This window comes from Rhodococcus cerastii, from assembly GCF_033042195.1.
Classification (GTDB): domain Bacteria; phylum Actinomycetota; class Actinomycetes; order Mycobacteriales; family Mycobacteriaceae; genus Rhodococcoides.
Genome location: NZ_JAWLKF010000016.1, coordinates 1 through 55,435 on the forward strand (window position 1 = coordinate 1; position 55,435 = coordinate 55,435).

Annotated in this window: 62 protein-coding genes and 1 pseudogene (1 of these 63 cut by a window edge); 41 read left to right on the forward strand and 22 right to left on the reverse strand. The window is 65.3% G+C overall.

Annotation, left to right across the window (positions count from 1 at the left end; all coding sequences use genetic code 11):
* Nucleotides 1-274: 274 nt before the first annotated feature.
* A complete protein-coding gene (locus R3P93_RS21275) occupies nt 275-892 on the forward strand; it encodes a LysE family translocator (protein ID WP_317534011.1) in 618 nt (205 codons plus the stop codon).
* A 13-nt stretch (nt 893-905) separates the two neighbouring features.
* Here the strand turns inward: R3P93_RS21275 and R3P93_RS21280 are convergent, their stop codons facing one another.
* A complete protein-coding gene (locus R3P93_RS21280) occupies nt 906-1,331 on the reverse strand; it encodes a hypothetical protein (RefSeq protein WP_317534012.1) in 426 nt (141 codons plus the stop codon).
* 2 nt (nt 1,332-1,333) lie between these two features.
* Here R3P93_RS21280 and R3P93_RS21285 point away from each other — a divergent pair, with 2 nt between their 5' ends.
* From R3P93_RS21285 to R3P93_RS21310, 6 genes are all read left to right on the forward strand, one after another.
* On the forward strand, nt 1,334-2,749 hold the full coding sequence (locus tag R3P93_RS21285; protein WP_243596825.1) for an acyl-CoA synthetase: 1,416 nt from the start codon (nt 1,334-1,336) through the stop codon (nt 2,747-2,749).
* A gap of 45 nt (nt 2,750-2,794) precedes the next feature.
* Nucleotides 2,795-3,841, forward strand: a complete 1,047-nt coding sequence (locus R3P93_RS21290) for an ABC transporter substrate-binding protein (protein WP_317534013.1) — start codon at nt 2,795-2,797, stop codon at nt 3,839-3,841.
* 49 nt (nt 3,842-3,890) lie between these two features.
* Nucleotides 3,891-4,550, forward strand: a complete 660-nt coding sequence (locus R3P93_RS21295; RefSeq protein WP_317534014.1) for an SDR family NAD(P)-dependent oxidoreductase — start codon at nt 3,891-3,893, stop codon at nt 4,548-4,550.
* Between the two features lie 190 nt (nt 4,551-4,740).
* A complete protein-coding gene (locus R3P93_RS21300) occupies nt 4,741-5,253 on the forward strand; it encodes an OsmC family protein (protein ID WP_317534015.1) in 513 nt (170 codons plus the stop codon).
* A gap of 4 nt (nt 5,254-5,257) precedes the next feature.
* Nucleotides 5,258-6,556, forward strand: coding sequence for an O-acetylhomoserine aminocarboxypropyltransferase/cysteine synthase family protein (locus tag R3P93_RS21305; RefSeq protein WP_317534016.1), 1,299 nt, complete (start codon nt 5,258-5,260; stop codon nt 6,554-6,556).
* Complete coding sequence (locus R3P93_RS21310) at nt 6,553-7,038, forward strand: CoA-binding protein (protein WP_317534017.1); 486 nt, start codon at nt 6,553-6,555, stop codon at nt 7,036-7,038. Before R3P93_RS21305 ends, R3P93_RS21310 begins: the two co-directional genes overlap by 4 nt.
* A gap of 4 nt (nt 7,039-7,042) precedes the next feature.
* Here the strand turns inward: R3P93_RS21310 and R3P93_RS21315 are convergent, their stop codons facing one another.
* Nucleotides 7,043-7,804 carry an SDR family NAD(P)-dependent oxidoreductase gene (locus tag R3P93_RS21315; RefSeq protein WP_243596831.1) on the reverse strand — a complete coding sequence of 254 codons (762 nt, stop codon included), beginning with the start codon at nt 7,802-7,804 and terminating at the stop codon, nt 7,043-7,045.
* A gap of 61 nt (nt 7,805-7,865) precedes the next feature.
* Between R3P93_RS21315 and R3P93_RS21320 the strand changes: the two genes are divergently transcribed.
* From R3P93_RS21320 to R3P93_RS21340, 5 genes are all read left to right on the forward strand, one after another.
* Nucleotides 7,866-8,450, forward strand: coding sequence for a TetR/AcrR family transcriptional regulator (locus R3P93_RS21320; RefSeq protein ID WP_317534018.1), 585 nt, complete (start codon nt 7,866-7,868; stop codon nt 8,448-8,450).
* A 10-nt stretch (nt 8,451-8,460) separates the two neighbouring features.
* The gene (locus R3P93_RS21325; RefSeq protein WP_317534019.1) at nt 8,461-8,892 is read left to right on the forward strand and encodes a DUF1810 domain-containing protein; all 432 of its coding nucleotides are present in this window, start codon (nt 8,461-8,463) and stop codon (nt 8,890-8,892) included.
* A gap of 10 nt (nt 8,893-8,902) precedes the next feature.
* Nucleotides 8,903-9,358 (forward strand): 6,7-dimethyl-8-ribityllumazine synthase, encoded by a 456-nt coding sequence (locus R3P93_RS21330; protein WP_317534020.1) that lies wholly within the window; start codon nt 8,903-8,905, stop codon nt 9,356-9,358.
* A gap of 26 nt (nt 9,359-9,384) precedes the next feature.
* A complete protein-coding gene (locus R3P93_RS21335) occupies nt 9,385-9,825 on the forward strand; it encodes a nuclear transport factor 2 family protein (protein ID WP_317534021.1) in 441 nt (146 codons plus the stop codon).
* A gap of 91 nt (nt 9,826-9,916) precedes the next feature.
* Complete coding sequence (locus R3P93_RS21340) at nt 9,917-11,356, forward strand: HNH endonuclease signature motif containing protein (RefSeq protein WP_317534022.1); 1,440 nt, start codon at nt 9,917-9,919, stop codon at nt 11,354-11,356.
* An 89-nt stretch (nt 11,357-11,445) separates the two neighbouring features.
* Here the strand turns inward: R3P93_RS21340 and dapD are convergent, their stop codons facing one another.
* Entirely contained in the window at nt 11,446-12,399 is a 954-nt protein-coding gene (dapD, locus tag R3P93_RS21345; protein ID WP_317534023.1) for a 2,3,4,5-tetrahydropyridine-2,6-dicarboxylate N-succinyltransferase, read from the reverse strand.
* 181 nt (nt 12,400-12,580) lie between these two features.
* Between dapD and R3P93_RS21350 the strand changes: the two genes are divergently transcribed.
* From R3P93_RS21350 to R3P93_RS21405, 12 genes are all read left to right on the forward strand, one after another.
* The gene (locus R3P93_RS21350) at nt 12,581-12,724 is read left to right on the forward strand and encodes a hypothetical protein (RefSeq protein ID WP_243596838.1); all 144 of its coding nucleotides are present in this window, start codon (nt 12,581-12,583) and stop codon (nt 12,722-12,724) included.
* 69 nt (nt 12,725-12,793) lie between these two features.
* Nucleotides 12,794-13,714 (forward strand): SMP-30/gluconolactonase/LRE family protein, encoded by a 921-nt coding sequence (locus R3P93_RS21355; protein ID WP_243596839.1) that lies wholly within the window; start codon nt 12,794-12,796, stop codon nt 13,712-13,714.
* An 11-nt stretch (nt 13,715-13,725) separates the two neighbouring features.
* Nucleotides 13,726-14,811, forward strand: coding sequence for a succinyl-diaminopimelate desuccinylase (dapE, locus tag R3P93_RS21360; RefSeq protein ID WP_317534024.1), 1,086 nt, complete (start codon nt 13,726-13,728; stop codon nt 14,809-14,811).
* A gap of 10 nt (nt 14,812-14,821) precedes the next feature.
* Nucleotides 14,822-15,610 carry an LOG family protein gene (locus R3P93_RS21365; protein WP_243596841.1) on the forward strand — a complete coding sequence of 263 codons (789 nt, stop codon included), beginning with the start codon at nt 14,822-14,824 and terminating at the stop codon, nt 15,608-15,610.
* Nucleotides 15,607-16,170, forward strand: coding sequence for an LOG family protein (locus R3P93_RS21370; protein WP_317534025.1), 564 nt, complete (start codon nt 15,607-15,609; stop codon nt 16,168-16,170). The genes R3P93_RS21365 and R3P93_RS21370 overlap by 4 nt, the downstream gene beginning before the upstream one ends.
* A 92-nt stretch (nt 16,171-16,262) precedes the next feature.
* Nucleotides 16,263-18,038, forward strand: a complete 1,776-nt coding sequence (locus R3P93_RS21375) for a long-chain-acyl-CoA synthetase (protein WP_317534026.1) — start codon at nt 16,263-16,265, stop codon at nt 18,036-18,038.
* Nucleotides 18,039-18,059: 21 nt separating this feature from the next.
* A complete protein-coding gene (gene folP, locus R3P93_RS21380; protein WP_243610302.1) occupies nt 18,060-18,920 on the forward strand; it encodes a dihydropteroate synthase in 861 nt (286 codons plus the stop codon).
* Nucleotides 18,917-19,846, forward strand: a complete 930-nt coding sequence (locus R3P93_RS21385) for a glucosyl-3-phosphoglycerate synthase (RefSeq protein ID WP_243596845.1) — start codon at nt 18,917-18,919, stop codon at nt 19,844-19,846. The genes folP and R3P93_RS21385 overlap by 4 nt, the downstream gene beginning before the upstream one ends.
* A 29-nt stretch (nt 19,847-19,875) precedes the next feature.
* A complete protein-coding gene (locus tag R3P93_RS21390; RefSeq protein ID WP_243596846.1) occupies nt 19,876-20,211 on the forward strand; it encodes a DivIVA domain-containing protein in 336 nt (111 codons plus the stop codon).
* A complete protein-coding gene (locus R3P93_RS21395; protein ID WP_374639957.1) occupies nt 20,208-20,816 on the forward strand; it encodes a DNA-3-methyladenine glycosylase I in 609 nt (202 codons plus the stop codon). Before R3P93_RS21390 ends, R3P93_RS21395 begins: the two co-directional genes overlap by 4 nt.
* A 95-nt stretch (nt 20,817-20,911) precedes the next feature.
* On the forward strand, nt 20,912-21,079 hold the full coding sequence (locus tag R3P93_RS21400; protein WP_008714277.1) for a DUF3117 domain-containing protein: 168 nt from the start codon (nt 20,912-20,914) through the stop codon (nt 21,077-21,079).
* A gap of 106 nt (nt 21,080-21,185) precedes the next feature.
* Nucleotides 21,186-22,064, forward strand: coding sequence for a methyltransferase domain-containing protein (locus tag R3P93_RS21405; RefSeq protein WP_317534027.1), 879 nt, complete (start codon nt 21,186-21,188; stop codon nt 22,062-22,064).
* Here R3P93_RS21405 and glgA read toward each other — a convergent pair.
* A complete protein-coding gene (gene glgA, locus R3P93_RS21410) occupies nt 22,034-23,197 on the reverse strand; it encodes a glycogen synthase (protein WP_243596848.1) in 1,164 nt (387 codons plus the stop codon). The two genes, R3P93_RS21405 and glgA, sit on opposite strands and share 31 nt — an antisense overlap.
* 76 nt (nt 23,198-23,273) lie before the next feature.
* Between glgA and glgC the strand changes: the two genes are divergently transcribed.
* Nucleotides 23,274-24,488 (forward strand): glucose-1-phosphate adenylyltransferase, encoded by a 1,215-nt coding sequence (gene glgC, locus R3P93_RS21415; protein ID WP_243596849.1) that lies wholly within the window; start codon nt 23,274-23,276, stop codon nt 24,486-24,488.
* 72 nt (nt 24,489-24,560) lie between these two features.
* On the opposite strand, the gene R3P93_RS21420 is transcribed toward glgC, so the two are convergent.
* Nucleotides 24,561-25,172 (reverse strand): O-methyltransferase, encoded by a 612-nt coding sequence (locus R3P93_RS21420; RefSeq protein ID WP_032365496.1) that lies wholly within the window; start codon nt 25,170-25,172, stop codon nt 24,561-24,563.
* A gap of 239 nt (nt 25,173-25,411) precedes the next feature.
* On the opposite strand from R3P93_RS21420, the gene sigE reads away from it, so the two are divergent.
* From sigE to tatB, 4 genes are all read left to right on the forward strand, one after another.
* Nucleotides 25,412-26,038, forward strand: a complete 627-nt coding sequence (sigE, locus tag R3P93_RS21425; RefSeq protein WP_243596927.1) for an RNA polymerase sigma factor SigE — start codon at nt 25,412-25,414, stop codon at nt 26,036-26,038.
* A gap of 16 nt (nt 26,039-26,054) precedes the next feature.
* Nucleotides 26,055-26,381 carry an anti-sigma factor family protein gene (locus R3P93_RS21430; protein ID WP_243596850.1) on the forward strand — a complete coding sequence of 109 codons (327 nt, stop codon included), beginning with the start codon at nt 26,055-26,057 and terminating at the stop codon, nt 26,379-26,381.
* An 84-nt stretch (nt 26,382-26,465) separates the two neighbouring features.
* Complete coding sequence (locus R3P93_RS21435) at nt 26,466-27,998, forward strand: S1C family serine protease (RefSeq protein WP_394855343.1); 1,533 nt, start codon at nt 26,466-26,468, stop codon at nt 27,996-27,998.
* Between the two features lie 18 nt (nt 27,999-28,016).
* On the forward strand, nt 28,017-28,466 hold the full coding sequence (gene tatB, locus R3P93_RS21440) for a Sec-independent protein translocase protein TatB (protein WP_317534028.1): 450 nt from the start codon (nt 28,017-28,019) through the stop codon (nt 28,464-28,466).
* A 192-nt stretch (nt 28,467-28,658) separates the two neighbouring features.
* Here the strand turns inward: tatB and R3P93_RS21445 are convergent, their stop codons facing one another.
* The 4 genes from R3P93_RS21445 to R3P93_RS21460 all read right to left on the reverse strand — a co-directional run bounded on the left by R3P93_RS21445 (nt 28,659) and on the right by R3P93_RS21460 (nt 32,677).
* Complete coding sequence (locus R3P93_RS21445) at nt 28,659-29,795, reverse strand: Mrp/NBP35 family ATP-binding protein (protein WP_068053099.1); 1,137 nt, start codon at nt 29,793-29,795, stop codon at nt 28,659-28,661.
* Nucleotides 29,796-29,856: 61 nt separating this feature from the next.
* On the reverse strand, nt 29,857-30,729 hold the full coding sequence (locus R3P93_RS21450) for a lytic transglycosylase domain-containing protein (RefSeq protein ID WP_188078850.1): 873 nt from the start codon (nt 30,727-30,729) through the stop codon (nt 29,857-29,859).
* A gap of 113 nt (nt 30,730-30,842) precedes the next feature.
* Nucleotides 30,843-31,382 (reverse strand): DUF1003 domain-containing protein, encoded by a 540-nt coding sequence (locus R3P93_RS21455; RefSeq protein WP_149407932.1) that lies wholly within the window; start codon nt 31,380-31,382, stop codon nt 30,843-30,845.
* Between the two features lie 20 nt (nt 31,383-31,402).
* Entirely contained in the window at nt 31,403-32,677 is a 1,275-nt protein-coding gene (locus R3P93_RS21460; protein WP_317534029.1) for a magnesium transporter MgtE N-terminal domain-containing protein, read from the reverse strand.
* A 59-nt stretch (nt 32,678-32,736) separates the two neighbouring features.
* Here R3P93_RS21460 and R3P93_RS21465 point away from each other — a divergent pair, with 59 nt between their 5' ends.
* The 6 genes from R3P93_RS21465 (at nt 32,737) to R3P93_RS21490 (ending at nt 38,725) form a co-directional block, all read left to right on the forward strand.
* Nucleotides 32,737-33,693, forward strand: coding sequence for an HpcH/HpaI aldolase/citrate lyase family protein (locus tag R3P93_RS21465; RefSeq protein WP_300518839.1), 957 nt, complete (start codon nt 32,737-32,739; stop codon nt 33,691-33,693).
* Between the two features lie 70 nt (nt 33,694-33,763).
* Entirely contained in the window at nt 33,764-34,252 is a 489-nt protein-coding gene (locus R3P93_RS21470) for a general stress protein (protein WP_057475533.1), read from the forward strand.
* Nucleotides 34,253-34,447: 195 nt separating this feature from the next.
* The gene (locus R3P93_RS21475; protein ID WP_094688034.1) at nt 34,448-35,770 is read left to right on the forward strand and encodes an ABC transporter substrate-binding protein; all 1,323 of its coding nucleotides are present in this window, start codon (nt 34,448-34,450) and stop codon (nt 35,768-35,770) included.
* Nucleotides 35,767-36,717 (forward strand): carbohydrate ABC transporter permease, encoded by a 951-nt coding sequence (locus R3P93_RS21480; RefSeq protein ID WP_094670643.1) that lies wholly within the window; start codon nt 35,767-35,769, stop codon nt 36,715-36,717. Before R3P93_RS21475 ends, R3P93_RS21480 begins: the two co-directional genes overlap by 4 nt.
* The gene (locus R3P93_RS21485; protein WP_032375916.1) at nt 36,717-37,550 is read left to right on the forward strand and encodes a carbohydrate ABC transporter permease; all 834 of its coding nucleotides are present in this window, start codon (nt 36,717-36,719) and stop codon (nt 37,548-37,550) included. Before R3P93_RS21480 ends, R3P93_RS21485 begins: the two co-directional genes overlap by 1 nt.
* Nucleotides 37,551-37,555: 5 nt before the next feature.
* Nucleotides 37,556-38,725, forward strand: a complete 1,170-nt coding sequence (locus R3P93_RS21490) for an ABC transporter ATP-binding protein (protein WP_094641297.1) — start codon at nt 37,556-37,558, stop codon at nt 38,723-38,725.
* Nucleotides 38,726-38,789: 64 nt separating this feature from the next.
* On the opposite strand, the gene R3P93_RS21495 is transcribed toward R3P93_RS21490, so the two are convergent.
* The 4 genes from R3P93_RS21495 to R3P93_RS21510 form a co-directional block, all read right to left on the reverse strand.
* Nucleotides 38,790-39,074, reverse strand: coding sequence for a hypothetical protein (locus R3P93_RS21495; RefSeq protein ID WP_317534030.1), 285 nt, complete (start codon nt 39,072-39,074; stop codon nt 38,790-38,792).
* A gap of 159 nt (nt 39,075-39,233) precedes the next feature.
* The gene (locus R3P93_RS21500) at nt 39,234-40,688 is read right to left on the reverse strand and encodes an MFS transporter (protein ID WP_317534031.1); all 1,455 of its coding nucleotides are present in this window, start codon (nt 40,686-40,688) and stop codon (nt 39,234-39,236) included.
* Nucleotides 40,689-40,812: 124 nt separating this feature from the next.
* The gene (locus R3P93_RS21505) at nt 40,813-41,676 is read right to left on the reverse strand and encodes a chromosome partitioning protein ParB (protein WP_094641301.1); all 864 of its coding nucleotides are present in this window, start codon (nt 41,674-41,676) and stop codon (nt 40,813-40,815) included.
* The gene (locus R3P93_RS21510) at nt 41,666-42,382 is read right to left on the reverse strand and encodes a metallophosphoesterase family protein (RefSeq protein WP_149407938.1); all 717 of its coding nucleotides are present in this window, start codon (nt 42,380-42,382) and stop codon (nt 41,666-41,668) included. The genes R3P93_RS21505 and R3P93_RS21510 overlap by 11 nt, the downstream gene beginning before the upstream one ends.
* 70 nt (nt 42,383-42,452) lie before the next feature.
* Here R3P93_RS21510 and R3P93_RS21515 point away from each other — a divergent pair, with 70 nt between their 5' ends.
* A complete protein-coding gene (locus R3P93_RS21515; RefSeq protein WP_094641303.1) occupies nt 42,453-43,046 on the forward strand; it encodes a suppressor of fused domain protein in 594 nt (197 codons plus the stop codon).
* 7 nt (nt 43,047-43,053) lie between these two features.
* Here R3P93_RS21515 and R3P93_RS21520 read toward each other — a convergent pair whose 3' ends face one another.
* Entirely contained in the window at nt 43,054-44,010 is a 957-nt protein-coding gene (locus R3P93_RS21520; protein ID WP_317534032.1) for a lipase, read from the reverse strand.
* 138 nt (nt 44,011-44,148) lie between these two features.
* Nucleotides 44,149-45,236: pseudogene (locus R3P93_RS21525) on the reverse strand (magnesium and cobalt transport protein CorA).
* A 57-nt stretch (nt 45,237-45,293) separates the two neighbouring features.
* Here R3P93_RS21525 and R3P93_RS21530 point away from each other — a divergent pair.
* The 4 genes from R3P93_RS21530 (at nt 45,294) to R3P93_RS21545 (ending at nt 48,502) form a co-directional block, all read left to right on the forward strand.
* Nucleotides 45,294-46,130, forward strand: coding sequence for a PHP domain-containing protein (locus tag R3P93_RS21530; protein ID WP_317534033.1), 837 nt, complete (start codon nt 45,294-45,296; stop codon nt 46,128-46,130).
* The gene (locus tag R3P93_RS21535) at nt 46,127-46,741 is read left to right on the forward strand and encodes a MarC family protein (protein ID WP_068053143.1); all 615 of its coding nucleotides are present in this window, start codon (nt 46,127-46,129) and stop codon (nt 46,739-46,741) included. Before R3P93_RS21530 ends, R3P93_RS21535 begins: the two co-directional genes overlap by 4 nt.
* Nucleotides 46,738-47,025, forward strand: coding sequence for a hypothetical protein (locus R3P93_RS21540; RefSeq protein WP_317534034.1), 288 nt, complete (start codon nt 46,738-46,740; stop codon nt 47,023-47,025). Before R3P93_RS21535 ends, R3P93_RS21540 begins: the two co-directional genes overlap by 4 nt.
* A 271-nt stretch (nt 47,026-47,296) precedes the next feature.
* A complete protein-coding gene (locus tag R3P93_RS21545) occupies nt 47,297-48,502 on the forward strand; it encodes an NAD(P)-dependent malic enzyme (RefSeq protein ID WP_317534035.1) in 1,206 nt (401 codons plus the stop codon).
* Between the two features lie 79 nt (nt 48,503-48,581).
* Here the strand turns inward: R3P93_RS21545 and R3P93_RS21550 are convergent, their stop codons facing one another.
* Genes R3P93_RS21550 through R3P93_RS21565 form a run of 4 tightly spaced genes read right to left on the reverse strand, consistent with a single transcriptional unit; the run spans nt 48,582 to nt 52,058 of the window.
* The gene (locus tag R3P93_RS21550; RefSeq protein ID WP_149407944.1) at nt 48,582-49,274 is read right to left on the reverse strand and encodes an ABC transporter permease; all 693 of its coding nucleotides are present in this window, start codon (nt 49,272-49,274) and stop codon (nt 48,582-48,584) included.
* Entirely contained in the window at nt 49,271-49,936 is a 666-nt protein-coding gene (locus tag R3P93_RS21555; RefSeq protein ID WP_317534036.1) for an ABC transporter permease, read from the reverse strand. The genes R3P93_RS21550 and R3P93_RS21555 overlap by 4 nt, the downstream gene beginning before the upstream one ends.
* Nucleotides 49,933-51,084 carry an ABC transporter ATP-binding protein gene (locus R3P93_RS21560; RefSeq protein ID WP_317534037.1) on the reverse strand — a complete coding sequence of 384 codons (1,152 nt, stop codon included), beginning with the start codon at nt 51,082-51,084 and terminating at the stop codon, nt 49,933-49,935. Before R3P93_RS21560 ends, R3P93_RS21555 begins: the two co-directional genes overlap by 4 nt.
* The gene (locus R3P93_RS21565) at nt 51,084-52,058 is read right to left on the reverse strand and encodes an ABC transporter substrate-binding protein (protein WP_149407946.1); all 975 of its coding nucleotides are present in this window, start codon (nt 52,056-52,058) and stop codon (nt 51,084-51,086) included. The genes R3P93_RS21560 and R3P93_RS21565 overlap by 1 nt, the downstream gene beginning before the upstream one ends.
* 207 nt (nt 52,059-52,265) lie before the next feature.
* Here R3P93_RS21565 and R3P93_RS21570 point away from each other — a divergent pair, with 207 nt between their 5' ends.
* Nucleotides 52,266-53,156, forward strand: a complete 891-nt coding sequence (locus tag R3P93_RS21570) for a glycine betaine ABC transporter substrate-binding protein (RefSeq protein WP_317534038.1) — start codon at nt 52,266-52,268, stop codon at nt 53,154-53,156.
* Here the strand turns inward: R3P93_RS21570 and R3P93_RS21575 are convergent.
* The 3 genes in view from R3P93_RS21575 to R3P93_RS21585 are tightly spaced (at most 8 nt apart) and all read right to left on the reverse strand, a layout consistent with a single transcriptional unit that may run on beyond the window.
* Nucleotides 53,112-54,068, reverse strand: coding sequence for an alpha/beta hydrolase (locus R3P93_RS21575; RefSeq protein WP_269596198.1), 957 nt, complete (start codon nt 54,066-54,068; stop codon nt 53,112-53,114). The two genes, R3P93_RS21570 and R3P93_RS21575, sit on opposite strands and share 45 nt — an antisense overlap.
* Nucleotides 54,069-54,076: 8 nt before the next feature.
* Nucleotides 54,077-54,910, reverse strand: a complete 834-nt coding sequence (locus R3P93_RS21580) for an SDR family NAD(P)-dependent oxidoreductase (RefSeq protein ID WP_068053168.1) — start codon at nt 54,908-54,910, stop codon at nt 54,077-54,079.
* Nucleotides 54,907-55,435, reverse strand: partial view of a flavin-containing monooxygenase gene (locus tag R3P93_RS21585; RefSeq protein WP_094688038.1) — the 3' portion only. It continues 1,043 nt past the right edge of the window; 529 of the gene's 1,572 nt are visible here — the last part of the coding sequence; its start codon lies off the right edge, out of view; its stop codon occupies nt 54,907-54,909. Before R3P93_RS21585 ends, R3P93_RS21580 begins: the two co-directional genes overlap by 4 nt.

Below are 55,435 nucleotides of genomic sequence, written 5' to 3' on the forward strand. Positions count from 1 at the left end.
GGGCCCGCCCGCGACCCCGATAGTTCCTACGCGCACACCCAGCCCAACGACGGCCACCTCGAAATCGAAACAGCCCGGATTCCGTCGCTGGACGTGAATTGTGGACACTCACGTCAGTTGGCTGGCGTACGACCGCGCGAATCCTCGTCTCGGCTGACGTTGGTGCGCTGAGTGTCCACAATTTCCCACGGCTGACGGGATCCCGCCTGCCGACGTGAATTGTGGACACTCACGTCAGTTGGACCCAGCTCGGACCGGGTGTTCTCATGTACCCATGACCCTCAGCCTGCTGCTCAGCTTCGCCGGTGTGTGCTTTCTGCTGGCGATTCTGCCCGGGCCCGATTCGTTTCTGGTGCTGCGGTACAGCATCGGCGGTCTCAAGCCCGGGATCGCGGCGGCGATGGGCGTCGCGATCGGTGGACTGTTCTGGGCCGTGCTGGTAGCCGTCGGGCTGGCGGCGATCGTCGAGCAATCCGCGACGGCGTATCGCGTCGTCAAGATCCTCGGTGGGCTGTATCTGCTGTACCTGGGCGTGAAGGCTTTCGGGGCGCGACGCAAGAACAAGGTGGCCGGTGAGCCGCTGGTGCCTGTCGCTGCGTCTGCGTGGTCGGCGTTCGGTGCGGGTGTTCTTTCGTGCGCGCTCAATCCCAAGGTCGGACTGTTCTACCTTGCGGTGGTGCCGCAGTTCCTGACCGTGGTCACCTTCGCCGGTGCCATGACGCTCGGGCTGGTCGAGGTGGTTGTCGCCGCGCTGGTGATGGGAGTGTTCTCCGTTCTCGCCTCACGTGCGGTGGCTTTGCTGAGCAGGCCCGCGGTGACCGACTGGCTGGACCGAATCAGCGCTGGATTCCTGGTTGCGCTCGGCGTCGGAACTGTCGGGTCCGCCGCCTAGCGGAGCGCGCCGATCACGGCTCGAGTACCGGCTCGATCCCATCCCAGCCGCCGCGTCGGATGCGCAGGATGTAGACCAGTTCGTTGCTGCCGAACGCCTCGACGGTGGTGAAGCGTTTGGGTTCGGTGTTGACCTCGGGATTGCGTGCGTGCGCTTCCTCGTAGAGCTGAGTGGCTCGAAGATCGGCCAACTCCACCCGGGTCCAGAAGTCGTCGGACTGCACCGAGTAGACCAGCCTGGGCGCGCCGTCGGTGACGTGCGCGATGTCGATGTCGTCATCGTCGGAACCGGAGTCCTCGAGGTCCAGGTCGAGGTCGTCCTCGGAATCGGTGTCCTGCTCGGCGTCGGTTCCGATCAGATAGACACCCGCCTGCAGGTCACCGGCGGCGACCGTCATGTACTCGGCGTAGTCGCCGGTGTCGATTCCGTCCACGTCCATGTATGTACGGTAGCCATGTGCTGCTTCGTTCACTGAACCCACTCGCCGTTGCGCGGGGAGACGATATTCCCGACGCCATCACCATCGACGGTGTCTCGCTTTCCCGTGCCGACATCCTGGGTGCGGCGACCTCGGTTGCCGAACGCATCTCGCGAGCCGACCGCCTCGCGATCTACGCGACGCCGTCGGTCAAGACGGTGCTCGCGGTCGTGGGCGCGCTGATCGCCGGAGTCACCGTGGTGCCGGTTCCGCCGGACGCAGGGATCGCCGAACGCGAGCACATCCTTCGCGACTCGGGTGCCCAGGCATGGCTCGGTGAGGCACCGTCGGACACCTCCGGGCTGGAGGTCCTGCCGGTGCGTCAGCACGCACGCTCGTGGCACAGCTACGCCGAACCGCAGCCGTCCTCGGTCGCGTTCGTCCTCTACACCTCCGGTACCACCGGCCCACCCAAAGGCGTACTGATCTCGCGCAGTGCCATCGCCGCCGGCCTGGACGCGTTGGCGCAGGCGTGGGCATGGACTTCGAGAGACACTGTGGTGCACGGACTTCCGTTGTTCCACGTCCACGGTCTCATCCTCGGTGTCCTCGGCCCACTGCGTGTGGGCAGCCCGCTGATCCACACCGGTAAGCCGACGCCGGAGCTCTACGCGGCCGCGCGTGGATCCTTGTACTTCGGAGTGCCGACCGTGTGGTCGCGCATCGCCGCGGACGAGACGTCCGCCCGCGCCCTGGCCCACGCCCGACTGCTGGTGTCCGGCAGTGCGCCGCTCCCGGTTCCGGTGTTCGAGAAGCTGCGTGAACTCACCGGGCAGGCGCCGATCGAGCGATACGGCATGAGCGAAACCCTCATCACCATCAGCACCCGCGCCGACGGGGAGCGGCGCGCTGGCTCGGTGGGACTGCCGGTCGCGGGCGTCGAGACACGGTTGCGCGGTGAGAAGGGCGAAATCCTGCCGCACGACGGCGAATCCATCGGCGCGCTGCAGATCCGCTGCCCCATGCTGTTCGACGGTTACCTGAACAACCCCGACGCGACAGCGAAGACCTTCACCGAGGACGGCTGGTTCGATACCGGAGACGTCGCCCTCATCGAGCCGGACGGCTTCCACCGCATCGTCGGGCGAGCGTCGACGGACCTGATCAAATCCGGCGGCTATCGCGTCGGCGCGGGGGAGATCGAGACCGTGTTGCTGGGCCACCCGAGCGTCGACGAGGTGGCCGTGGTCGGTATGCCCGACGCCGATCTCGGTCAGCGCATCGTGGCGTTTGTCGTCGGTACCGATGTGGAGGATCGGGTGCTGATCGATCTGGTGGCCACCGAGCTGTCGATTCACAAGCGGCCCCGCGAGATTCGAGTGGTCGACTCCCTCCCGCGCAATGCCATGGGCAAAGTTCAGAAGAAGCTGCTCGGCTGACATCCTCTTGACGACCTAGGTTAGGCATGCCTACTATTCCGGGTCATGACCGCACCTGCGCCTGCATTCGCTATCGGGGAAACCCAGTTCGAGACAAACACGATCGAGGCGGCGACGCGTCGTGAGTTCCTCATCGGCAGCGTCGCGCTTGCGGCCTTGCTGGCCGGATGCGGGAGCGGTGAGGAGCAGCCGTCGGGCGACGGGACTGCAGGGGACGGCTATCCCCGTACGATCGTCGACGATGCCGGTGAGTCCGTCGTGATCGACCGTCGGCCGCAGCGGGTGGCGTGTGTGGCCAACCTGTGGGACCTCGACACGGTGCTCGCGCTGGGCGTCGTTCCCGTGCAGTTCGGGGTGCGCGAGGGCTTCGCCGAGATGATCGGCGCACCGAACAGGTCCTGGGAGTGGCACGAGAACGCCCTCATCGAACTCGGCGGGTCGAGTGAGCGGATCTCCCTCGGCGAGTCGATCGACACCGAGCGCATCGCCGCAGCCGAACCGGATCTCATCATCGGAGACGACGGGGTGGCCGATTCTCGTTCTCAGCTCGAATCGCTCGCCTCCGTTGTCCAGATCGCGTCGTTCGACTGGCGGCGCAACCTCGAGATGATCGGCGACGCACTCGATCGGCGAGATCGCGCCGACGAACTCATCGCGGACACCGAGGCGCGAATGTCCGCCGCGCTCGACGGGCTCGACGTCGGCGGTGCCACGGTCGGTTTGATCGCCGCCTACGACACGTCGATGTTCTACGGGCTGGGGCACGAGTCCATCCCCGCCGTGGATCTGTTCCGACGAGCCGGGTTCACGACGGTCGCCGCTCTGTCCGACGGAGCGACCGCGGACGCCCCGCGCCCCGAGTTCTCCACTGAGAACGCCGACGTTCTCGCCGATGCCGACGTACTCGTCGTGTTCGACTTCGGCTCGGCCGGGATCGTCGATACCGGACTGTTCACCTCGTTGCCGAGCGTCGCGGCGGGCCGGGTGGTGGTGCTCGAGCAAGGCGAAGTGGCTCAAGGCTTCTCGACGTTGAGCCCGCTCAATCTCGACATCTGCATCGATGTGGTCCGCCGCGCAGCCGAACTGCTCTGATGAACGCCGTCGTCAGCGGGGGTGTGAGGTGGCCGTTAGCCTCGAAAGTATGACGACACTCGACGGTGCACGCATTCTCGTATTCGGTGCCAGTGGCGGTCTCGGCGGACCGATCGTCGAGCAGCTCGCGCAGGCCGGTGCTCGGTTGACCGTGAGCGGCCGGAGCATCGAGTCGGACCATCACACGGTCGATGCCGATCTGACGCTTCCGGATTCGGCTCGCTCGGTGGTCGCGGAGGCCGTCGAACACCACGGTGGCTTGGACGGGATCGTCATCGCCGCAGGTGTCGTGGCGTTCGGTCCGGTGACCGAAGTGGACGACGACACCGTCGACGAATTGCTGCTGCTGAACTATCTGGCACCGCTGCGGGTGCTTCGCGAAGCGCTGACCACCCTGGGTCAGGGCGGGTTCGTGCTCAACATCAGCGCCGTCGTGGCCGACAAGCCGATGCCGAACATGGGTGCCTACTCGGCGACCAAGGCCGCGGTGAGCGCATTGCTGAAAAGCGTTCGTACAGAGGCACGTAAGTCGAAGATCCGAATCGTGGACGTGCGTCCGCCGCACACCGAGACGGGACTGGCGACACGGCCGATCGCCGGGCAGGCACCGAAACTACCGCAGGGTCTGACTCCGGATGCGGTGGCCGCACGTATCGTCGCGGCGATCGTCGACGATGAGACGGACGTCGGCGCGGATCAGTTCTCGTAGGCTATTGTCGGCATCGTGACCGAGACACACGTGATCGACGCAGCCAGAAGGCTCGTGCGTCGTCGCACCATCGACTTCGGTCTCGTCTGCACTTCTTCCTGTTCGTAACTGTCGATCGAACCCATCCCCGACGAGCATTTCGCGCTTCTCGGGTCGTTCCGGCAACCCTCGAATCGAACAGGAATTTCCCATGACCACATCTGTGTCTCATCTCGGCGGCGTCATCGCTGCCACCGACGATGCCGTGCAGGCCGATCCGAAGAACGCGCAGGCAGTCTTCCGGGCTTCGGTCACCGCGCACGACGCTGTTGCCAGCACCGTCACCTTGGGCAAGTACACCGTCGAGGTCGACGAGCCCCCTGCCCTCGGCGGTGAGAACAAGGCGGCCAACCCGGTCGAGTACTACCTGGCGTCGCTGCTGTCCTGCCAGGTGGTCACCTACCGCGTCTGGGCGGAGAAGCTCGGGATCGTCGTCGACGACATCAAGGCCAAGGCCGAGGGTGACCTCGACGTTCGCGGCTTCTTCGGTTTCGACGACGACGTTCGTCCCGGGTTCGGTGAGGTGCGCGTCGTCGTGACCGTCTCCGGTCCCGAGTCACGGGAGCGGTACGAGGAGCTGCAGAAGGCCGTCGACGACCACTGCCCCGTGCTGGATCTGACGCGCAATCCCACTCCGATCCACACCGTTCTCGAAACGGCCTGACGTCATGAGCGAACGGACATTCGGCCTGCGTACCAGAGCAATTCACGCCGGAGCGAGGCCGGATCCTTCCACCGGTTCGCGTGCGGTGCCGATCTACCAGACGGCGAGCTACGTGTTCGAGAATTCTGCGGACGCAGGCGATCTGTTCGCTCTGCAGAAGTACGGCAATGTCTACAGTCGTATCGGTAACCCCACCGTCGCCGCCTTCGAGGAGCGCATTGCGAGCCTCGAAGGCGGCATCGGAGCGGTTGCGTTCGCCAGTGGGTTGGCGGCCGAGTTCGCAGTGTTCGCTGCGCTTGCCGGCACCGGAGACCACATCGTTGCCGCGGCCGGGCTGTACGGCGGCACGGTGACCCAGCTGGACGTCACGCTCCGTCGCTTCGGCGTCGAGACCACGTTCGTTCCCGGCACCGATCCGTCGGATTACGCAGCAGCGGTGACGGGTTCGACCAAACTGATCTACGCGGAGATCATCGGTAACCCGTCGGGGGAGATCGCCGACCTCGAGGGTCTCGCCGCCGTCGCCCACGATCACGGAATTCCGCTGGTGATCGACGCGACGATGGCGACGCCGTGGCTCAGCCGGCCTATCGAATTCGGTGCCGACATCGTGATTCACTCGGCGACGAAGTTTCTCGGCGGGCACGGTTCGACGCTGGGGGGAGTGGTGGTCGAGTCCGGACGATTCGACTGGGGCTCAGGCAAATTCCCGCAAATGACAGAACCGGTGGCCTCCTACGGCGGGCTGTCGTGGTGGGGAAACTTCGGCGAGTACGGCTTTCTGACCAAACTGCGCAGTGAGCAACTGCGCGACATCGGGGGCGCGTTGGCACCGCAATCGGCGTTCACCTTGATCCAGGGGGTGGAAACGTTGCCGCAGCGCATGGACGCGCATGTCGGCAATGCCCGAGTGGTCGCCGAATGGCTCGAAGCAGATTCCCGGATCGAGTACGTGAGATGGGCTGGGCTGGAGGGGCATCCGCATCACGACCGCGCAGCGAAGTACCTACCCGCCGGCCCTGGTGCGGTATTCGCTTTCGGAATCGACGGTGGCCGCGAGGCCGGTCAGGCGTTCGTCGAGAGCGTTCAGGTCGCCAGCCATGTCGCCAATATCGGTGACGTGCGCACGCTGGTGATCCACCCGGGCAGCACCACCCACCGACAACTGAGTGACGAGCAACTCCGCGGAGCAGGTGTCGGCCCAGAGCTGATACGCATCAGCGTCGGACTCGAAGATGCCGAGGACATTCTGTGGGACCTGGATCAGGCCCTGACACTGGCAACAGGAAAGGCGCGGTCATGAGCGAACGCACCTGGCAGGGCCCGTCCGCGCCGCAGCGGCAACGCATCCTGCGTGAGACGAAGACCGTCGCGATCGTCGGTGCGTCCAAGAATCCCTCGCGGGCAAGCTACTTCGTCAACCGGTATCTGTCGTCGACGAGCAACTACGAGATATTTCTCGTGAATCCGACGGTTGCCGACATCGAGGGCACGCCCGTGTACCCGACGCTCGCCGATCTCCCGAAGAGACCGGACATGGTGGACGTGTTCCGCAAGTACGACGACTTGCCCGACGTTCTCTCCGAAACCATTGCAGTGCAGGCGAAGACGATCTGGTTGCAGCTGGGACTGTGGCACGAGCAGGTGGCCCACGACGCCGAAGCAGCCGGATTGAACGTCGTCATGGATCGGTGCCTCAAGATCGAACACGCCCGATTCCACGGAGGGTTGCATCTGGCCGGATTCGATACGGGAGTGATCGATTCGCGTCGTACGCGCGGTTAGCGGTTCAGGCCTTCAGCAGGCGACCGCTGATCTTCGCGGCCAGTGAACGTGGGGCCAAACGCACACCGCCGGCGCTGATCTTGTTGGACAGGCCGGATACGACGCTGGCGGGGGTGCGGCGAGAATCCAACGCGCGCATAGCCGTCGAGACCACCTGCTCGGAGGTCTGGTAGTTACCCACCGCGGCGTCGCCGGTTCCGACGACGTCGAAGAACTCGGTGCGGGTGGGGCCGGGGGAGAGCGCGAGAATCTTCAGCGACGAGGTGCGGTGCTCGAATGCCAGCGCTTCGGTGAAGTTGAGGACGAAGGCCTTCGTGGCACCGTAGACGGCCATGTTGGGGGTGGGTTGGTACGCAGCAGTACTCGCGATGTTGATCAACGCGCCGGTGAGGTTCGGCAGAAATGCGTGCGTCAGGTCGACCAGGGCGCTCACGTTCAGTGCGATCTCGGCGGCGATGCGCGCAGGATCCTCGTCGGTGAACTTTCCGTGCGTCCCGAAGCCTGCATTGTTGACGAGGGTTGTGGGGGTGATTCCCTTGTCCACCAGCGTGGTTCGCAGGGCTGCGCCGACACCGGGCGCGCCCAGGTCCATGACCACGACGGTGGCCGTCACGCCGTGCTCGGTTTCGATGCGCCGCGCCAGGGTGTTCAACCGATCGGCGCGTCGTGCCACGAGGACGACGTTCTCGCCGCGTGCGGCGAAGCGGGTGGCGAATTCCTCGCCGAGGCCCGAGCTTGCTCCGGTGATGAGCGCTGTGGAAGTCATGGCAGCCAATGTAGGCAGTGTCAGCATTGTTGTCAACGCCAACATCACCTAGGGTGAATGCATGGCAACGCAGCGCTACCACCACGGCGACCTGCGCGCGGTGTTGCTCGACGAGGCCGAACGGAGCATCGCGCACGGCGGAGTCGAGGCGTTGTCGCTTCGGCAGCTGGCCAGAGATGTCGGCGTCAGTCACGGTGCCCCGGCGCGCCACTTCCGCGACAAGCAAGCGCTCCTGGATGCGCTGGCGCTGCACGGTTTCGAGGAACTGAACCGCCGGATGGTCACAGCGGCAACGGGGCCCGGTGAGCTGATGGCTCGGTTCCGTGGAGTTGCCCGCGCCTACGTGGGATTCGCCGTCGAACACCCGGAGTTGCTGGACGTCATGTACAGCACCAAGCATCATCCCGACGCCAGCGAGAAGCTGAAAAGTGTTGCGCACGAAAGTATGACCGCTACCGAGGCATTGCTCGGCGAAGCCATAGCAGCCGGTGTGATCACCGAGGCTCCAACGGAGATCCTCGCGCGAGTGGCATTCGCGAGCGTGCACGGACTCGCGATGCTGGCCACCGGCGACCTGCTCGACGGCGTCCCGACCGAGGATCTGCTCGACGCCACCGTCGACACACTGCTGCGCGGGTTCACCTAGGTTGAACGGCATGACCGAATACGACCTGCAACGCTTCGTCGACGCTCAGGATCCCGTCTGGACTGTGGTGACGCGGGAGCTGAAAGCGGGACGGAAACAGACGCACTGGATGTGGTTCGTGTTCCCGCAGTTGGCCGGCTTGGGGCGTAGTGCGACCGCTCAGCACTTCGGCATCGCGGATCTGACCGAGGCGGAACTGTATCTGTCGCACGAAGTGCTTGGGCCTCGCCTGAAGAAGGCGGCACGGCTTGTGGTGGCTGTCGAAGGACGGACGGTCGACGACATCTTCGGCTATCCCGACAACCTGAAGCTGCATTCGTCCATGACGCTGTTCGCCGAAGCTACCGGGGGTCCGTCCGTATTCGGCGAAGTGTTGCAGAAGTACTTCGTCGGTGAATTCGATGGCCCGACACTCGACTTGCTCGACGAGCGATACCGCTAGCATCGCACCCATGACCACTCCACTCGCCGGATCCATTGCCTTCGTCCACGCCAGCTGGCACCTGGACATCGTCGATCGCGCGCGAGTGGGATTCGCCGCCGAGCTGAAGGAGCTCGGTCGGGGCGAGACGCCCATCGACGTGTTCGAGGTGCCCGGGGCATTCGAGATCCCGCTGCACGCACAGCGGCTCGCCAAGACCGGAAAGTACTCGGCGATCGTTGCCGCCGCGCTGGTGGTGGACGGCGGAATCTATCGACACGACTTCGTCGAAACGGCGGTCATAGACGGCCTGATGCGAGTGCAGCTGGACACCGACGTGCCGGTGTTCTCCGTGGTGCTGACGCCACACCACTTCCACGAACACGCTGACCACAAGGCCTTCTTCACCGCGCACCTGGAGACGAAGGGTGCCGAGGCGGCGCGGGCGGTTGTCAAAACTCTGGCGTCACTGGGGACCATTACATAACGGTTCAATCCCTCACACGGTATCGGTTGTGGATACTCGATGCTGCGAGCGAGCCCGACTACGACGGATCCCCGGAACTGGTACTGGCCGAGCTCGAAAGACGGGAACCGATCTTCCACCGCCGCGAGTTCGGTACCACGCGCGAGGACTTCGATCGGCTCACGGATGCGAACTTCTGGGAGACCGGTGCCTCCGGTCGTCGCTACAGTCGCGAACACGTCTGGGCTGTTCTTGCGCAGCGATATGCGTCCGACCCCACCGGTCGGCACGACTCCGACTGGACTGCCAGTGAGTTCGAGCTCCGCGAGATCGCCCCGAACGCTTATCTACTGACCTACTCGCTCGAACAGCACAATAGATTCACCCGCAGAATGACGTTGTGGCAGCGACGCGAGGGTGATTGGAGAATCCTCTATCACCAGGGAACGCCCGTAGCCGGGTCCGTCGCCGATACCACACCCCACTGACAGGTTCTGCATAGTGAATAGTTAAGCAGGGCAACAGTTTTCGATTCAACGATGGTTGCTAGTCGAACGCACGTTCGATACACTTGCTTCCATGACCACGGAGATCTGGCAACTGAGCGAGAGCGAACTGCTCGCCGACGCCGCCACGGTCTCCCACCAAATTCAGTTGTTGGAGGCCCGACGCATCGCCCTCGTCGCCGAGATCGACACCCGCGTGAGCCGCGAAAAGCTCGGATTTCCCGGACCCGCCGGCTGGCTGACCTCCACCACCCTGCTCTCACCGTCCAAGGCCACCAAGATCGTCGCCCTCGCCCGCGGCATGAAGAACTTCCCCGACATCGCCGACGCCGTCAACACCGGCAGCATCTCCATCGACCACGCCGCCCTCATCCTCACCTTCGCCGAAACCCCACCGAAGGACCTCCCGGAAGAGGGCCGCGATATGGCCCGCACCGCGCTGATCGCCGCCGCGACCGGGCCCGAAGCGCGCACCGGCCGGATCCGGGCAGCGATCACCAAGCTCGAGGACGAGTTCGGCGGCAAGACCCCACCACCCGAGAACACCGACCGCAACGAACTGTTCGCCTCGACAACCTTGAACGGACGTCTGGTGGCGAAGATGGATGTCGACGCTGTCACCGGAGAAAAACTCCTCACCGCACTCTCACCGCTGACCGAACCGCAACCCGCCGCAGACGGCACCCCAGATGACCGCAGCCCCGCCAAACGGCGCGCCGACGCCTTCGGGCACATCCTCGACCAATACCTCGCCTCGAGCAATCGACCCATCGAAGGCGGTGAACGCCCGCACCTGAATCTGCACATCAGCCTGCGCGATCTCACCGACCTCCGCGACAGCGCCGACACCGCCGACACCGCCGACACTGCCGACACTGCCGACGCCGACGACATCGCAGACGACGAAACTGCACGCGCAGCAACCGAATCCGACACTGTCGATCCGGTCGACATCAACACCGGACACCCGATCACGCCCGATGCTGAAGAGAAGTCGGATGACGACACAGGCAGTGGCTGCGGAAGCGACGCTGCCCCGGATCGTGGTGCCTATCGGGACCTGTTCGGCGACGGCACGTCAGTCGGCTGGCTGCCGTGGATGGGACCACTCTCCCGCAATGCTTCCCGCCAACTCGCCTGCGACTGTGTTCTCACCGCCATCGTGATGGACGAGGACGGTAACCCGCTCAACCTCGCCCGCACCGCCCGCACCGTCACCGCCAAACAACGAAAAGCCCTCACCGCCCGCGATCACGGCTGCGCGTTCCCCGGCTGCGGAAAACCCGCCGCCTGGACCGAAGGACATCACATCTGGCACTGGGCCGACGGCGGCCCCACCGACATGGACAACCTGGTCCTACTGTGCGGATTCCACCACCGCCTGATGCACCACAGTGACTGGGAAGTGTTCATCGGCACCGACAACCACCCCTGGTTCGTCCCACCCGCCACCGTCGACCCTTACCGACAACCGCGACAATCCCACGCCCGCGCAGGCCCCCACATCGCCTGACCCCCAAGAAAAGCTCCAGCCCCGCACCGAGAACACGGTGCGGGGCTGGAAGAGGTTGTTCAACAGAATGATTCGAGTGAATCGAACTCTCAGTCGTTGGCGTGCAATGCCGCGTTCAGTTCGACGCCGGTACCCTTCCACGGCACCACCTCGACAGCACCCGACAGCGAGTTGCGACGGAACAGCAGGTTGGACTTGCCGGACAATGTCGCCGCCTTCACCACAGTTCCATCCGGACCACTGACCTTCGTTCCGGCGGTGATGTACAGCCCCGCCTCGACGACGCAGTCGTCACCGAGTGAAATGCCGAGCCCGGAGTTCGCACCGAGCAGGCAGCTCTTGCCGACGGAGATGACGTTCTTGCCACCGCCGGAGAGGGTGCCCATGATCGACGCACCGCCGCCGACGTCGGAACCGTCGCCCACCACGACGCCCGCCGAGATGCGGCCCTCCACCATCGAGTTGCCGAGCGTGCCGGCATTGAAGTTGACGAAGCCCTCGTGCATGACCGTCGTTCCACTGGCCAGATGAGCACCGAGACGAACGCGATCGGCGTCGGCGATACGAACGCCGGTGGGAACGACGTAGTCGACCAGACGCGGGAATTTGTCGACGCCGTACACCGTCACGTGGCCGCGGGCGCGAAGCTTCGCGCGCACCGTCTCGAAGCCGTCGACCGCCGCGGGGCCGAAGTTGGTCCATACGACATTGGCGAGGAGGCCGAACACTCCGTCGAGGTTCTGCCCGTGCGGCCGAACCAGCCGGTGCGAGAGCAGATGCAGTCGCAGATATGCATCGTGCGCGTCGATCGGGGCGTCGTCGAGCGAGGCGATGCTGGTGCGCACTGCGACTACCTCGACGCCGCGCGCCTCGTCCGGTCCGACGAGAGCGGCCAGCTCCTCGGGGACATCCGAACCCTCGAGTCGGGTGGTGCCGGCCTCGAAGCCCGACCCGAGCTCAGGGCTCGGAAACCAGGTGTCCAGAACGACACCCGACGTCGTGATGTTGGCAATTCCTACTGCTGATGCTCCCTGTGCGCTCACGGCAGGAAGAATACGCGGTGGGTTTCGCGCGCGGGTTCACCCGTCATCGCGGGTACTCGGACTGTTTCCGGATTCCGATCCTGATGCCGCGTCGGTTCGTTACCGATTCGACTGCCGAGTGTGATCGCATCGGGATGCCGGTGGACGGGTAGGGGGCGGGGGAGCTGACAGAGTTTCACCGGTGATCACCCGTACCGGCTCGCGCAGCCGAGGAGCCGCAGCAGTGATGATGGACGGCGTCTCCTTCACCGGATTGGTGACGACGCTGGCCGCGACGATCATCCTCGGAGTCGCTTTCGGTTTGGTTGTCGCCGAGGCGTGGTAGACATGCCCATCGGCTGACAGGGGGTCGCCGTAGGCGGGGGATGTCATGAGTTCGAGCAGGTCAATAGCCATGCGTTCGATAATTTCGGTGATCGCTGCATCACTTCTGACGGTGACCGGCGTGGTTGCCGGTTCCGGTGCCGCAGCTGCCGCACCCAACTGCGTCGGAGTCGGCGGGAAGTCGGCAGTGGTCGCAAGAATTCCGGGGGCTGCACTGGAGGGCCTTGCCGTCGACGCGTCGGGTCGCGCCTACGTCACCGACATCGTGTCCGGCCGGGTGTACCGCATCGACGCGCCGGGCCGGCCCGCGTACCCCATCGCCAAGGTCCCCAGCGGCGGCGGCGGAGCTCTGGCATGGATGCCCGACGGCACCCTGCTGGTCGGCTACGGAGCCGACCCTCGCGTCTTCGTCGGCGACGTCGTCAAGTCCGCGGGGATCGTTCGACTCGACGTCGACACCCTTGCCGTCACTCCCTTCGCGAAGGGTCTCAGTGCGGCGAACGGACTTGCCGTCGCCGCCGACGGAACGGTGTACGCCACCAACGACTTCGGCTCGCTCATCGGCCGGATCGGCCCCGACGGCGCGGTCGACCCAGCATGGGCGCGCTTCCCCAGCGCCAACGGCGCAGTGCTCGACGCCGCCGATCGGTACCTGTACGTCTCGCGAACATTCGTGAACCCAGGGGTCAGCCGAATTCCGATCGCCAACCCCTCGGCACCGGAAAGCGTGCTCGACCTGTCGGGTCTCGACAGCTTCGCGGCCCCGGACGGGCTGACCCTCGACGATGCCGGACGCCCGGTGGTGCCGCTCAACGCAGGCGGCTCCGTCGTCCGCATCGATGCGCCGGGGGCGACGTGTGTCATCGGCACCGGTACACGGTTGACCAGCGTCGTAACGTACGGACGCTCCGACCAGGGATTCTCGAGCGGAAGATTGTTCGGTGCCGGCTTCGACGGCGTGGTCCGCGAGATTCCGGGATCCACGGCCTAGAGTTTTCTCCCGTGACGCTCGAACTGCATGCCGACCCGATAGACCTCACCGCGGCACTGGTGGACATCCCCAGTGTCAGTGAGGACGAATCGCGCATCGCCGACGAGGTGGAGCAGGCGCTCCGCGAGCAGACCACGGGCTTCGAGATCATCCGCAGCGGCAACGCAGTTCTGGCCCGAACCAATCGAGGACTCGGGTCGCGGGTGATGCTCGCCGGGCATCTCGACACGGTTCCCATCGCGGACAACGTGCCGTCGAGGCGTGAGCACGACAGCGCCGAGGGCGACATCCTGCACGGGTGCGGAACCGTCGACATGAAGTCGGGCGACGCGGTGTTCCTGCACCTCGCCGCGACGATCGACAATCCTGCGCACGATCTGACTCTGGTGTTCTACGACTGCGAGGAGATCGCCGCCGCTCGCAACGGACTGGGCCGCATCGAACGCGAACTTCCCGACTGGCTCGCTGCCGACGTCGCGATCCTCGGCGAACCGTCCGGCGGGTTCATCGAGGCCGGGTGCCAAGGGACGCTGCGGGTTCGACTGACGGCGTCGGGAACACGGGCGCACAGTGCTCGTTCCTGGCTGGGAGACAATGCAATTCACAAGTTCGGTGCGGTCCTGAACCGACTCGCGGCGTATCGCGCACGCACCGTCGATATCGACGGCTGCGTGTATCGGGAAGGGCTGCAAGCAGTCCGGATCTCCGGTGGGGTCGCGGGCAACGTCGTCCCCGATGCGGCCGAACTCGATGTCAATTTTCGCTTCGCGCCTGACCGCAACGTCGACGACGCCGTCGAACACGTTCGTGAGGTGGTCGAGGGACTGGATCTCGGCTTCGAGGTCACCGACTCGTCGCCCGGAGCGCTTCCGGGTTTGAACCGACCTGCAGCAGCCGCTCTCATCGAGGCCGCGGGCGGACAGTTCCGGGCCAAGTACGGCTGGACGGATGTCTCCCGGTTCTCGGCGCTCGGGATCCCGGCGGTCAACTACGGACCCGGCGACCCCAATCTCGCCCACAAGCGCGACGAACGCGTACCCGTCGAGCAGATCACTCACGTCACACAGGTTCTCCGGAGCTATCTCTCTGCCGGATAGCCTGAACGCCATGAACAGCGACCAGGGGCCAGATAGTTTCGATGAATTCGGCAGTTCCGACGGCCACAGCACCGAGAAGTCGGCCAAGCACAAGGGATCCGTCGTACTGCGTCGTGGCCGGAACACCGAGACGTCCACCTCGGATCAACGACTGCTCGACGAGCGAGGACCAGGGAACTGGATTCACTCCGACACCTGGCGCGTACTGCGTATACAGAGCGAATTCGTCGAGGGATTCGGTGCGCTCGCCGAGGTCCCGAAGGCCGTGACGGTGTTCGGTTCGGCGCGCACCCCCGTCGACCATCCCGAGTACGCCCGAGCCCGGCAGCTCGGAGCCGCGCTCGCGAAGGAGGGCTTCGCCGTCATCACCGGCGGCGGACCCGGCGTGATGGAAGGGGCCAACCGAGGCGCGAGCGAGGCCGACGGGTACTCGATCGGCCTCGGGATCGAGCTACCGTTCGAGCAGGGCCTCAACGAGTGGGTCGATCTGGGCGTCAATTTCAGATATTTCTTCGTCCGCAAGACCATGTTCGTGAAGTACTCGCAGGCATTCGTGTGCCTTCCCGGCGGCTTCGGTACCCTCGACGAACTCTTCGAGGCGCTGACCCTGGTGCAGACAGCGAAGGTCACCAGGTTCCCGATCGTGTTGTTGGGCAAGGACTTCTGGTCAGGACTGCTCGACTGGATAAAGACGACTCTCGTGAAAGAAGGCAAGGTGTCCGAGAAGGACCTCGAACTGATCCACTGCACCGACAGCGTCGACGAGGCTGTCCGGATCGTCCGCGAGGCCCAGCAGTGAGCGATCGCGGCACGACCGAAGGCTTGCTCAGTGTCTGCGTCTACTGCGCGTCGGGTCCCGTCGACGCCTCGTTCATCGACCTGGCCGGCGAGGTCGGCACCGAGATCGGTCGACGAGGCTGGCAGCTGGTCTCGGGCGGCGGCAACGTCTCGATGATGGGCGCGGTCGCGACGGCGACGCGAGCAGCGGGCGGCAACACGGTCGGCGTGATTCCGAAAGCGCTCGTGCACCGCGAGGTCGCCGATGTCGACGCCGACGAGCTGATCGTCACCGACACCATGCGTGAGCGGAAGAAGATCATGGAGGACCGCGCCGACGCGTTCATCACCTTGCCGGGTGGGATCGGGACGTTGGAGGAACTGTTCGAGACATGGACGGCGGGCTACCTGGGCATGCACAGCAAGCCGATGGTGATGCTCGACCCATTCGGACATTTCGACGGCATGATGCAGTGGATAGACGGATTGCGTGAGACGGGATTCGTGCAGCAGCGCGCACTGGACGCCCTGGTCAGGACCACGACTGTCGCAGCAGCTCTGGACGCCTGCGCAACGTTGTGACAGGTCACCAAGCTCGGCCACGGAGTGAGGTGCTCAAAGTTGTTACTCTCAAGTAGGGTAAGGAATCTCACATCGTCTTCAAAGGGGAGTTCATGGCTGTCGATGCCCGTCAGAAAATCGGAGTGACCGACCTCGCGGTCGCGTTGCCGAAAATGGTGACGGAGGTGCCTAGTCTGCTCAAGGGCCTGGCGGGATTCACCCGCAAGCCCGACCACAAAGCGTCGATCGGTCAGATCTTCCAGGACGCCGCCGCGAAGAGCAGCGACCGTCCGTTCGTGCGGTTCGAGGGCGAGTCGATCACCTACCGGGACGCGAACGAGCTCGTCAACCAGTACGCGGCAGTGTTCGCCGACCACGGAGTGGAGCGCGGCGACGTCGTCGGCATCCTCAGCAAGAACCGTCCGGAGGCGCTGTTCGCCGCGCTCGCCGCCGTCAAGCTCGGTGCCACCGCGGGCATGCTGAACTACAACCAGCGCGGCGACGTGCTCGAGCACAGCCTCGGGATTCTCGACGCCAAGGTTCTCGTACTGGACGAGAACACGCAGGAAGCCCTCGATTCGCTGGACGCCGAGCCGAAGGTGGGAGCGGTTCTGCCACTGAAGAAGCTGGCCGAACTCGCGGCGACGGCGTCCACGGCCAACCCGAAGGTGACCGCGGAGATCCAGGCCAAGGAGAAGGCGTTCTACATCTTCACCTCGGGCACCACCGGCATGCCGAAGGCCAGCCTGATGAGCCATTTCCGCTGGCTCAAGTCGATGTCCGGGCTCGGCAACATGGGCGTCCGGCTGCGCAGTAACGACGTCATCTACTGCTGCCTGCCGCTGTACCACAACAACGCACTGACCGTAACGCTGTCGTCGGTGCTCGCAGGCGGCGCGACGATGGCCATCGGCAAGCAGTTCTCGGTCAGCAATTTCTGGGACGACGTCCGCGTCAACAAGGCCACTGCGTTCACGTACATCGGTGAACTGTGCCGTTACCTGCTGACGCAGCCGGAAAAGGCCTCCGACCGTGACAATTCGGTCAAGCTGATCGTCGGCAACGGACTGCGCCCGGAGATCTGGGAGGAGTTCACCGAGCGGTTCGGCATTTCCCGCGTCGCCGAGTTCTACGGTGCCAGCGAGTGCAACATCGCGTTCATCAACGCCCTCAACATGAAGAAGACCGCTGGTATCTGTCCACTGCCCTACGCCGTCGTCCAGTACGACGAGGAGTCCGGCAAGGCCAAGCGCGGTCACGACGGCAAGCTGCGCAAGGTCGGCAACGGCGAGGTGGGACTGCTGCTGTCCAAGATCACCGACCGGGCACCGTTCGACGGCTACTCCGACGACAATGCCACCGAGAAGAAGATGGTGCGCGACGGATTCAAGGACGGCGACGCGTGGTTCGACACCGGCGACCTGGTCCGCAAGCAGGGCTGGATGCACGTCGCGTTCGTCGACCGCCTCGGTGACACCTTCCGCTGGAAGGGTGAGAACGTGGCCACCACACAGGTCGAGGGTGCCCTCGGTGGGCACTCTTCGGTCGACGGTGCTGTCGTGTACGGCGTCGACATCGACGGAACCGACGGCAAGGCCGGCATGGCTGCGGTGACTCTGCGCGAGGGCGAGACCTTCGACGGCAAGTCCGTGGCCGAGCACCTGTACGACAAGCTGCCGACGTACGCGGTGCCGCTCTTCGTCAGGATCGTCGACACCCTCGAGCAGACGTCGACGTTCAAGAGCCAGAAGGTGGCCCTGCGCAAACTCGGCTACGAGGAAGACAATGACAGCGACCTGTACGTGCTACGCGGCAAGTCCGGTGGCTACGAGAAGGCGTACGACGGCTACGTCGACGAGGTCGCCGCAGGTAAGGCACCCAAGGGCTAGGCCCGTGCCACTATTGATTTCATGAGCACCCTCTGCGGCAAACCGGTCGCCGACGATCGCGCATTGGTCATGGCGATCGTCAATCGCACCCCCGATTCGTTCTACGACGGGGGTGCGAACTTCACCGACGACGCGGCGATGGCTTCGGTTCACCGGGCTGTCGCAGAGGGTGCCGACATGGTCGACATCGGCGGAGTGAAGGCCGGTCCCGGCGACGTCGTCGATGCCGAGGAAGAGATTCGCCGTGTCGTTCCGTTCGTCGAGGCGATTCGGGACGCCTACCCGGAGCTGCTGATCAGTGTGGACACCTGGCGCAGCGAGGTCGCTCGCCTGGCCTGCGGCGTCGGGGCGGATCTGATCAACGACACGTGGGCCGGGGCCGACCCCGAACTGGTGCGCGTCGCTGCCGCCGAGGGCGTCGGCATCGTCTGCTCGCACACCGGCGGAGCGGTACCTCGCACGCGCCCGTTTCGGGTTCGGTACGCCGATGTGGTGGCCGACGTCATCGCCGAAGTCACCGCCGCCGCCGAGAACGCAGTCGCGGAGGGGGTGAAAAAGGATTCGATTCTCATCGATCCGACACACGATTTCGGGAAAAACACCTATCACGGGCTCGAGTTGTTGCGTCGCGTGGACGATCTTGTAAACACCGGGTGGCCTGTGCTCATGGCGCTGAGCAACAAGGACTTCGTAGGCGAGACTCTAGGGGTAGAACTCGCCGACCGGTTGGAGGGAACATTGGCAGCGACAGCATTGGCCGCAGCAGGCGGAGCCCGAATGTTCCGGGTGCACGAGGTGGCGTCGACCAGAAGAGTCGTCGACATGGTGGCAGCGATCCAGGGGCTGAGAACCCCGGCGCGGACGGTCAGGGGTCTGGCATGACACTCGCGGATCGAACGGACGTGACCCGGGCGTGGTCCGAGACCAACAGCTGGGACACCCCGCAATGGACCATCGCCGAGCTCGAAGCCGCGAAGGCGGGCCGCACGGTCTCGGTGGTACTACCGGCACTCAACGAGGAACAGACTGTTGCTGCCGTAATCGATACGATCCACCCGCTGCTCGGTGGCCTCGTCGACGAGCTGATCGTGCTCGACTCCGGTTCCACGGACGAGACAGCTGTGCGGGCGACGGCGGCCGGCGCGCGGGTCATCAGCCGTGAAGAAGCTGTACCCGGCGTCGACCCGGTACCGGGCAAGGGCGAAGTGCTGTGGCGATCCGTCGCCGCGTCGACCGGTGACCTCATCGCGTTCGTCGATTCCGACCTGATCAACCCCGATCCGGCCTTCGTGCCCAAGTTGCTGGGCCCACTGCTGATGGGCGACGGTATCCATCTGGTCAAGGGCTACTATCGCCGTCCGCTGCGGACCAGTGGAACCGAGGACGCCAACGGCGGTGGACGTGTCACCGAGCTCGTGGCCAGGCCGCTGCTCGCTGCGCTGCGACCGGAGTTGACCGGTGTCATTCAGCCCCTCGGCGGCGAGTACGCCGGTACCCGCGAGCTTCTGTCCGCGGTGCCGTTCGCACCCGGCTACGGAGTGGAGATTGGGCTGCTGCTCGATACCTACGACAGGCTCGGGCTGCGGGCGATAGGCCAGGTCAATCTGGGTGTACGCAAGCACCGCAATCGCCCGCTGGTCGAACTCGGGGCAATGAGCAGACAGATCGTCGGGACCATGCTCAATCGGTGCGGGATGGTCGACTCCGGGGCCGGTCTGATGCAGTTCCGCGTCGACGGTGACTCGTTCGAGCCGTTCTCGACCGAGGTGTCGCTGCAGGACCGACCGGCGATGAACTCGCTGACCTAGCGTGTCGGACGGTCTGACAAGATCGTGGCATGTTGACGCTGCTGATCTACGTCGTCGTCATCGCCGTCGTCGCCGCTGCACTGTTCTTCGTGGCATCGGTGGTGTTCGGTCGCGGTGAGGAACTGGGCCCGTTGCCCGAGGGAACCACCGCGACCGTGCTCCCCGCCGAGGGCGTCACCGGAGCCGACGTGAACTCGCTGAAGTTCCAGCAGACCCTGCGGGGATACAAGCCCAGCGAGGTCGATTGGGCGCTCGAGCGACTCGGCGGCGAAATAGACATGCTGCGGTCGCGACTGTCCGCGGCACAGCAGTCGCAGGACACCATCACCCCGTCCCCGGTCGAGGCAGGACCGGACGAGCGGTGAGCGCGGTCGCCGGACCGGACGGTCGTCTGCGCTGCCCCTGGGGTGCCACCGACGACGACGTGTATCGCAACTATCACGACGTCGAATGGGGGCAGCCGCTGCACGGCCGCAACGAGCTTTACGAGCGGCTCTGTCTCGAAGCGTTCCAGTCGGGCCTGTCGTGGATCACGATCCTGCGCAAGCGTGACAGTTTCCGCACCGCCTTCGCCGGTTTCGATCCGGAGCTGGTGGCCCGGTTCGGCGAGGCCGATGTCGAACGACTGATGAACGACGCGTCCATCGTGCGCAATCGGCTCAAGATCGACGCAGCGGTGAGCAACGCGCGCGCCATCGTCGATCTCGAGGACACGGACCTCGACTCCTTGCTGTGGTCTTTCGCGCCCCAACCCAGGTCGGCTCGCCTGACGGAGTTCTCCGATGTGCCCGGCTCGACCCCGGAATCGACGGCTCTGGCCAAGGAACTGAAGCGGCGGGGCCTGCGGTTCGTAGGTCCGACAACCGCCTACGCCTTGATGCAGGCCACCGGAATGGTCGACGATCACCTGTCGGGGTGCTGGGTGCAGGTCGCGAATACCGACTCCGTTTCCCGGTATCGACGGCGATAGGGAAGAATAGGTGTCAACACCCGTCGCCCCGCGACGAATTTATCTTTTAGGCCTAGGCGCCGAGCTGGTGGGCGCAGATCTGGAGGGAGCAGAGGATGGCGGCGATGAAGCCCCGGACCGGGGACGGTCCCCTCGAAGCAACCAAAGAGGGACGAGGAATCGTCATGCGTGTCCCGCTCGAGGGGGGCGGCCGTTTGGTCGTCGAATTGACCCCTGACGAGGCCGCGGCACTCGGTGACGAATTGAAGGGTGTCACCGGCTGATAGCTCTGTCGATCGATCATCGCTCAGCCCCGCTCGCCGCCACGGCAAGCGGGGCTTTGTGTTGTCTCGACGAGTGTGGGTGCTTTCGATGTGAGAGGGGTGTTCGGTGCTGACCGACGTCGTCGACGCGTTGGTGTGCCCGCAGTGTCGAGCACGCGAGCTCGACTCGGGGCTCGGTGTGGGCGACACCGATCGAACGCTGTGGTGCGATCGAGGGCATTCGTTCGATGTCGCCCGGCAGGGCTACGTCAGTTTGCTCACCGGCGACGGTGGCAAGTTCAGCGGCGACTCGGCCGAGATGATCGCGGCGCGTGAGGTGTTCCTGGGGGAGGGGCATTTCGATCCGATCGCGGCAGCGGTCTCGGCGGGTGTCCCGGAGGGCAGTGACGTCGTGCTCGACGTCGGGGTCGGCACCGGTCACTACCTCGCGGCTGTGCTCGACGCCCACGCCGATGCGCGGGGGATAGGCGTCGACGTGTCGAAGTTCGCGGCCAGGCGTGCCGCACGGTCCCATCCGCGGCTGGGGTCCGTGGTCGCGGACATCTGGAGTGGCCTACCTGTGCGGTCGGGCGCACTGTCCGCGGTGACGTGCGTGTTCGCGCCGCGCAACGCCGGTGAACTGAATCGAGTCCTCGTCGACGACGGCGTGTTGGTGGTCGTCACACCCACGTCGCGACACCAGCGTGAGTTGCGTGGACCGCTGGGTCTCATCGGCGTCGAGGAAGACAAGACACGTCGCCTCGGCGAATCGCTGTCCGGTCTGTTCGAGCCGGTGGCCGAATCCCCGCTCGAGTACTCGATGATGCTCTCGCGCAACGACATCGACGCGCTGATCGGCATGGGGCCGTCGGCGCGGCACGGCGACCCCGTTGCTCGGGCAGCTGCGCTGGCGCAGTTTCCCGACACCACCGAGGTCACCGCGTCGGTGACGGTGTCGATCTATCGAGCGACGAATCAGCCGCGCCGCGCCAGCGCGTCGTTGTAGACGGCGAGAGTCTGCTTCGCGATCGATGCCCAGGAGAATTCGGCGACCGCTCGCTCGCGGCCGGCCTTGCCCATCGCTTCCGCGAGTGCGGGGTCGAGGGCTACCTCGTTGACGGTGTCCGCCAGGTTCCGCTCGAAGGCATCGGGTTCGTAGGAGTTGTAATGCACCAGGCGACCGGTGCGGCCCTCGTCGACGACCTCGGGGATGCCGCCGACATCCGACGCCACGACCGCGGTTTCGCAGGCCATCGCCTCGAGATTGACGATGCCGAGTGGCTCGTACACCGATGGGCAGACGAACACAGCTGCGGCAGAGAGAATCTCGCGAATCTTGTCGGTGGGCAGCATGTCCTTGACCCAGAACACGCCGCTGCGCTGCTGGGCCAGCAACGCCACCGCTCGCTCGGTTTCCGCGGCGATCTCCGGAGTGTCGGGTGCGCCCGCGCACAGTACGAGCTGGATCGACGGATCGAAGTGGTGGGCGGCAGCAATCAGGTGACCCACACCCTTCTGCCGGGTGATGCGGCCGACGAACGCGACGATCGGCTTGTTCGGATCCACCCCGATCTCGTCCAGAGTCGCAGTGCCGTGATCTGCGAACCACCGCTCGGTGTCGATCCCGTTGCGCACCACGTGGACTCGACTCGGGTCGAGGCGCGGATAGGCGTCGAGCACGTCTTTGGCCATGCCCTCGCTGACGGCGATGACGGCGTCGGCGTACTCCACTGCATTCTTTTCCGACCACGACGAGATGCGGTAGCCGCCGCCGAGTTGCTCGGCCTTCCATGGCCGTCGCGGTTCGAGCGAGTGCGCGGTGAGGATGTGCGGAACTCCGTACAGTTCTGCCGCGAGGTGGCCGGCGAGGCCGGTGTACCAGGTGTGCGAATGCACCACGTCCGCACCCGCTGCCGCGTTGGCCATCCGCAGCTCGGCCGACAGCGTTGTCAAGGCGGCGTTGGCACCGGCGAGTGCAGGATCGGGGTCGTGCACCTGTGCGGTGTCGCGCGGGGCTCCCATGCAGTGGATGTCGACGTCGCACAGCGACTTCAGCTGCGCGGTCAACTCCGTGACATGAACTCCTGCGCCACCGTAGATCTCCGGCGGGTATTCCTTGGTCATCATCGCTACTCGCACGTGAACGAACCTACATTCCCCGGCAGTTGTGCGTGTACTGGTAGCAAGGTTCTCTCGGTGCGGATAGGTTGAGTGGGTGAGGACACAACCGCACGTACTAGGGATTGTGCTTGCCGGCGGAGAGGGTAAGCGCCTTTACCCGATGACCGCGGACCGAGCCAAGCCAGCCGTTCCCTTCGGGGGCGCCTACCGACTCATCGACTTCGTGCTGAGCAATCTCGTCAACGCCGGTTACCTCCGGCTCTGCGTGCTCACCCAGTACAAGTCCCATTCACTGGATCGCCACATCTCGCAGACGTGGCGACTGTCCGGATTCGCCGGGGAGTACATCACTCCGGTTCCGGCACAGCAACGTCTCGGGCCCCGGTGGTACACCGGCAGCGCCGACGCCATCTTCCAGTCACTGAACCTGGTGTACGACGAGGACCCCGAGTACATCGTGGTTTTCGGAGCCGACCACGTGTACCGGATGGATCCGGAGCAGATGGTGCAGCAGCACATCGACTCCGGTGCGGGCGTCACCGTTGCCGGGATCCGCGTTCCGCGCAGCGAGGCATTTGCGTTCGGCTGCATCGACTCCGACTCCGACGGCAAGATCACCCAATTTCTCGAGAAGCCGGCTCAACCGCCCGGCACCCCCGACGACCCCGACGTCACGTACGCCTCGATGGGCAACTACGTGTTCACCACCAAGGTGCTCGTCGACGCCATCAAGGCCGATTCCGAGAACGTCGACTCCGACCACGACATGGGCGGCGACATCATTCCGGCGCTCGTCGAGGCCGGCGTCGCCTCGGTGTACGACTTCAACGACAACGTCGTTCCCGGTGCCACCGAACGCGACCGCGGCTACTGGCGAGACGTCGGCACCATCGACGCCTTCTACGACGCCCACATGGATCTGGTGTCGGTGCACCCCATCTTCAACCTCTACAACCGCCGCTGGCCCATTCGTGGATCGGCCGAGAACCTGCCGCCCGCCAAGTTCGTCCAGGGCGGCTTGGCTCAGGAATCGGTGGTCGGTGCCGGCTGCATCCTGTCGGCTGCCACCGTTCGCAACTCGGTGCTCAGCTCCAACGTCATGATCGACAGTGGCGCGACCGTCGAGGGCAGCGTCCTGATGCCCGGCGTCCGGATCGGCAAGGGTGCCGTCGTTCGGCATGCGATTCTGGACAAGAACGTCGTCGTCGGTGACGGCGAGATCGTCGGCGTCGACCATGAACGCGATCGCGAGCGCTTCAACGTCAGCGCCGGGGGAGTCGTCTCCGTCGGCAAGGGCGTCTGGATCTAGAGCAGAGCCTCCGGCATGTGAGCGGTAATTCGTAGCAGGCTACGAATTACCGCTCACATGCGGCGCAGCCGCTCACGCCCTCGACGCGCAGATCAACCCGTCACCCAGCGGCAGTAGTACCGTCGTCAGGCGCTCGTCCTCGGCGATGGCCCTGGCTGCGGATCGAACGGCCACTGCGGTCGCGTCGCGCTGAGTCGGGTCGGCCACGCGTCCACCCAGTAACGCGTTGTGCAGCACCAGAACTCCGCCGGGGCGCAGGAGTCGAACACTCTCGGCGACGAAGTGCGGATGGTCGGCAGGGCTGGCATCGATGAACACCAAGTCGTAGGTGTCATCGGCCAGTCGGGGGAGCACGTCGAGGGCCCAGCCGTTGATCAGCCGGGTACGCGAAGGCGCAATCCCCCCCGCGCGGAACGCCTCTCGGGCCGCGCGCTGATGCTCCGGCTCGGTGTCGATGGTGGTGAGAACGCCGTCCGCGCGCATCCCGTCGAGCAACCACAGACCGCTGATCCCTGCGCCGGTGCCGATTTCGACGACCGTCTTCGCGCCGAGCATCTGGGTGAAGATGGACAGAATTGCGCCGACCGACGGTGGTACCGGGGCGGCACCGAGGTCGACGGCTCGCTCTCTGGCTGCGATCAGAACCTCGTCCTCCTGAGCGGAGTCTTCGGCGTAGGCGAGCATCTTCTCGGCGTTGGTCGGCACGACCCGAGGCTATCGTGCCCCGGGCACAATCTCACGCACACATTCTCAGGTGCGCCTCAGGTGATTCATACCGGACCCACACGCGGGTCCGTCAGGCTGTGGAGGAATCGAAGGTCCGTCTCGATTGCGAAGTGTGAGCTGGAACATCCGAGGGTAGTCGTCGGTTGAATCAGAAGGACGTACGCAGTCCTGAGCAGGAGGATCCAACTATTTACAAGATCAACGGCGATCGCGACACCGCGCGTCTACCCGAGTCCGTACCCACGCCCGACGATCTCAGCGGCACCGCAGTGTTCGATGCGACCGGCGAGGACTCCACCATGCCGTCCTGGGACGAATTGGTTCGCGAACACGGCGACCGAGTCTACCGACTGGCCTACCGGCTGTCCGGCAACGCCCAGGATGCCGAGGACCTGACGCAGGACACCTTCATCCGGGTGTTCCGCTCCCTCTCCAACTACCAGCCCGGCACCTTCGAGGGCTGGCTGCACCGCATCACCACCAACTTGTTCCTGGACATGGTTCGTCGCCGCAGCCGCATCCGGATGGAAGCCCTCCCCGAGGACTACGACCGCGTCCCCTCCGACCGGCCCAACCCCGAGCAGATCTACCACGACGCGCGCCTCGACCCCGATCTGCAGTCCGCACTCGACTCGCTGGCACCGGAGTTCCGTGCCGCAATCGTGTTGTGCGACATCGAAGGACTGTCCTACGAGGAGATCGGTGCGACACTGGGCGTCAAGCTCGGAACGGTTCGCAGCCGCATTCACCGTGGACGCCAGGCGCTACGCGAGTACCTTCGAGTGCACGGGAAGGTCGACTCAGGTCACGCAAGTGTCCACTAGCTACGAGGAGGGTTGGATGACGCAGGCGCGTAAGCGAAGGCAATTCAGCTCCACCGAACATCTGGCCAGTGAAGCCGTCGCGGCGTACGTGGACGGTGAACTGCGGATGCCCGCCTACCTCCGTGCTGCTCAACACCTGTCCGAGTGCCCGGAATGCGCCGCCGAGGTCGAAGCCCAGCAGCAGGCCCGCAAAGCGTTGCGCGGGGCGGGTGAGCTGTCCATGCCACACTCGCTGCTCGGGTTGCTCAGTCAGATTCCGTCCTGCGCAGGCGAGGACCGGCCGGCCCACACGAAGCGATCGTTCATGTCGGCTGTCGCCGACGTCCGTCGTCGCCGACGCTGACTGCATCGCGATCCACGCGACGACTTCTCACCTGCATCGAGCCGAGCCGACCGCTCGAGTGATACTGAACTCTCACACCGACGTATGCGAGGGGTAACCGGACGCGTGACATCGAATTCGACCAGCACCGAGACGACCGGCACCGACCCGTCGGCGACCGAGCCCGACGGTATCGGCCCGGAAGGTCCACGGTTGCCACCTCGTCCGGTGTATCGACCGTCCGTCGATCCGGTGTCGGCATCGGTGTTCGGACGTCCCGACAACGTCGACGGTTCGTTCTCCGAGCGCAGGCCCGGTGAGGAATTACCGTCACGCGTCTCGGTGCGGCCTCCCGATCCCATTCTCGCCGAGGCATTCGGACGTCCGGACGACACCGAGGAATCGCTGCAACGTGATCCGAACGCCGAGACCGACAGCGACACCGCCCCGTCGGCTCCGGCCGATCCGTGGCGCGACCCCACCGCTCGGGTGTCCCTCGGCAGCGCTGCGCTCGACACGCCGCCCCCGCCCGTTCTCCCGCCGGGCACCAAGCTCGGTGTGCGAGATGTGCTGTTCGGCCGATCGGTGTCCGTCCGAGCCCTCGTCGTGCTCGGTGTTCTCGCTCTCGTCATCGGGTTGGTCGGCGGTCTCTTCGGTCGCCTCACCGCCGAGGTGACCGGCGCGTTGACCAGCCAGAAAGTGACACTGACCCAGTCCAGCGGCGACGACATCCCGCGCGGGCAGATCAGCAACGTCGCCGACGCCGTCCTGCCGTCCGTCGTGTCGATCCAGGTGACGCTCGGCGAGACCGGCGGCACCGGCTCGGGCGTCGTCATCGACGGTGCCGGCTACATCGTGACGAACAATCACGTGATCTCGCTGGCCGCATCCGACCCGGAGAACTCGACGTTGGAAGTGACGTTCTCCGACGGCACCAAGGTGGCGGCCGACATCGTCGGCCGCGACACCAAGACCGACCTCGCGGTCCTCAAGACCGATGTCGGCAACCTGACCGTCGCCGAACTCGGTCGTTCCGAGGACGTTCGCGTCGGGCAGGACGTGATCGCCGTCGGCTCACCGCTGGGATTGAACAAGACCGTCACCTCCGGCATCGTCAGCGCGCTCGACCGACCCGTCGCCCTGTCGGGTGAAGGCACCGACACCGACGCCGTCATCGACGCCGTGCAGACCGACGCTGCCATCAACCCCGGCAACTCCGGTGGCCCGCTCATCGACTTCGAGGGCCGTGTGATCGGCATCAACTCGGCGATCCGCAGCGAGAGCGGCGGATCGGTCGGCCTCGGCTTCGCGATTCCCGTCGACGAGGTCACCGAGGTGACGCAGAGTCTCATCCGGGACGGCGTCATGCGTCATCCCGACTTCGGCGTCAACGCCCGATCGGTCATCAACGACACCTCCGCCGGGGCGGAAGTGGCCAACGTGCGCTCGGGCGGGCCTGCTCAGGAAGCGGGCATCGTCGAGGGAGATGTCATCACGAAGGTCGGCGACCGCACCGTGGGTAACGCCGACGAACTGGTCGTCGCCGTGCAGGCCACGACGATCGGGGAGTCGGTTCCGGTGCAACTCGTCCGGTCGGGACGGCTGGTGGACCTCTCCGTCACGCCGGTTTCGGACTGACGACGTAGGCTGGCAGGCGTGTTCGGCAACATCGGTTGGGGAGAGCTCGTCATTCTCCTCGTAGCAGCTCTCGTCATCCTCGGCCCCGATCGCCTCCCCGGCGCCATCAGCTGGGTGTCCAAGTCGATCCGGCAGGTCAAGGACTACGCCAACGGCGCGAGCCAACAGCTCAAGGACGAGCTCGGCACCGACTTCGAGGACCTTCGCAAGCCGCTTGCCGATCTCAACCAGCTCCGGGGCATGACCCCGCGCGCGGTGATCACCAAACACCTGCTCGACGGTGACGACTCGGTCTTCAAGAACCCACTCGACGACACCTTCAAGGGCAAGCCCTTCGAGACCAAGCCGAAGAACGTCGGCGGACCGACGCCACAGACCGGAGCCGCTCGCAGTGGGGTGTCGATGAGCAAGAACGAGCCGAAACTGTCTGCAGGCGATACCCCGCCGATCGACGCCGACGCCACGTAAGCCTGAATCCTTCGTCGTTCGGTCTCACCCGTCTGCGTCAATGGACCACTGCACACGTCTGAGCGCGGCAATGGTTCATTCACGCAGAACCTGCTGCTGCGTGAATGTTCCATTACAGGCGTCCCGGCCGTGCAAGGGTCCATTGACGCGGCGGGGGAACCAGACGCGGCAGTGGGAAGCAGGTTCGGTCCGCTAGAGCTTGCGGGCCGAGTCGATTCCGAGTGACATGCCGACCAGTCCGCGTTCGCGGACTGCCAATTTCGCTGCCACGGCTTCGAGTGCCTGGGCAGCCGGCGATTCCGGGTTGCTCAGCACGATCGGCGTTCCGGCGTCTCCACCCTCTCGGACTGCGGTGTCGAGGGGAATCTGGCCCAGCAGCGGAACGCTCGCACCGACGGCTTTGGTCAATCTGTCGGATACGTCCTGTCCGCCACCGGATCCGAAGATGTCCATCCGGGTACCGTCGGGCAGTTCGAGCCACGACATGTTCTCCACGACGCCTGCCACGCGCTGACGCGTCTGCAATGCAATTGCGCCCGCGCGTTCGGCCACCTCGGCCGCGGCCTGCTGCGGGGTGGTGACGACGAGGATCTCGGCACTCGGAATGAGTTGGGCGACAGAAATCGCCACGTCACCGGTGCCGGGCGGGAGATCGAGCAGCAGTACGTCCAGATCGCCCCAGAAGACATCGGCGAGGAACTGCTGCAGTGCGCGGTGCAGCATCGGGCCGCGCCAGACGACGGGGGTGTTGCCCTGGGTGAACTGCGCGATCGAGATGAACTTCACTCCGTGCGCCTGCGGCGGCATGATCATCTTCTCGACCTGCGTCGGCCGCGCGTCGTTTCCGAGCATCCGGGGCACGGAGTGTCCGTAGATGTCGGCGTCGAGCACACCGACCGACAGCCCACGGGCGGTCAGTGACGCGGCGAGATTGACCGTCACGCTGGACTTGCCCACACCGCCCTTGCCCGACGCCACCGCGTACACGCGGGTCAGGGATCCGGGTTGCGCGAAGGGAATGATCGGCTCCGCGGAATCGCCGCGCAGAGACTTGCGTAGTTCGGTGCGCTGCTCGTCGTTCATGACGTCGAGTTCGACCGTCACGGTGCCCACGCCGGCGACGTCGGCGACGGCGTTCTTCACGCGATCGCTGATTTCGGTCTTCATCGGGCAGCCGGAGGTGGTCAGATAGATGCCGACGCCGACCGCGCCGTCGTCGGAGATGTCGATGCTCTTGACCATCCCGAGGTCGGTGATGGGTTTGCGGATCTCGGGGTCGATCACCTTCGTGAGCGCGGTCCGAACGTCGGATTCGGTCAGTACAGCCATTGCCTCATGCTAGGCGGTGGGTTGTGCGCCGATGGACAGCAGGGCAGGCGCGGGCGCGATGTCAGTGAATGCGGGGCAGCTGGTCCGAGGACGGGACGATGCCGGTGGCGTAACCCGCCGACCACGCGAGCACGTTCGCTACGTAGGCCATCGAATTGTTGTAGCGCAGGATCGCTTTGGTGGTCGATCCCAGATCGCGCATGTCGGTGCCGTTGTCGCACAGGTACATACCGGTGGCCAGGGCTGCGTCGAACAGGTTCTGCGGGTCGGAGACACCGTCGCCGTTGCCGTCGGCGTGATAGAGGTTCCACGTCGAGGGCAGGAACTGCATGGGTCCCACTGCGCGGTCGTATTCGGCATCGCCGTCGAGCGCCCCGCCGTCGGTGTCACGAATCACCTGGTTGCCGGCGAGGGTTCCGTTCAGCCGGGGGCCGAGGATGGGTTCGTGCAGCTCGCCCGAGTCGTCGACCTTGCCGTTGTTGGCGTGGGTGGATTCGACGCGGCCGATGCCGGCGATGACGGTCCAGCTGATACCGCAACCGGGTTGCTGCTGGGCCAGGATCCGCTCGGCGTTCTTGTACGCCGAGACGTTGACGACCGGGATGGCGATGGGGCTGACGGCGAGGTTGGTGGGTAGCTCGGGTGTGGGCGGGATCTCGGGAACCGGCGCGGGTGCGGGGACCGCGGCGGGCACCGGCTGCTCGGCCTGAGCCACCGGCTGCGCCTGCTGGTCCTGGGCGATCGGCTGCGGAGTCTCCACCACGGAGTTCGATTCCTGGGCGGCCGGGGTGGTCTTGGCCGAGACGAACGGAATGTATTCCGTGGCTCCGGCGCTGGTGGCGGCGGTGACGAGTCCTGCGGGGACGAGACCTGCCAGAGCAATCACCGAATTCCGTCGGACCTTGGAAGTCGATGCTTTTCTGTGACGACCCACGCGTGCTGTACCTCCTGATTTCCCCGGATGACAACCGGGGCCCGACCGATGACCGGGATCGAGGGTACCTGATTCGAGACTGTTCCGTTATCGGGCCGTTACAGAGCGGGCCGCTACGTATCGAGGTCGGGGACCTCCGGGGTGCCCGAGTCGTCCTGCACCCTGGCGGCGGCCTTCTTCCGTGCTTTCTTCGGAGTCGCTGTGGGCTGGCCCGTCGCCTGCTCGAGGAGCGCCTTGATCTCGTCGAGTTCGCGGCGCAGGTAGTCGCGGGTGGCGACCTCGCCGACCGCGATCCGCAGCGATGCCAACTCGCGAGCGAGGAACTCGGTGTCGGCTTTCGTCTGTTGTGCGCGAGAACGGTCCTCCTCGAGCGAGACGCGGTCTCGGTCGTCCTGCCGATTCTGGGCCAGCAGAATCAGCGGAGCCGCGTACGCGGCCTGGGTCGAGAACGCGAGGTTGAGCAGGATGAAGGGATACGGGTCCCACCGAAGGTTGACCGCCACGACGTTGAGGAAGATCCAGACGATCACGATGCCCGTCTGGATCGCCAGGTAGCGGCCGGTACCGAGGAACCTCGCGGCCTTCTCGCCCGACCTGCCGAGGTCGAAATCGACGTTGACGTTGAACATCCGCGATCCGCGCGGAGTGTCCATTCTCTGGCGTGCTGTTTCTTTCACTGTCCCGCCACTTCCTGATCTCGCCAGTCCTCGGGCAGCAGGTGATCGAGGACGTCGTCCACGGTCACGGCCCCGACCAGGTGGTCCTCGTCGTCGACCACCGGGCCGCAGACGAGGTTGTACGTCGCGAAGTATCTCGTCACGGCGGTGAGGCTGTCCTCGGGCGACAAGCGCGGCAGAGCGCTGTCCACCACGCCGCCGACCAGACTCGCCGGGGGTTCTCGAAGTAACTGCTGCAGATGTACGCAGCCGAGGTACGGCCCGGTGGGAGTGGCGGTGGGCGGCCGCACCACGAACACCAGTGAGGCGAGCGCGGGCGTCAGGTCGGGGTTGCGTACCCGGGCGAGCGCTTCGGCCACCGTCGTCGACGCGGTGAGTACGACGGGTTCGGGGGTCATCAGACCACCGGCGGTGTCGGGGGAGTGTTCGAGCAGCCGTCGGACGGGTGCGGAGTCCTCCGGATCCATCAGTCGCAGAAGCGATTCCGCTTCGGTCTCGGGCAGCTCTCCGAGGAGGTCGGCGGCGTCGTCGGGGTCCATGGCCTCGAGCACGTCGGCACCGCGGTCGACGCCGAGGTAGTGCATCAGCTCCACCTGATCGTCGTCGGGCAGTTCCTGGACGACGTCGGCAAGCCGCTCGTCGTCGAGGGCCCGCGCGACTTCCATGCGTCGTTTGACGGGAAGCTCGCGCATCGCGTTGGCGACGTCGGCCGCGCGCAGGTCCTCGAACTGCATGAGCAGCTGTGCCACACCCTGATCGGGCATCGACAGTTCGTTCTGCGTGAGTCCCTGCACGTGCAGCCAGTCCACGACGTGGATGGCACCGCGGCGCGCCAGGCGCTGACGTTGCTTGCGCACCGCCACTCGCGCGACGACCCAGTCCCGCGTTCGGGTGAGCTCGATACCCAGATCGACGACGATGGAATCGGTGTCGTGCAGCTCGTCGAGTTCGGGGTCGTCGACGCGCACCTTCGAGTCGAGGATCTGGGCGAACACCAGGATCTCGTTCGCGCGCTGGGTGAATCGCCGCAGACTGACGTTGCCGGTCGTGAGTTGAACCGAGTTGGGCTCGATACTGGTGACCCTGAGCATCGGCACGAAAATTCTTCGGCGAGTTGCCAATTCGACCACGAGGCCGAGGACTCTGGGTTGCGCTCTGCCGACCCGCATCGAGATGACCACGTCGCGAACTCGGCCGATGGATTCGCCGTCGGGGCCCAGGACGCCCAGGCCGGCGAGCCTGGCCGCGAATACCTTGCTCAGTGCTGCCATGATGGCAAGGTTAGAGGTTGGGCGATACAGACGATGAATCAGACAGGGGTTGTGCTGCGGTGAATGCGTCGGGCCTACGGAGATCGGTACTGGCCGTTCCGGGCAGTTCGGACAAGATGATCGCCAAGGCCAAGGGACTGCCTGCCGATGCGATCTTCCTCGATCTCGAAGACGCCGTCGCGCCCATCGCGAAAGTCGAGGCCCGCGCGCGCATCGTCGATGCGCTGAACTCCGATGGTTGGGGCGATCAGATCAAGGTGGTGCGCGTCAACGACTGGACGACGCAGTGGACGTACGGGGACGTCATCGACGTCGTGTCCGGTGCCGGACGCAATCTCGACGCCATCCTGCTGCCGAAGGTGGAGTGCGCCGCGCACGTGCAGGCGTTGGATCTGCTGCTCACGCAGCTCGAGAAAGAGCACGGACTCGACGTCGGAGCCATCGGGATCGAGCCCCAGATCGAGAGCGCCCGCAGTCTGCGCAACATCGACGAGATCGCGACCGCGAGCCCGCGGGTGCAAACCCTGGTGTTCGGTCCCGCAGACCTGATGGCCAGCGTCAACATGCGCACCCTGGTCGTCGGTGAGCAGCCGGTCGGATACGACACGGGCGACGCCTACCACCACATTCTGATGACCATTCTGCTCGCCGCCCGAACACACGGACTGCAGGCGATCGACGGTCCGTATCTGCAGATTCGCGATCTCGACGCCTTTCGCCGGGCGGCGGGCCGGACGGCAGGCCTCGGTTTCGACGGCAAGTGGGTGCTGCACCCGACGCAGATCGAGGCCGCCAACGAGATCTTCGCGCCGCGTCAGGCCGACTACGACAAGGCCGAGATGATTCTCGACGCGTACGAGTTCCACACCTCCGCGGCGGGCGGCGGTCGCGGCGCAGTGATGTTGGGCGACGAGATGATCGACGAGGCGAGCCGCAAGATGGCGCTCGTCGTCTCGGCGAAGGGTCGCGCGGCAGGAATGACGCGTACGACCGCCTTCGTGCCGCCCACGTCCTGACCGACCGTCAACCTGCTGTGAACCGCTACAACGGGTGTGCCGGTTGTCCGTTTCGGGGCACAATGGAGCCATGACAAATCCCCTCTCACAACCCGGTCGCCCAGGGCAGGGCCTGCCGACTCCGCCCTCCGGCTGGCCTATCGGTTCCTACCCCACCTACGCCGAGGCGCAGCGCGCTGTCGACTACCTCTCCGACGAAGAGTTCTCGGTGCAGGACGTGACGATCGTCGGTGTCGACCTGATGCAGGTCGAACGCGTGCTCGGCCGCCTCACCTGGCCCAAAGTCATTGGTGGAGGCATTGTTTCGGGTGCCTGGCTGGGAGTCTTCCTCGGCCTGGTCCTCGGCATCTTCAGTGAGAACATCTTCGGAGCGCTGCTCATCGGCGTCGGCGGCGGCATCATCTTCGGCCTGATCTCGGCGTCCATTCCGTACGCGGCCACCAAGGGACAGCGAGATTTCGCGTCGAGCATGCAGTTGGTCGCGGGCCGATACGACGTCATCTGCGAGCCGCGAACCGCGGAGAAAGCACGCGACCTGCTCGCCAAACTGTCGATCTGATCACACCTGGTGGACGACCAGGCAACCGACAGGTAACGGAATAGCCCCAAATCGCCCTCTATGCCAGTGAGTTCGGTTACGTTTCTTTCGTGCACGGCAGTCCCACACAATGTGCTGCGCGAGTAACTGAACGTACGGAGGCGGAAAGTGCCGAGACATCGTGGTCGTAGGCGTGGAAAAGCAACGAGGATAGGGGTGTTGGCGGCAGCGGCTCTGGTCACGAGTCCGTTGCTCGCAGCGTGTGGTTCGTCCGACAGTTCGGTTCCGGTTCTGAGTTTCTACACTGCCGCAGACGGCGCAGAGCAGTACGCCGCTGCGGCACAGGTGTGTTCCGACGCCTCCAACGGCCGCTACCGAGTGGAGCAACGGACTCTGCCCAAGAGCGCCAACGATCAGCGGCTCCAGCTCGCGCGGCGCCTCGCCGGCAACGACAGGACGCTGGATCTGATGACACTCGACGTCGTCTGGACGGCCGAGTTCGCCGAGGCCGGATGGGCATTGCCCGTCCCGGAGGACCTGTCCGAGAAGCTGCGCGACGGTGCCACGCTCGAGGGCCCACTCGCCACGGCAGAGTGGCAGGATCAGCTGTACGCGGTGCCGCTCAACTCCAACACCCAGTTGCTCTGGTACCGCCCGGACGAGGTGCCCGACGGAGTGCCGCCGCAGACGTGGGATCAGCTGATCGACGTGGCCGAGGCCAATGCGGCGGCGGGCAAGCCTGCACAGATCGGCGTTCAGGCAAAGCAGTACGAGGGCTTCATGGTCTGGTTCAACTCGCTGCTCGAGAGCGCTGGTGGTTCGGTCGTCGCCGAGGACGGAACGACGGTGACGCTGAACGACACTCCCGAGCATCGCGCCGCCACCGAGAAAGCTCTCGAGATCATCAAGCGAGTGGCCACGGCCGACGGCCGCGATCCCTCGGTCTCGCAGAGCGACGAGGCAACTGCCCGCCTCGGCATGGAATCGGGACGGATGGCATTCCAGGTCAACTACCCGTTCGTGCTGCCCGGGTTGAAGGAGAACGCCGTTGCCGGTGCCGTCTCGTTCCTCGACCTGTCGACGGTGCCCGAGGATCAGCAGGACGCACGCATCGCCGAGGTCTTCCGTAGCGCCCCGTATCCGGAGGTGAACCCGGGCGAGCCCGCGAAGGTCACCATCGGTGGCTTCAACATCGGTGTCGCGAAGACCACTCAGCACGAGGATCTCGCGTGGGAGGCCGTCGAGTGCCTCACCAACGAGGAGAACCAGCGCAACAACGCCGTCAACGGTGGTGTGCCGCCGGTACTGAAGTCGCTGTACTCCGATCCCGAGTTCCAGGCCGTCTATCCCGCGTGGGAAGGGGTTCTCGGTTCCATCGAATCTGCGGCTGTGCGACCCGTTTCGCCTGCCTACCAGAGCATTTCGATTCTGCTGACCGATGCGCTCAACCCGCCGCAGAACATCGATCCGGTGGCCGACGTGGACAAGCTCGCAGATCTGGTCTCCAAGGCCGTCAATTCCGAAGGGTTGATTCCATGAGCGCCACCACCGAGTCACAGCCCGCATCGCAGCCTGTCGACAAGCAGGCGGCCCTGAAGAACGTCTCCGACGGCAAGAAGGCCGAACGTCGCCTGGGGCTGATGCTCATCGCACCCGCCGCCCTGCTGATGATCGCGGTCACCGGGTATCCGATCATCTACGCGTTCTGGCTCAGTCTGCAGAAGTACAACCTCGCATTCCCCGAGGATCGTGAATTCGTCGGTATCTCCAACTACGTGACCGTGCTGTCCGACGGCTACTGGTGGACGGCGTTCAGTGTGACGGCAGGCATCACGATCATCTCGGTGATCATCGAGTTCATCCTCGGCCTGGCCGTGGCTCTGGTCATGCACCGCACCATCTTCGGTCGCGGACTCGTACGCACCGTGGTGCTCATCCCGTACGGCATCGTGACCGTGGCCGCCGCGTACAGCTGGTACTACGCGTGGACCCCCGGCACGGGCTACCTCGCCAATCTGCTGCCCGACGGTAGTGCTCCGCTCACCGAGCAGTTCCCGTCGCTGGCGATCGTCGTACTGGCCGAGGTCTGGAAGACGACGCCGTTCATGGCGCTGCTTCTGCTGGCAGGCCTGGCGCTGGTACCCGACGATCTGCTCAAGGCGGCCGAGGTCGACGGAGCGGGTGCGTGGACCAGGCTGATGCGCATCACGATTCCGTTGATGAAGCCGGCGATTCTCGTCGCGGTGCTCTTCCGCACCCTCGACGCGTTCCGCATCTTCGACAACATCTACGTCCTCACCCGCGGTAGCAACGAAACCGGATCGGTCTCGATTCTCGGTTACAACAACCTCTTCGGTGCGTTCAACCTCGGGCTCGGGTCGGCGATCAGCATTCTGATCTTCTTCTGCGTCGCGATCATCGCGTTCGTGTTCATCAAGTTGTTCGGTGCATCGGCACCGGGATCCGACGACGGAGGCCGCAAGTAATGACCACTGTTACGCCTCGCAAGAAGGTCGGTTGGACGGTCGTCAACGTCCTCGTCCTGCTCTACGCACTCGTTCCACTGCTGTGGATCATCAGCCTCTCGTTCAAGTCGACGGCCACCATCGCCGACGGCAACTTCATTCCTCGTTCGATCACTTTCGACAACTACAAGGGCATCTTCTCGACCAATCAGTTCACCTCGGCATTGGTGAACTCGATCGGTATCGGACTGATCACCACCGTGATCGCCGTGGTGATCGGCACGATGGCCGCGTATGCCGTTGCGCGTCTGGACTTTCCGGGAAAGAAGGCTCTGGTCGGTGCAGCACTGCTCATTGCGATGTTCCCCCAGATCTCCCTGGTGACACCGCTGTTCGACATCTCCCGCTCGCTGGGACTGTTCGACACCTGGCCGGGACTGATCATTCCGTACATCACCTTCGCGTTGCCGTTGGCGATCTACACCCTGTCGGCCTTCTTCCGCGAGATTCCGTGGGAGCTGGAGAAGGCAGCGAAGATGGACGGCGCGACGCCCGCACAGGCGTTCCGCAAGGTCATCGCCCCGCTGGCCGCACCCGGCATCGTCACCGCCGCCATTCTGGTGTTCATCTTCGCCTGGAACGACCTCCTGCTCGCCATCTCGTTGACGGCGACGGAACGTTCGGTCACCGTCCCGGCGGCCATCTCGCAGTTCACCGGTAGCTCTCAGTTCGAGGAGCCAACGGGATCGATCGCGGCGGCAGCAGTCGTCATCACGATCCCGATCATCATTTTCGTGCTCTTCTTCCAACGACGTATCGTGGCGGGCTTGACGTCCGGCGCAGTGAAGGGATAACCGTCATGGCCGAAATCGTTCTCGACAAAGTCACCAAGCTCTACCCCGACGGCGCGGCTGCCGTCAGCGACGTCGACATCACCATCGCCGACGGCGAATTCATCATCCTCGTCGGCCCGTCCGGTTGCGGAAAATCCACGACGCTCAACATGATCGCCGGTCTAGAGGACATCTCGTCCGGCGAGCTGCGCATCGCGGGGGAGCGCGTCAACGAGAAGGCACCGAAGGATCGCGACATCGCGATGGTGTTCCAGTCGTACGCGCTGTATCCGCACATGACGGTGCGGCAGAACATTGCCTTCCCTCTCACGCTCGCGAAGCTCTCGAAGTCGGAGATCAACAGCAAGGTCGAAGAGGCAGCCAAGATCCTCGACCTCAGTCAGCACCTCGACCGCAAGCCGGCGAACCTCTCCGGCGGTCAGCGTCAGCGAGTTGCCATGGGCCGCGCCATCGTTCGTACCCCCAGTGCGTTCCTGATGGACGAGCCGCTGTCCAACCTCGACGCGAAGCTGCGCGTGCAGACTCGCGCCGAGATCTCACGTCTGCAGAAGCGGCTCGGCACCACCACCGTGTACGTCACGCACGACCAGACCGAGGCCATGACCCTCGGCGATCGCGTCGTGGTGCTGCGCGGCGGATTGGTGCAGCAGATCGGTTCTCCACAGGAGCTCTACGACAAGCCGCGAAACCTGTTCGTGGGCGGCTTCATCGGATCGCCCTCGATGAACTTCGTTCCCGGACAGCTCACCGCGAACGGTGTCTCGACCGCGCTCGGTGAGATCGACATCCCGCTCGAGCGGATGGACGCGATCAAGGCCAAGAACCCGGGTCGCGAGGTGGTCGTCGGCATCCGCCCCGAGCACTTCGAGGACGCAGCCCTGATCGACGGCTACCAGAAGATGAGCGGTGCCACCTTCACCGCCACCGTCGACGTGCTCGAGTCGATGGGTAGCGACAAGTACGTCTACTTCACGCTCAAGGGTGCCCGGGTCGAATCCAGCGAGCTGCAGGAGCTCGCAGCCGACGCTGGTATCGCCGATCTCGGTGGCGCACAGGTGGTTGCCCGCCTCGCCGCCGAGTCCAAGGCCGCCGAGGGTGGTCAGGTGGAACTGTGGTTCGACCCGGCGAAGATCTCGGTGTTCGACCAGGCCTCGGGTGCGAACCTGACGCTGTAAGTGCCTACGGCAGTGGTGCGGTTGAGTACCCGCTGGGGCACATAACCGCACCACTGCGGAGCACTCAGAACGCAGAGCCGGTGCTCGGCAGCTGGTAGCCCTGGAAGAAGTTGAACGGCACCACGTTCGGTGCCGGGTTCTGCAGCTGCGGTGCCGGTGCCTGGGGGAACAGCTCGGGGAGCTCGAACTGGTTCGGCCCGTCGTTTCGGTTGTCGTCGTATCGGGTGTGATTGTCGCCCCGATCCGTCCACAGTGGATCGGCCGACGCGGTGCCTGCCATCGCCACCAGAGGAACGGCCACCAGAGCCCCGGTCACTGCTGCGCGGGTGAGAATCTTTCGGGTGTTCATGTGTTCCCTTTCGTCGGTGTTCGTACTTCTCCGACGTTAGGTCGACACGATGGGCCCGCGACAGGGAAAACTGCTACCTCCCAGCACATTACGAGCTTTCTGCCAAGGAGCGTCGCCCGAGATTTCGTGCGTCTTCCCTGGTCGCAGCACGGGCGGTGGTCAGGTCGTCGGTGCAGACCTGGCAGTACTGCCAGCCGGAACGGCCGGTTCGCTGCGGCCGCCGACCACCGATTCGCCGGTGGTCGGAGTGCTCTTGATGGCCAGGGCCGCCAGTCCGACGACGAGACAGGCCACCGCACCGGCGGCGAAGGCCGCGGTGTAGACGATTTCACGGGCGACCCCGGTCCCGTCGATGGCGAACATGGCCAGTGCGGTGGACAGTGTTGCGCTTGCGATCGACGTGCCGACGGTTCTGACGATCGAGTTGACGCTGTTGGCCACTCCGGTGTCCGCTGCATCGACCTCGGCCATGAGCAGGTTGGGCAGGGCAGCGAACGCGAGACTGACGAACACGTTGATGACCACACCGGCGGTGATCAGTTGCCAGGTGTGATCGTGAGCCAGCGCGACGAACACGAAGCCGACCAGGCCGATCACCGCACCTGCGATCAGAACTCGGCGCGGCCCGAAGGACCGGATGAGACGACCGCTGAGGACGGCGGCAACCACACCGACCGCCGCACCGGGTAGCAGGTACACGACGCTGGCCTCGAGAACGTTGGCGGTGAAGCCGTAGCCCGCCACAGCTCGTGGTGTCTGTACGAAGTACGAGCAGGCGAGGAAGTTGACGAACATCCCGATACCGACGAACACGGTGGCGACGTTGGTGGCGAGCAGCGGACCGTGGGTGAGCATTCGGGGCGCGACCAACGGTTCGGCGGTGCGCTTCTCGAGCAGCCACCAGAGCGTTCCCGTCAGTACACCGGCAAGGGCGCAGCCGATGGTGGCCACCGAACCCCAGCCCCAGGTGCGGCCTTGTGTCAACGCGAGGAACAGGAGCAGGAGGGTCACGGCGAGTCCTGCCGCACCCCACCAGTCGACGGTGCCACCGCTGGTCTTCGGTCGCGCGGGCACGCCGAACCAGGCGATCGCGAGGGCCAGCACGACGAACACGACAGTGAGCCAGAACACGCGGTGGTAGTCGGCTCCGTTGGCGGTGAGCAACCCGGTCAGTACCAGTCCGAAGCCGCCGCCGACGCCCAGTGTCCCGGACAGGACGGCCATCGAGCCGACGAGCTTTCGTGGGGGCATCTCGTCGCGCAGTACGGCCAGCGCAATGGGGAACAGGGCATAGGACACTCCCTGCAGGACGCGACCGACGATCAACCAGAGCAGCGAGTGCGTCAGGGCTGCGAGCAAGGACCCGGCGAGGACGACGGTGAGTACACCGATGAGAACCGGCCGCTTGCCGTGCAGGTCGGCGAGTCGTCCGATGACGGGGGTGGCAATGACCGCTGCGAGGAGGTTGCCCGTCAGTACCCAACCGGCGGCCGTGGTGCTGACGCCGAGTTGGGTGCCGATGGTTCCGACGATGGGGACGACCATCGTCTGCAGAACGGCGAGAGTCATGACGATGAAACAGAGTCCGGGCAGCATTATGCGGCGGGTGGACATGGAAGAACTACCTCGTTACCTGTCGAAAATGCACTGGAACCGACGCAAATAAATTGTTGAATGCATCTAAGTGATTATCAGATATTGCCGAACGAGGGAAGCGGGCCCCGACGACGGCATCGTGTCACTGCGGGCGAGTGGGCTTGCCCAGCGCCTTCTGTCGCAGTTCGCTGACGATCTCGTCGTTCCACACGTGCTCGCGCACCAGGCGGTAACGCTCCCGGCTCATCCACAGGTACGCCTCCGCGTCGGTGCGGTCCTCGAGGATCTCCGCAGCCCGCACCATGCGCACGACCGGGAGGTATTCCTCTCCGAACCAGCGCCGCGCGACGGTACCGCGGTCGACGAATTCACCGACCTCCTGCATCAACCGGAAGCCCCATGCCTCCACCGATTCGCTCAGCTGGGCGTAATCGAACGGATCGGTCACCTGAACGGCCTCGCGTGCCTTGCCCACCAACGGGACACGACTGAGGAAGATGCGCCGGTGATCCTTGATGAGCAGATCGCCACGTCGGGTGATGCCTTCGGGGGAGATGCGCGTGATGATCTCGGTGACCACGGCGTCGATCGACGTCCGGTGCATCGCGAAGGCGATGGAGACTCGATGGTGCCCGTCGACGACGAAGTGCATGCCACCGATGCGGTACACCTGGATGGGCGGCATCGCCTCGCCGCGGCGCTGAGCAGCCGCGAGTCGCTGCCAGCGTTCGCGGATGCGCGCCGACGTCGGCCGAAAGAATCGATCGAAATCGCGCGTGCGATCGACACTGCCGACGATGGTCTCGACGCGGATGACCTGCAGGCCGAGGTGACGCTCGCCCACCTTGCCGAGGGCGGCGACCACCTCGTCGAACGGCAGGATGGTGTTGACGTCGTCGGGTTGACGACGCAGCCACCCGACCAGACGTGCGACGTCGGCGCGGCGGCGTTGGCGGGTGAAGTCGTTCTCCGCATCGGCGGCCGGAAATCCGGTGTCACGTGCCATGTCTGCGCCTCACGATCTTGGGTGTCTCGAAATCCGGTCTCTCGCCGCCCGGTTCGATCTCGAGGAGGGTGTATCCGACGGTGTTGATCACCGCCGCGCCGTGCAGGGTCAGATCGTCCGGGGTGTGACCGTGCGGATGAATGTGGCCGTGCAACAACAACTGTGGGGAGAGTCGACGCGTCACCTCGTCCAGACAGTCGAAACCGATGTGCGCCGGGTCGGTGTCGTCGCCGACGCCGAGCGGAGGACTGTGGGTGAGCAGAATGTCGACGGGCCGAAGGTCCTTGCGCACGTTGCGATGCCACGCGAACGTCCGGGTCAGGGTTCGTGATCGACGTCGCTGCTGCCGTTGGGTCCACTGATTGGGCCCACCGTTGTAGCGGATGGACCCGCCGAGACCGGCGATCCGCAGGCCTGCCGCCGACACGATGCGACGATCGACGTTGACGGCACCGACCGGTCCGGGCCAGGTGGCGGGCAGCCCGGCACGCATCCACCCTGCGCGCCCGGCCGAGTATCCGGTGAGGTCCGCGTCGTGATTGCCCGGCACGAACACACACGGTGCGTTCAGCGCGTCGGTGAGGTACTCGAGGTAATCGAACGGGAGGTCGCCCGCGCCGAGAATCAGGTCGACTCCGAGCGACTTCACCTGCGGACTCCACAGGGATTCGATCGTTTCGTCGGCAACTGCGAGAACGGAGACCACGGGTACGACGGTACCCACCTCCGGTGCGGTGGTACCTCCGAACGGACTTCTCGGGCATCGGTGGTGTTGGATGGGTCAGGTGAGCGACAGTGTCATCGAAGCGGTACGCGCACATCTGGTGACCGAGATCGGCGACGAGAATCCGTCGTCGGCGTCGGTGACGTTCCTCGGCCTCGAGTCACTGGACGTGCTGAGATTCGGCGCGGACTCCGACGTGGTCCGGTACGTCAGTCTCGGCTGTTCTCGTCACCCCATGGCCGACCCCAACGAACTCGTCGCCGATCCCTCGCGCGGCCCCCGAGCCGAACTGGTGCTGACTCTGCGCGGTGGGGCAGGCGTGGCGTCGGGCGTGCACAAGTCCCTGGCCGTGCTCGCTGCCTCTCCCGCGGTGGAGGGCGTCGTGCTCGTCGAGGACGCGCTGCTCGACCTGGGCGAGCCGCTGTGGACCAACGCGCCGTTCACCGCGGTGCTGCTGGGCGAGAGCGATATCGCCGATCTGACGCTGCCCGAGCCCTACGACCCGGTTCGCTTTCTGGCCGCCGTACCGTTGACCGGCACCGAGGCCGCGTGGGTGCGTCTACGCGGTGCAGCGGCCCTGCGGGAGGCCTGGACCGAGGCAGGGATCGACGTGCGCGATCCGAATCGATCTGCGGCCAGTCTCTGACGAGAAGTCATCGCGCGTAGGACGCCAATTCCGGTTCGGCAGTGACGGAATCGAAGATGAGGTGCAGAGGCACCTCGGCCAGGTACTTCAGTCCGGTGATCGCGGCATCTGCGTCGTAACGCAGGTTCGGCATCGTGGTGGTGAAACACAGGTCGTCCGAGATGCGTTCGCGCACAGCAGGTCCGTCGTGTTCGAGCGCGTCGAGGACGAGGTGAAAGGCGACGTTGTCGCCGATGATGTTGAAGTGTTCGACGGGCCGGAGCGGGCAGACGTCCTGGACGGCGATGTTCGCGGCCCCGGCGAGGGTGCTGGCGTGCGGTTGTGGATAGATCAATTGGTCGAATGTCGTGTAGATCGAGGTGTAACTGGGCCCCGCGGGCAACGGACGCGCCGCCAGCGCGGTGAGGAACTTCGATCCGGTGGCGATCTGCCAGTTCGCCGGCGGGCACTCCTGCGAGTCGTCGCATCCCGAGCGCGCCGAGTCGGTGCCGTTGTACGGGGTGGCGAGCGAGATGAAATCCGATACCAGCGCGGGCAGATCCGGCCAGAATTTCAACGCCCACAGCTCGTCGAGTGGACCGTGCTGGTGACCCATCAGGACGACCTGGCGACCGCTGTCGGCTGCCATGGTGCGGACCGCATGCACCACGTACTGGGCGGCGACCTGAAGGTCTCCGTAGCCCTCGTCGGGAAGCGAGAGGCTGCACACCGGTATCCCAGCGGCGGGCAGTGACTGCAGATAGTTCCAACCGAACGATTGCTGATCGGTGGCGAAGGCCGGGGTGAGCAGGACCGGATCGCGGGTGGCGTCGGGCAGATCGGGGGTGCACGTGAGGGCGTGGTCGAGGGCGGCCGGAGCGACGGTGAGCACGGGACCGAGATCGGGGTTCGACCCGGCATGCGCTGTACCCGGTGCGCAGACGGTCATGATCGCGACGGCCAGTACCAGTGAGCGGATTCTCATCGATCCTTCCGGACGAGGATGCAGGGCTTCTGCAGTCTCATCCGGTCAGGACCGACGGGATCGTGACCCGGAAGGGGTCGGGGTAATCACCAACGACCGTCGGACTCTGTTGGACGTTGTCCAATCTCCGAAAGGTCGCTAGAGCCAGTCGTTCTTGTGGAACGTCCGCCACAGTCCGATACACACGCACAACACGACCGCGACCATCAGGTGATAGCCGTACGTCCAGTGCAACTCGGGCATGTTGTCGAAATTCATCCCGTAGATGCCCGCGACCATCGTCGGCACAGCGGCGATCGCCACCCACGACGAGATCTTGCGCATGTCCAGGTTCTGCTGCATCGTCACTCGCGCCAGCGCGGCGTCGACCAACGAGCTGAGCACCTCGTCGTACTCGGAGATACGTTCGGCGACGGTTGTGTGATGGTCCTGCACGTCCCGCAGGTAGCGTCGCACCGCCTTGGGGACGCTCGGCTCCTGCACCAGACGCGCCAACGGCGTGGACAGCGGTGTCACCGACCGGCGCAGCTCGACGACCTCCCGCTTGAGGAGGTAGATGTTCTCGATGGGCACGTGGTGGTGCGGCGAGAAGACTTCCCCTTCCATGCCGTCGACGTCTCGCTCGATCGAGTCGGTCACCGCGAGGTACTCGTCGACGACGTGGTCGGCCACCGCGTGCAGCACCGCCGAGGGGCCGAGTGCGAGCTGTTCCGGGTTCGCTTCGAGGCGCTGACGCACGCCGGCCAACCCCGAATGCTCCCCGTGCCGAACGGTGATGACGAAGTCGCGGCCGACCATCACCATGATCTCGCCGCTCTCGACGATCTCGTTGGCGGTCGTCACCGACTCGTGCTCGACGTACTTCACCGTGCGCAGCACAGAAATGCGACGTCGTCGTAGCGCTCGAGCTTGGGCCGCTGATGGGCGTGCACGGTGTCCTCGACCATCAGCTCGTGCAGGCCGTAACACTGGGCGATCGCGCTCATCTGGTGTTCGTCGGGTGCATGCAGACCGACCCACACGAATCCCTCGCCGCGGGCACGGACCTCCGCGATGGCCGAGGTGTGCGTGAATCTCCCGGGCAGTCGAGTCCCGTCGACGTAGACCGCGCAGTCGACGATCGCCCGGGCCGTGGGCACCGGAATGCGCGGTATCGGCTCGGGACCGGCCTTGGCCGAACGTCGATGCAGCGACGGCAGCGACGGGCGTGGTGGAAGGGACGGCATGGCGGGCAATCGTACGCCAGCAAAACGACGACGGAGTGGGCCTGGAACACTGTGCAGGTGCTCATCGATCTCCACACCCACTCGACGGCGTCCGACGGCACCGACAGCCCGGCCGAGCTGGTCCGCGCCGCAGCCGAGGCGGGACTGTCGGTGGTGGCTCTGACCGATCACGACACCACCTCGGGGTGGGACGAAGCGGCCGCCGCACTGCCGTCCGGCCTCACGCTCGTGCGCGGCATGGAACTCTCCTGCACCGGGCGAGGCGAGGACGGCGAGCCGGTTCCTGTGCATCTGCTCGCGTATCTGTTCGACCCCGCGAACGAGGCGTTCGCGGGAGAGCGCGCACGGTTGCGCGGCGAGCGGGTCACTCGATTGCGTGCCATCGCCGAGAAGATGGCGGCGGACGGTCTGCCCATCGATCCCGACGCGGTGCTGGCCTCGGCCGGAGCGGCAGCCGGACGACCGCACCTGGGCCGCGCGCTGATCGATGCCGGTTACGTTCCGAACATGGACGCCGCGTTCGCCGGTCCGTTGGCGACGAGCGGCAAGTACTACGTCGAGAAGGTCGACACTCCCCTCGAGGTCGCGGTGGACATGATCGCCGCGGCAGGCGGTGTCAGTGTGCTCGCACACGCCAGAGCTCGTGCCCGCGGTCGCATCCTCGACCTCGATCACATTCGCGAACTCGCAGCGCGCGGTCTCGGGGGAGTGGAAGTGCATCACATGGACCACTCGCCGCAGGACACCGCGGTGATGGCCGATCTCGCTGCCGAACTGGACCTGATCGTCACCGGATCCTCGGACTACCACGGCACCAACAAGACGGTGAAACTGGGCGAATACACCACGGCCCCAGAGCAATACGACCGTCTCGTCGCGGCGGCACGCCCATGACATTCGACGTGACGCTCTACCTGACGGTGCTCATCACCCTGTTCGTCATCATGGACCCACCGGGCGCGATCCCGGTGTTCCTGTCGCTGGTGGGCCGCAAGAGCAAAGAAGAACGCAACAAGGCCGCGTGGCAGGCTCCCGCCGTTTCACTGACCGTCATCTCGGTGTTCGCGATCGGCGGCCAAGCGATTTTGAGCTACCTGCACATCGGCATTCCGGCACTGCAGGGCGCAGGTGGGTTGTTGCTGCTGCTCATCGCGTTGTCACTGCTCACCGGAAAGGGCGCGGGCGGAGACACCGCCGCGGAGGACGTCAACGTCGCGCTCGTGCCGCTCGGGACTCCACTCATGGCCGGCCCCGGCGCCATTGCCGCGGTGATCGTCTACGTCAGCCAGGCCGACGGTGACGCCGGTTCGTTCCTGGCAATTGCGTTGGGCATCATCACCATTCACGTGCTGTTCTTCCTGGTGCTGCGGTTCTCGACGGCGCTGATCCGGCTCCTCGGAGAGGGCGGCATCTCGCTGTTGGCCCGCATCGCCGGCTTGTTGCTCGCCGCCATCGCGGTGCAGCTGATCGCGGATTCTGTTCGCGGATTCGTGGCCGGCGGATGACCGGGGGATCGTTCGGGCTCCGATTCCTGCGCGGGCTCAGCGGCATCGTCACCGCAGGACTGGTGGTGCTCGCCATCGGCGTCGCCGTCACGCAGTATCTGGGGCACTCCCGCGGATTCCCCGGTCCTGGCGGTCTCTCGGTCGCCGCACACATCGTCGCCGCGGTCGTTGCCGTGTTCGCGCAGCGCGTCACCGATCACCGTCGCGGATTCTCGGCCGTTCTCGGGGCGATCGTGGTCTTCGTCGCCACCGGCCTCGTCCTGTGGACACAGTGGTGGCAGTAGAACAGTGGTGGCAGTAGAAGCAGTGCTGGCACCGAGATCTGCTCCGTTCTGACTCTGTGGTCAGGTGGGGTGGCGATGTGGCACACTGGGGCACCGACAGGGCTACAGCCCATCGCTGATCGTGCAGGCGCACCCGCCTCACATGCGAGACACGCTCTCGGCAGTTTGCAGCCAGCACTGGCGCACTCCGACGGCCCTCATTTCCACCACTCACTTCGTTGACATTTCGTCGCCTCGCCGGTCGAGGTCGACAGTGCGAGGAGCTTTCACCGTGACGGCAGTCGAAGACACCGCAGCAACACCCACAACGCCGGCCCTTCCCGCCGGAATCACCGACGAGGAGATCTTCGCCGGGCACCTCGGCGGAAAGCTGTCGGTCGAGTTGGCAGCGCCGCTCGAGACCCAGCGCGATCTCTCGATCGCCTACACCCCAGGAGTGGCCCAGGTCAGCCGCGCCATCGCCGCCGAACCCGCGCTGGCCAAGCGATACACCTGGACCGATCGCCTCGTCGCCGTCATCTCCGACGGTTCCGCCGTGCTCGGCCTGGGCGATATCGGTCCGCGCGCGTCGTTGCCGGTGATGGAAGGCAAGGCCGCACTGTTCAAGAAGTTCGCGGGCCTCGACTCCATCCCGATCGTGCTCGACACCAACGACGTCGACGAGATCGTCGAGACCATCGTGCGGATGCGGCACAGCTTCGGTGCCGTCAACCTCGAAGACATCTCGGCGCCGCGCTGCTTCGAGATCGAACGCCGCGTCATCGAGGCGCTCGAATGCCCGGTGATGCACGACGACCAACACGGCACCGCCATCGTCGTCCTCGCCGCGCTCAACGGGGCCGCGAAGGTGCAGGGCCGGAGCACCTCCGAACTGAAGGTCGTCATCTCCGGAGCCGGGGCAGCAGGTGTGGCGTGCGCCAACATGCTCCTCCTGGCCGGCATCCGGGACGTGGTGGTGCTGGACTCGCGGGGGATCGTCTCTTCCGATCGCCAGGATCTCACCAGCGTCAAGGCCGACCTCGCTGCGTGCACCAACCCCCGTGCACTGGCCGGCGGAGCGGTCGACGCCCTGGCCGGAGCCGACGTGTTCCTCGGTCTGTCTGCGGGCAAGGTCGACGAGAGCTACATCGCCTCGATGGCCCCGGACTCCATCGTGTTCGCGCTGTCCAACCCGGATCCGGAAATCCATCCGGAGGTGGCGAGGAAGTACGCCGCCATCGTGGCAACCGGACGCAGCGACTTCCCGAACCAGATCAACAATGTTCTCGCCTTCCCCGGTGTGTTCAAGGGCGCGCTCGACGCAGGTGCCCGCCGCATCACCGAAGGCATGAAGCTCGCCGCTGCCGAGGCAATCCTCTCGGTTCTCGGCGACGAGTTGGCTGCGGACAAAATCGTGCCCAGCCCACTCGATCCTCGTGTCGCCCCGGCCGTTGCGGACGCAGTTGCGGCAGCAGCGCGAGCCGAGGGCGTCGCGTAGGAAAACGGAAAGAAAACACCGGCGAACCCGGCCCCCACCCGGGCCTGCGGTTCGCCGGTGTCTTTCGTCGTGGGACGAGTCAGACCTTCGCGAGTCCGGTCGGCATCCGCCGTAGGCGACCGGTTCCCGGGACGGACGTCCACACCGCGAGGGCGAGCAGACCGTCGACGATCAGGGTCAGCAGCGCCACCAGGATCGCGCCGACCAGAACGCGGCCGTAGTCGTAGAGCGCGAGCCCGTCGAAGATGTAGCGGCCGAGCCCGCCGAGGTTGACGTAGGCCGCGATGGTCGCGGTGGCGATGATCTGCAGTGTGGTGTTGCGCAACCCGCCGAGGATCAGGGGCAGAGCGTTGGGGATCTCGACGCGAAACAGCACTTGGGTTTCGGTCATCCCCATCGCCCGGGCGGCGTCGACGACGTTGGCGTCGACGTTGGCGATGCCGGAGTACGTGCCGGCCAACAGGGGAGGAATGCCCAGTAGCACCAACGCGATGATCGGCGGGATCAGGCCCAACCCGATCACCAGAACCAGAAAGACGAGAATGCCGAGGGTCGGCAGCGACCGCAATGCGTTGACGAGCCCGACGATGACTGCTTCACCGCGGCGCAGGTGACCGATGAGCAGACCGACCGGAACCGCGACGGCAGCCGACAGCAACACTGCCAGCAGGCTGTACCACATGTGTTCGATCAGTCGTGCGCCGATTCCCGTGGGACCGGCCCAGTTTCCGCCGTCGAGAATGTACGAGAACGCCTCGGAGAAGAGATTCATGCGCGTGCCTTCTTCTTCGACGAGCCTGTGCTCAGCCGCGTCCATGGGGTGAGTCGACGCCCCAGCAGGTACAGGGCCGCGTCGAAGATCAACGCCAGGAACACGATCGAGATGATGCCCGCGAAAATTTGATCGGGATAGTCACGCTGGTAGCCCTGGGTGAACAGCTGGCCGAGGCCGCCGATGCCGATCACCGAGCCCACCGAGACCAACGAGATGTTCGTGACCGCGACGACCCTGATGTTGGCGATGAGTACCGGAAGTGCCAGTGGCAGTTCGACGGTCACTGCTCTCCGTAGTGTCGAGTAGCCCATCGCCTCGGCGGAATCGACCACGGCGAACGGCACCGAATCGAGTGCCTCGGGTACTGCGCGCACCAGCAGCGCGGTCGAGTACACCGCCAGCGCGATCACCACGTTCAACGGATCGAGAACGGGAAGACCGACGATCGCGGGGATGGTGACGAACAAGGCCAGCGACGGAAGCGTGAACGCAATACTGGCCACCGTCAGCGTGATTCGGCGAACCCAACGGGTGTTGCGAATGACGGTACCCACCGGGATGGCGATCAACAGTCCGATGAGCAGCGGGACGAGCGAGAGATACAGGTGCGTCTTCGTGTAGCCGAGAACCACATCGAAGTTGTCCAGCAGCCAGGTCACTGTTCGTTGTCCCCGGTAGCGAGGAAGTGGTGCCGGTTGCGTTCGGAGTCCTCCGACTTGCGTTGTGTGGCAAGGTTTTCGAGTATCTCCGCCCCGTCGACGCTACCCACGGCCGCCCCGGATGCATCGACCGCGACACCGATTCCCGACGGCGAGGAGATCGCCGAGTCGAGTGCCTGACGCAGATCGCCGCCCTCGAGGAACAGGGAGCCGCCCGCCGCCGTGCTCTCGTCGATGCTCCGGCCGTCGCGCACCTTCTCGACTCCGGTCGCGTCGATCCATCCGAGTGGACGGCGCTGCCCATCGACGACGAGGACCCACTGCCCCTGGTCCAGCCTCAGACCGTGGATCTCGTCCTGCGTCGCCGTATGGATGGGGTGCATGGTCACCGACTGTGCCGACCGAAACGACAGGCCGCGGTAGCCACGATCGCGACCGACGAACGACGCCACGAAAGACGTTGCCGGTGAGGCGAGTACGGTCTCCGGCTTGTCGTACTGCTGCAATCGGCCCTGGGGTCCGAACACGGCGATGCGATCACCGAGCCGTACGGCCTCGTCGATGTCGTGGGTGACGAACACGATCGTCTTCTTCAGATCGGCCTGCAGTCGCAGCATCTCGATCTGCAGTTCTTCCCGAACCACCGGGTCGACCGCGCTGAAGGGCTCGTCCATCAGCAGGATCGGCGGGTCTGCGGCAAGCGCCCGGGCGACGCCCACACGCTGTTGCTGCCCGCCGGACAGTTGCGCCGGGTAGCGCGAGGCGAATGCCGGGTCCAGGCCGACGCGCTCGAGAACGTCGAGCGCGGCTGTGCGTGCAGCGCGACGCGATTCGCCGTTGAGTACCGGCACCGTGGCGACGTTGTCGACGACGGTGCGATGCGGCAACAACCCGGCACTCTGGATGACGTAGCCGATGCCGCGGCGCAGCTTCACCGCGTCGATGTCGGCGATGTTGCGCCCGTCGACCGTGATGACGCCCGAGGTGGGCGTGATCATGCGATTGATCATCCGCATCGAGGTGGTCTTGCCGCAGCCGGACGGCCCCACGAACACGGTGAACGAGTGTGGCTCGATCACCAGGTCCAGCGAGTCGACGGCAGTGGTGCCGTCCGGGTACGTCTTGTTGATCTGCTCGAAGGTGATCATCAGCTGACCGGCTGATCCAGACCCTTGTCCTGGACCCAATCCGCTGCCGCTGCCGCGGGCTCGACCTTCTCGTCACCGGACACTCGCGTGTTCAGCGCAATCAGCTCCTCGGTGGTGATCTGCGCCGACACGGCGTCGAGCACCTGAGTGAGCTTGTCGGACTGCTTGGCCGTACGCAGCACCGGAATGATGTTCTGGGCAGCGAAGTTGTTCTCCGGATCCTCGAGAACGACGAGATCGTTCTGTGCGATCGAGGGTGCGGTGGTGAAGATGTCCGCGGCGACGACCTGTCCGGAGACGAGGGCCTCGACGGTCGCCGGGCCGCCGCCGTCGGAGATCGGGATGTAGTTGCCGGGAGAGATGTCCAGGCCGTACTTGTCTCGCAGACCGGGCAGGCCGCCGACGCGTTCCTGGAATTCCGGGGTACCGGCGAAGGTCACCTCGGACGAGAACGGGGCGAGGTCGCCGATGGTGGTGAGGTTGCGCTCGGTGGCGGTCTGGCGCGTGACGACGACGGCGTCCTTGTCCTCGCCCGGTGCCTGCGCCGTCACGGTGAGGTCGTCACCCAGAGCCGCGGGCAGTGCGGCCAGGACGTCCTCGGAGGACGTGGCGGTCGCGGATTCGTCCAAGTACTGCAGCAGGTTGCCGGTGTAGTCGGGGATCAGGTCGATCGACCCGTCTCGCACTGCCGGAATGTAGGCCTCACGGCTGCCGATGTTGAGCTTGGTGCTCACCTCGAAACCGTTGGCGCGCAGAGCCTCGGCGTAGATGTTCGCCACGGTCTCGGACTCGGGGAAGTTGGCCGAGCCGATGATGATCGAGTTGGTGTCGCTGTTGCTCTCGCCGCCGCCGCTGGACAGTGGATCCGAATTTCCGCCGCAGGCGGTCAGAGCGGTGACCGAGAGAGCGAGTGCGGCTACGGCGGCCACTGCCCTCGGAGCGGAGAACGCGCGCGTGATTCGGGAGGTGGTCATGGTGTCCTTCCATCGGTTCGGGCACAGTCCTACCCATCGCCGACCGCCGCCACCGGGCTGCAGGGGCATCGTCGAAACCAGGACTCGGGCTGCTCGGGATGGTAGTCGAATTCAGCGTGCCCATAAGGTTGGTTCGACTACCGTCTCGTTCGCACTAGTGCCCCGCGGCCGAGATCGGTAAACCACCCGGGCAGTGAACAGGAGAAAATGACAGTGCGATCGTCGGTTCTGGCAGCAGCCCTGGTGATGTCGATCGCCGGACTGGTCGGCGGTTGCAGTGCGGGCGCGTCGACCGACCCTGCCGGCGCGGCCGTCGTCGTCGGAGCAGGCAGCTCGGATCTGTCGCGTCTGCTCGCACAGATCTACGCCGGTGGACTGCGGTCGACGGGAGCGGACGTCGAGGTGAAGGAAGACCTGGGAGACCGGGCCGACTACCTCGCGGCGCTGGACCGCGGGGAGGTGACGATGGTTCCCGATCTCACCGGAGAACTGCTGCGCACCTTCGACACTCTGTCTGCGGCAACCGAGGCCGAGGACGTGTACACCGAACTGAACCGATCACTGCCGGCCGGGTTGTCGGTGGGGGATTACGCCACCGCCGAGGATCGAGTTGCCATCGCGGTGGCGTCGGACAGTGAATCGGGCGACGAGACGGTGACCGACTTCCTGGGGCGTGGGGAAAAGACCGTGGGAATCGTGGACGATCAGGTCGATCCGATGGACGTCCTTGCGCAAGGCACGAAGAGCCCCACGTTCACGGGGGCGTCGTTCACCGATTTCACTCCGTATGCCGATGGGCAGTCCGCCGTGGACGGGTTGAACGCCGGGGAGGTCGATGCACTGGCGATTCGCACCGCCTCGTTCGGCCCGTTGGCGAAGGATCTGACCACGCTGCCCGACGACGATCATGTGTATCCCGCGCAGAACGTGGTTCCGCTCTACGTCGACGGAGTGCTCAGCGAGAGTGCTCTGAGGTCGTTCTCGGTGGTGGCGGGGGAGCTGACGACTGCGGACCTCGCCGACATGATCGGCGAGGTCCGCAACGGCGTTCCGTCAGGCGAGGTCGCCGGCCGCTGGCTCGGTGAGCGCAACCTGTGACACTGTGCCGGTCTGCGTTGCCCTGACCTTGCGGCCCAGGTACGAGCCCATGTGATGGACGGCCTGAGCCGCCTCCCGCAGGATCGACGCCTGTAGATGGGCCACGTGCCAGAGCTTCTTGTACTCCACGTGCTCGAGCTCCACGCCCGACAGACGCAGCTTGTCCGCGAAGGCGGTGATCTGCGCGTACAGCACCTCGTCGGTGCCGACGTGCATGACGATCGGAGGCAGCCCGTCGAGGTTGCCCAGCAGCGGTGCGAAGCCTTGGTCCAGTGGATCGCCCGCGCCCAGATAAGCGTCGGCCGAGCTGTACGACCAGCCGGTGTTGACCACGAGATCGCGGTCCTTGGCGGCGTCGCGTGCACCGGGATCGACCCAGGGCGAGATCAGGCCGAGGGCGGCCGGGCTGGTGCCGTCGTCCACCAGACGCCTGGCGGTGGCAACCGTCAGACCTCCACCGGCGGAATCGCCTGCGATGGCGATGCGGTCCGCGGTGAATCCGTGAACACGGACCAGCTCGCGGAACGCCGCGACAGCGTCGTCCAGACCGGCCGGGTACGGGTTCTCCGGGGCCAACCGGTAATCGAGCACGTAGACGGCGCTGGCCGATTCCCGCGCCAGATGCGCCGCCAACGACCGGTGCGTGTTGATCGAACCGATCGTGTACGCGCCGCCGTGCAGGTACAGAATCGCGGTGTCGCGTTCGGTTGCCCCGACGGTGATGCGCTCCGCTCGCCGTCCGGCGAGCGTCAACTTCTGCGCGACGGTTCCGTGCGGAAGAGTCTGCGCCGGAGCCGCCGCCTCGAGCAGGGCCCGCTGCGCTCGGAACGACAGACGCGGATTCAGCGCCAGGCGATAGAAGGGCTTGAGTGCTGCCGCGACGATCGGCAGGGGAACGTAGAAGGACTTCACGGGCTCGCCTACTTCTTCGTTCGCGGCAGCGCGCGCTTGGACACCGCGGCGATCAGGCCCTGGTAGCGCGAGCCGGTGATGCGCTGCAACAGATCGAGCGCGATGGCGTCGGATCCGATGAGCACCCGGCCCTTGCCCTTCTCGACGCCCTTGAGAATGGTCTTGGCAGCGTCGATCGGGGTGGTCTTGGCGAGCTTGCTGTCGAAGAACTTGGCCACGTCGGCCTGATCGAAGTTCTCGGCGACCGTGGCGTTGCGGGCGATGGCGGTCTTGATGCCACCGGGGTGCACCACGGTCACCTTCACCGGTGCCTTGGAGATCAACATCTCCATGCGCAGCGACTCGCTGAACCCGCGGACGGCGAACTTCGCGGCGTTGTACGCCGACTGCGACGGCATGGCGAGCAGGCCGAAGAGGCTGGAGATATTGATGATGTGGCCGTCGCCGGAGGCCTGAATGTGGGGCAGAAATGCCTTGGTGCCGTTGACGACTCCCCAGAAATCGACGTCGACGATGCGCTCGATGTCCTTGAACGAGGACTTGTCGACGTCACCGTGGTACGCGATGCCCGCGTTGTTGTAGATCTGGTTGACCTTGCCGAAATGCGCAACGACGGCCTCGGCGTAATCCAGCACGGTCTCCCGCTGGGACACATCCAAGAAATCCGACTTGACCTCGGCACCCAACGCCTCGACTCGTCGAACCGTTTCGTCGAGTCCGGCGGTGTCGACGTCGGACAATGCCAACTTCGCTCCGCGGCCGGCCAGTTCGAGGGCCAGGGCGCGGCCGATTCCCGAGCCCGCGCCGGTGACGACGGCCACCTTGCCTGTGAATGTGCTCATCGTGCGGACACCTTGTCTGTGTTGTTGCCGGCGGAGTTGGTCGCCGACGGTCCGGAGGGCAGGTCTGCGGTAGCGACGCTACGGTACGCATCGAGATCGAAGTTCCTGGTGATTCTGCGGAACTCGAAGGTGAAGCCCGGCCACAGCGTCGTGTTGTTGCCGTGCTTGTCGAGGTACCAGCTGGCGCATCCGCCGTTCATCCAGACACTCTTGGAGAGTTGGTCCTGCAGCGTCACGTTGTACTCGTCCTGCACGTCCTTGCGCACCTCGATGGTGCCGATGTCGTGCTTGTCGATGGTGTTCAACGCGTCGACCAGGTAGTTGATCTGCGACTCGATCATGAACACCATCGACGTGTGGCCCAGACCGGTGTTGGGGCCCACCAGGAAGAACATGTTGGGGAAGTTCGCGACGGCCGCGCCCTTGTAGCCCTGCTGACCGCCGTCCTCGAAGGTTTCGGCCAGTGTGCGGCCGTCCTTGCCGGTGATGCCGTGGTACGCGGGGGAGTCGGTGACGTGGAAGCCG

Excerpts from the sequence above, each read along its gene's own strand:
- R3P93_RS21275 (WP_317534011.1), top strand. The coding sequence starts at position 275 with ATGACCCTCAGCCTGCTGCTCAGCTTCGCCGGTGTGTGCTTTCTGCTG.
- R3P93_RS21280 (WP_317534012.1), bottom strand. The coding sequence starts at position 1,331 with ATGGACGTGGACGGAATCGACACCGGCGACTACGCCGAGTACATGACG.
- R3P93_RS21285 (WP_243596825.1), top strand. The coding sequence starts at position 1,334 with ATGTACGGTAGCCATGTGCTGCTTCGTTCACTGAACCCACTCGCCGTT.
- R3P93_RS21290 (WP_317534013.1), top strand. The coding sequence starts at position 2,795 with ATGACCGCACCTGCGCCTGCATTCGCTATCGGGGAAACCCAGTTCGAG.
- R3P93_RS21295 (WP_317534014.1), top strand. The coding sequence starts at position 3,891 with ATGACGACACTCGACGGTGCACGCATTCTCGTATTCGGTGCCAGTGGC.
- R3P93_RS21300 (WP_317534015.1), top strand. The coding sequence starts at position 4,741 with ATGACCACATCTGTGTCTCATCTCGGCGGCGTCATCGCTGCCACCGAC.
- R3P93_RS21305 (WP_317534016.1), top strand. The coding sequence starts at position 5,258 with ATGAGCGAACGGACATTCGGCCTGCGTACCAGAGCAATTCACGCCGGA.
- R3P93_RS21310 (WP_317534017.1), top strand. The coding sequence starts at position 6,553 with ATGAGCGAACGCACCTGGCAGGGCCCGTCCGCGCCGCAGCGGCAACGC.
- R3P93_RS21315 (WP_243596831.1), bottom strand. The coding sequence starts at position 7,804 with ATGACTTCCACAGCGCTCATCACCGGAGCAAGCTCGGGCCTCGGCGAG.
- R3P93_RS21320 (WP_317534018.1), top strand. The coding sequence starts at position 7,866 with ATGGCAACGCAGCGCTACCACCACGGCGACCTGCGCGCGGTGTTGCTC.
- R3P93_RS21325 (WP_317534019.1), top strand. The coding sequence starts at position 8,461 with ATGACCGAATACGACCTGCAACGCTTCGTCGACGCTCAGGATCCCGTC.
- R3P93_RS21330 (WP_317534020.1), top strand. The coding sequence starts at position 8,903 with ATGACCACTCCACTCGCCGGATCCATTGCCTTCGTCCACGCCAGCTGG.
- R3P93_RS21340 (WP_317534022.1), top strand. The coding sequence starts at position 9,917 with ATGACCACGGAGATCTGGCAACTGAGCGAGAGCGAACTGCTCGCCGAC.
- R3P93_RS21355 (WP_243596839.1), top strand. The coding sequence starts at position 12,794 with ATGCGTTCGATAATTTCGGTGATCGCTGCATCACTTCTGACGGTGACC.
- R3P93_RS21365 (WP_243596841.1), top strand. The coding sequence starts at position 14,822 with ATGAACAGCGACCAGGGGCCAGATAGTTTCGATGAATTCGGCAGTTCC.
- R3P93_RS21375 (WP_317534026.1), top strand. The coding sequence starts at position 16,263 with ATGGCTGTCGATGCCCGTCAGAAAATCGGAGTGACCGACCTCGCGGTC.
- folP (WP_243610302.1), top strand. The coding sequence starts at position 18,060 with ATGAGCACCCTCTGCGGCAAACCGGTCGCCGACGATCGCGCATTGGTC.
- R3P93_RS21385 (WP_243596845.1), top strand. The coding sequence starts at position 18,917 with ATGACACTCGCGGATCGAACGGACGTGACCCGGGCGTGGTCCGAGACC.
- R3P93_RS21390 (WP_243596846.1), top strand. The coding sequence starts at position 19,876 with ATGTTGACGCTGCTGATCTACGTCGTCGTCATCGCCGTCGTCGCCGCT.
- R3P93_RS21400 (WP_008714277.1), top strand. The coding sequence starts at position 20,912 with ATGGCGGCGATGAAGCCCCGGACCGGGGACGGTCCCCTCGAAGCAACC.
- R3P93_RS21420 (WP_032365496.1), bottom strand. The coding sequence starts at position 25,172 with ATGCTCGCCTACGCCGAAGACTCCGCTCAGGAGGACGAGGTTCTGATC.
- R3P93_RS21430 (WP_243596850.1), top strand. The coding sequence starts at position 26,055 with ATGACGCAGGCGCGTAAGCGAAGGCAATTCAGCTCCACCGAACATCTG.
- R3P93_RS21435 (WP_394855343.1), top strand. The coding sequence starts at position 26,466 with ATGCGAGGGGTAACCGGACGCGTGACATCGAATTCGACCAGCACCGAG.
- R3P93_RS21445 (WP_068053099.1), bottom strand. The coding sequence starts at position 29,795 with ATGGCTGTACTGACCGAATCCGACGTTCGGACCGCGCTCACGAAGGTG.
- R3P93_RS21455 (WP_149407932.1), bottom strand. The coding sequence starts at position 31,382 with ATGGACACTCCGCGCGGATCGCGGATGTTCAACGTCAACGTCGATTTC.
- R3P93_RS21460 (WP_317534029.1), bottom strand. The coding sequence starts at position 32,677 with ATGGCAGCACTGAGCAAGGTATTCGCGGCCAGGCTCGCCGGCCTGGGC.
- R3P93_RS21470 (WP_057475533.1), top strand. The coding sequence starts at position 33,764 with ATGACAAATCCCCTCTCACAACCCGGTCGCCCAGGGCAGGGCCTGCCG.
- R3P93_RS21480 (WP_094670643.1), top strand. The coding sequence starts at position 35,767 with ATGAGCGCCACCACCGAGTCACAGCCCGCATCGCAGCCTGTCGACAAG.
- R3P93_RS21485 (WP_032375916.1), top strand. The coding sequence starts at position 36,717 with ATGACCACTGTTACGCCTCGCAAGAAGGTCGGTTGGACGGTCGTCAAC.
- R3P93_RS21490 (WP_094641297.1), top strand. The coding sequence starts at position 37,556 with ATGGCCGAAATCGTTCTCGACAAAGTCACCAAGCTCTACCCCGACGGC.
- R3P93_RS21495 (WP_317534030.1), bottom strand. The coding sequence starts at position 39,074 with ATGAACACCCGAAAGATTCTCACCCGCGCAGCAGTGACCGGGGCTCTG.
- R3P93_RS21500 (WP_317534031.1), bottom strand. The coding sequence starts at position 40,688 with ATGTCCACCCGCCGCATAATGCTGCCCGGACTCTGTTTCATCGTCATG.
- R3P93_RS21505 (WP_094641301.1), bottom strand. The coding sequence starts at position 41,676 with ATGGCACGTGACACCGGATTTCCGGCCGCCGATGCGGAGAACGACTTC.
- R3P93_RS21515 (WP_094641303.1), top strand. The coding sequence starts at position 42,453 with ATGGGTCAGGTGAGCGACAGTGTCATCGAAGCGGTACGCGCACATCTG.
- R3P93_RS21520 (WP_317534032.1), bottom strand. The coding sequence starts at position 44,010 with ATGAGAATCCGCTCACTGGTACTGGCCGTCGCGATCATGACCGTCTGC.
- R3P93_RS21535 (WP_068053143.1), top strand. The coding sequence starts at position 46,127 with ATGACATTCGACGTGACGCTCTACCTGACGGTGCTCATCACCCTGTTC.
- R3P93_RS21540 (WP_317534034.1), top strand. The coding sequence starts at position 46,738 with ATGACCGGGGGATCGTTCGGGCTCCGATTCCTGCGCGGGCTCAGCGGC.
- R3P93_RS21550 (WP_149407944.1), bottom strand. The coding sequence starts at position 49,274 with ATGAATCTCTTCTCCGAGGCGTTCTCGTACATTCTCGACGGCGGAAAC.
- R3P93_RS21560 (WP_317534037.1), bottom strand. The coding sequence starts at position 51,084 with ATGATCACCTTCGAGCAGATCAACAAGACGTACCCGGACGGCACCACT.
- R3P93_RS21565 (WP_149407946.1), bottom strand. The coding sequence starts at position 52,058 with ATGACCACCTCCCGAATCACGCGCGCGTTCTCCGCTCCGAGGGCAGTG.
- R3P93_RS21570 (WP_317534038.1), top strand. The coding sequence starts at position 52,266 with ATGACAGTGCGATCGTCGGTTCTGGCAGCAGCCCTGGTGATGTCGATC.
- R3P93_RS21580 (WP_068053168.1), bottom strand. The coding sequence starts at position 54,910 with ATGAGCACATTCACAGGCAAGGTGGCCGTCGTCACCGGCGCGGGCTCG.